The organism is Comamonas sp. Tr-654 (genome assembly GCF_011752915.1).
Lineage (GTDB): Bacteria > Pseudomonadota > Gammaproteobacteria > Burkholderiales > Burkholderiaceae_C > Comamonas.
On sequence record NZ_VWWQ01000005.1, the window covers coordinates 284,123 to 340,450 of the forward strand.

Here is a 56,328-nt window from a genome sequence, read left to right on the forward strand (position 1 = left end):
CGTGGTGCGTGAGAACACCGAGGGCGAATACACATCTCTCGGCGGCGTGATGTTCGAAGGCACGGACCGCGAGATCGTGATCCAGGAATCGGTCTACTCGCGCAAGGGCGCCGACCGCCTGCTCAAGTACGCCTTCGATCTGGCCCAGAGCCGCGCCAAGAAGCACGTGACGCTGGCCACCAAGAGCAACGGCATCGCCATCAGCATGCCCTGGTGGGACAAGCGCGCCGATGATGTGGCCAAGGACTACCCCGAAGTCACGCTCGACAAGCAGCACATCGACATCCTGACCGCCCGCTTCGTGCTGCAACCCGGCCGCTTCGACGTGGTGGCCGCCACCAATCTGTTTGGCGACATCCTGTCCGACCTGGGCCCTGCCACCACGGGCACCATCGGCCTGGCTCCATCGGCCAACCTCAACCCCGACCGCACCTTCCCCTCGCTGTTCGAGCCCGTGCACGGCTCGGCGCCCGACATCTATGGCAAGAACATCGCCAACCCCATCGCCATGGTCTGGTCGGGCGCGCTGATGCTGGACTTCCTGGGCCGCAGCGAAGGTGCCTGGCGTCAGGCCCACGACACCATCGTGGCCGCCATCGAGCACACGATCAAGGCCGGTCCGCTGACGCCCGATCTGGGTGGCAAGGCCAACACCACCGAGGTGGGCGAAGCCATCGCCGCGGCCATCGCCAACGCCTGAAGACTCCGGGCTGGCCCCAGCCGGCCTGATTCAAGATAAGAAGCACCCCGCGCAGACTGAACCTGCACCGGGGTGCTTTTGCACGCCCGCACACCCAGGGCCGCCAGTTGCGGCGACCTAGGCTTCAAACCGGAGGTTTGGCTTTGGCCTTGGCTTGCGAAGCCGATTTCCTAGCCGACCGGGCCTGGGCATTGCGCTGCGCAGCGGCCTGCACCAGCGCCTGGAACGCTGCGCCGTCGAGCGCTTCGCCCACATGCAGGTCTATGGCCCGGCGCGTGGCGCCTTCAAGACTGGCATTGAACAAGCCTGCCGGATCGGCCAGGGCCGCGCCATGCGCGAAGGTCAGCTTGACCACGGCCTTGTAGGTCTCGCCCGTGCACAGAATGCCGTCCTGCGACCATACGGGCGTTCCGCGCCATTTCAGCTCTTCCACCACGGCGGGCAAGGCCTCAAGGATCAGCGCGCGCACGCGGGCCAGCATGGCACCGCGCCAGTCGTCCAGGCTGGCAATCCTGGCATCGATCAGAGCCGAAGCCTCGGGGCCGCTGACGGGCCCGGCAGAGGACGCGGGTAGCGAAGTGCTCATGGATAGCTCTCCTTCATCAATGCGGCCCCATGCGCAGGGCCTGGCACGGCAGCTGAAACGGCACCCTGCGGACCTGCCGATGGTGCCCGGCTCAGCCCTGTCCCCTGGCCACCTCGCGCAGGCATTCGACCAGCAAGCCCGTGGTCGGCGTCAGCGGCTGGCCGCGCAAGGTGATCAGCCCCACGGGCGGCAGATCGATGGGCACGACCAGATCCAGCATGGCCAGTGTACCCAAGGCAGCATGGCAGCGGGCCACGCCACGCGCCATGAAGGCCACGGCGCCGCGCTGGTGCACAAAGGTCAGCTGCGAGAGAAAGGACGCGGTCTCCACGATGTCGGCCGGCGGATGCAGGCCGTGGGCATAGAACTGCTGCTCCAGCTTCACGCGCAGCGAGGCCCAGGGCGGCGGCAGCACGCAGGGCTGGTCCGCCAGAGCCAGCCAGCTGGCCGCGCCCGGCGCCAGCAGCGCATGACCGGGTCGCACCACGGCCACCATAGGATCGTCGTACAGCGCCTCGGTCTCCAGATCGGGCGCGGCATAGCCGGGCTCCAGCCGCCCCACGAACAGATCCAGCTCGCCCAGGCGCAGCTTGGGCAGCAGGCGTGTCAGATCCCCCTCCTCCACCATCACCGTGGTCTGGTCCGAACGCGCCTTGAGCCGCTCCACGGCACTCGCCAGCAGCACCGGCGTGGCCACCACCATGGCACCCACGCTGGTGCGCCCGCGCGCGCCGCTGGCCTCGGCAGCCATCTCGTCGCGCGTGCGTTCGAAACCGGCCAGCACCGAGCGCGCAAAACGCACCATGCTGACACCGGCTGCCGTGGGCTCGGTGCCGCGCGTGGAGCGCTCGAACAGCGCCATGCCCAGCATGCGCTCGACCTCAGCCAGGGTCTTGGAGACCGCGGGCTGGGTCACGGCCAGAAACTCGGCCGCGCGGCCCAGGTGACGAAACTGGTCCAGCGCCACCAGCAGCTGCAGATGGCGCAGCTTGAGGTTGGAGCGCAGCACACGATCAATCTTGCTCATGGGCTTCATTACTTATTAGTTATGAAGAGAGTCTATCTTTTCATTGGATTGTCATGGAGCAGTTTTGAACAATCGGGGCTAGCAGTTCAAATAACGACAGGAGACACGCGATGATCCCCCCACGCAGCAGCCGGCGCAGCTTTGTGCTCGGCGCCCTCGGCGCAGCCACGCTCGGAAGTTCCACCCGCCTGCTGGCCCAGGCCTGGCCCGAGCGCCCCATCACCTTCATCTGCCCCTGGCCTGCCGGTGGCACGGCCGACCAGTCCATGCGCGCGCTGTGCACCGTGGCCGGCCGCATCCTGGGCCAGGCGATTGCCGTGGAAAACCGCGCCGGAGCCTCCGGCATGATCGGCTCCAAGGCTCTGGCCTCGGCCAAGCCCGACGGCTACACCATCGGCCAGATCCCGATCTCAGTCACGCGCTTTTCCCAGCTGGGCACGCTGCAGGCCGATCCGCGCAAGGACTACACCTATATCGCGCGCACCTCGGGCCAGACCTTCGGTATCGCCGTACCGGCCAACTCGCGCTTCAAGAACTTGCAGGACTTCGTCGCCGCCGCCAAGGCCAAGCCCGGCAGCATTACCTACGCCCACGCCGGCGTGGGCGGCGCCACCCATGTGGGCATGGAAGAATTTGCGGCTGCAGCCGGCATCCAGCTCAGCCATGTTCCCTACAAGGGCGGCGCCGAAGCGCTGCAGGGCGTGCTGGGCGGCCATGTGGATGCACTGGCTGACTCCAGCTCCTGGGCCCCGCATGTCGAAGCCGGCAAGCTGCGCCTGCTGGCCACCTGGGGCGAGCAGCGCACACCACGCTTCAAGGACGTGCCCACGCTCAAGGACCTGGGCTACAACGTGGTCGTCGATGCGCCCAACGGCATCGGCGCGCCCAAGGGCCTGCCGCCCGCCGTCGAAGCCAAGCTGCGCGATGCCTTCCGCCAGGCCGTGGCCAGCCCCGAGTTCAAGTCCGTGGCCGACCGGCTGGATGCCCCACTGCTCTACCTGGACGGCCCTGACTACGCCAAGTATGTGAACACGATCTACCAGAAGGAAACCGTGCTCATCGACAAACTCAAACTGCGCGACCTGATGCGCTGACGCGCCGCGCCCCCACCGCCTCAAGCCCGCCATCCCCGGACTCCAAGATGCTCTCCTCCTCTTCTTCCCTGCTGCACCTGCACCCCAACGACAACGTGCTGGTGGCCAAGACCGCCCTGGCCCTGGGCCAGGACATTCCCGAGCTGGGAGTGCGAACGCGCGCCCAGGTGCCGGCCGGCCACAAGATCGCGGCACGCCGCATCGCCGAGGGCGAGCAGGTCAAGAAGTACGACACGGTGATCGGCGTCGCCACACGCGACCTGGAGCCTGGCGACTATGTGCACAGCCACAACCTCAAGCTGGTGGACTACTACCGCGACCCGTCGTTCGGTGCCGACGTACGGCCCGTGGACTACGTCCCCGAGGAAGAGCGCGCCACTTTCCAGGGGTTTGTGCGAGCGGGCGGCGGCGTGGGCACGCGCAACTTCATCGGCATCCTGTCCTCGGTCAACTGCTCGGCCACAGTGATCAAGCGCATCGCCGCGCACTTCACGCCCGAGCGGCTGGCAGCCTTTCCCAATGTGGATGGCGTGGCCGCCTTTGCCCAGAGCAGCGGCTGCGGCATGTCCTCGCCCAGTGAGCACTTCGACGTGCTGCGCCGTACTCTGGCCGGCTATGCGCGCCACCCCAATCTGGCAGGCGTGCTCATCGTGGGTCTGGGCTGCGAGCGCAACCAGGTCGATGCATTGGTGGATTCGCAAGGCCTCAAGGAAGGTCAGTTGCTGCGCACCCTGGTGATGCAGGAAGTGGGTGGCACGCGCGCCACCATCGAAGCAGGTATTGCCGCCATCGAAGAAATGCTGCCCATCGCCGACCAGGCCCGGCGTAGCACCGTCGCTGCCAGCCACCTCAAGATCGGCCTGGAATGCGGCGGCTCCGACGGCTTTTCGGGCATCACGGCCAACCCAGGCCTGGGCGCAGCCATGGACATCCTGGTGCGCCATGGCGGCACGGCCATTCTGTCCGAGACGCCCGAGATCCACGGCGTGGAGTTCATGCTCACGCGCCGTGCCATCAGCCCCGAAGTCGGCCAGAAGCTGCTGGACCGCCTGGCCTGGTGGGAGCGCTACGCGGCCGGCCAGAACGCCCAGTTCAACGGTGTGGTCGGTCATGGCAACCAGGCCGGCGGCTTGGCCAACATCTTTGAAAAGTCTTTGGGCAGCGCCATGAAGGGCGGCACCACACCGCTGCGCGCCGTCTATGAATACGCCGAGCCCATCACCGAAAACGGCTTCGTCTTCATGGACTCGCCGGGCTACGACCCGGTGGCCTCCACGGGCCAAATCGCCAGTGGCGCACAGCTGATCTGCTTCACCACGGGCCGCGGCTCCATGTTCGGCAGCAAGCCCGCACCCACCATCAAGCTGGCCAGCAACACGCCCATGTACCAGCGCCTGCAGGAAGACATGGACATCAACTGCGGCGTGGTCGTCGACGGGGAGCTGACCGTGCCCGAGCTGGGCCAGCAGATCTTCGAGCAGATCCTGCGCCATGCCAGCGGCGAACAGACCAAGAGCGAAGTCCTGGGACTGGGCGACCATGAATTCGTGCCCTGGCACCTGGGCATAGTGAGCTGAGGAAACGCATCTTCCAGAGCTTTGCGCCCTTATCCGATCTTCACTTTCTGCGATTTTCACCATGAACGCCACGCCACTCAGACTGCAACGCACCGAACTGCAGCGCAGCGCCAACTTCATCGCCGGCGCCTGGACACCCGCCGCCAGCGGCGCCAGCTTTGCCGTGACCGATCCGGCCACGGGCAGCACCATTACCGACGTACCTGATTCAGGTGCAGCCGACGCGCGCGCCGCAGTGGACGCCGCCCAGGCGGCGCTGCCAGCCTGGCGCAAGCTGCCGGCCAAGCAACGCGCCACCATCATCAAGCGCTGGAACGACCTGGTGCTGGCCCATCAGGACGATCTGGGCACGCTGATCTCGCTGGAGCAGGGCAAGCCGCTGGCCGAAGGCAAGGGCGAAGTGGCCTATGCCGCCAGCTACATCGAATGGTTCGGCGAGGCCGCCACGCGCATGAACGGCGAAGTCATTCCCGCGCCCGTGCCGGGCCGGCGCATGTTCGCCCTGCGCGAGCCCGTGGGCGTGGTCGCCGCCATCACGCCCTGGAACTTCCCGGCCGCCATGATCGCGCGCAAGATCGCGCCCGCCCTGGCCGCGGGCTGCACCGTGGTCTGCAAGCCGGCCGAGGACACGCCGCTGACTTCACTGGCCCTGGTGCTGCTGGCGCACGAAGCCGGGGTGCCGGCCGGGGTGCTCAACATCGTCACGGCCTCGCGCGAGCGCACGCCCGAGGTGGTCGATCAATGGCTGGATGACAGCCGCGTGCGCAAGATCACCTTCACCGGCTCCACGCCCGTGGGCAAGCACCTGGCGCGCCGCAGCGCCGACACGCTGAAAAAGCTCTCGCTGGAGCTGGGCGGAAATGCGCCCTTCATCGTCTTCGAGGATGCCGATGTGGCAGCCGCCGTGGACGGCTTCATGGCCGCCAAGTTCCGCAACGGCGGCCAGACCTGCGTCTGCCCCAATCGCGTCTTTGTGCACCGTTCGGTGTACGAGGCCTTTGCCCAGCAGCTCAGCGCCCGCGTGGCAGCCTTGCACGTGGGCCCGGCCAGCGACCCGTCCTCACAGATCGGCCCCATGATCAATGACCGCGCGGTCGAGAAGATCGCCCGACATGTGGAGGACGCAGTGGCCAAGGGCGCCAAGGTACTCACCGGCGGCAAGCGCCTGACGGATCTGGGCCCCACCTACTACGCCCCCACCGTGCTCTCGGGTGCCACTGCCTCCATGGCCTGCGCCTGCGAGGAAACCTTCGGGCCCGTGGCTCCGCTGACCATGTTCGACGACGAGGCCGAGGTCATCGCCGCCGCCAACGACACGCCGTTCGGTCTGGCCGCCTACTTCTACAGCCAGGACATACGCCGCATCTGGCGTGTCGCCGATGCCCTGGAATCGGGCATCGTGGGCGTCAACGAAGGCGCGCTGGCCGCAGAGGCCGCCCCCTTTGGCGGCGTCAAGGAGTCGGGCTACGGCCGCGAAGGCTCCACTCACGGACTCGACGATTACCTGCATATCAAATACGTCTGCCAGGGACAACTGGATTGACGCAACACGGTCGCTAGAACCATTCACAACAGGAGACAAACCATGAGCAAATCCCGATACCTCACCCGCAGGCCCGTGCTGGGCGCGCTGGCAGCACTGGCCCTGACCGGTGCCATGCCACTGGCACAGGCCCAGGGAAACTTCCCGAGCAAGCCCATCACCTTTGTGGTGCCCTATCCTGCGGGCGGCGCCAATGACATGCTGGGGCGGCTGGTCGGCCAGAAGATGGGCGAGGTACTGGGAACCGCCAGCGTGGTGGACAACCGGCCCGGTGCCGGTGCCTTGCTGGGCGCGGGCATCGTGGCGCGCGCGCCGGCCGACGGCTACACGCTGCTTGTCGGCGGCCTGGCCACGCACGCCGCCAGCCCGCATCTGATCAAGACCGAGTACGACCCCGTCAAGGACTTCGAGCCCATCGGCATGATCGGCAGCGCCCCCATCATCGCCATCACCGCCAACGACTCGCCCTACAAATCGCTCAAGGATGTGGTGGAAGCGGCCCGCAAGGACCCGCAGGCCGTGATGTACGGCTCCTCGGGCAACGGCTCGCCGCTGCACCTGGCCGGCGAACTGTTCGTGTCCATTGCCAAGGTCCCCATGACCCACGTGCCCTACAAGGGCGGCAATGCCCACATCGTGGATCTGATCGGCGGGCGCATTCCGGTCATCTTCGATACCGCGACCAACTCCATGCCCCTGCTGCGAGGCGGCAAGGTGCGCGCCCTGGCCGTGGGCTCCACCACCCGTCTGCCCGAGCTGCCCAATGTGCCGACCTTCGCCGAAGCCGGCTACCCGCAGTTCGAGTTCTCGGCCTGGTACGCACTGTTTGCTCCGTCCAAGACCAGCGCCGATGTCAGCGCCAAACTCTCCGGTGCACTGGCCAAGGCCCTCAAGCAGCCAGAAGTGGTCTCCAAGCTGCGCGATCTGGGCGTGACCCCGGGCAGCGGCGACGCCACAGAGCTGCGTGCCTTCGTGCCCCGTGAATACCAGCGCGTGGGCGGTCTCATCAAGACAGCGAAGATCAAGGCCGATTGACATGTCCCAAGCGGCTATGCCGCTTCCCCGCAGCAGATAAGACTCTCACTTTTACTCGCTGCGGGGCGGCACGGGCTGCATGGGCGGCACTGGCTCTTGCCAGGTCCCATCCATCGGCCCGCACCGCAAACAGGAACATTGAAGACAGCACACTGTCATGACAAACCAAGGAAAACCAATGCTTGATGGATTGCTGCGCCCACATGCCGAGGACCCGGACCGCCTGGTGGCGGACCTGCCTTCGCCTTGTGTGCAGGCCCATGCCGCCAATCTGATGGTGCTGGACGACGGCACCCTGGGCTGCGTGTGGTTCGGCGGCTCCATGGAGGGCCGCTCCGACATCTCGGTCTTCATGTCGCGCCTTGCCCCCGGTGCCGCGCAGTGGTCCGAGCCCACCCAGCTCTCCCACGATGCCGAACGCTCGGAACAGAACCCCGTGCTGTTTCCCGCACCGGGCGGCGAACTGTGGCTGCTGCACACGGCCCAGCACTCGGGGCACCAGAACACCTCGGTGGTGCGCCGGTGCCTGTCTCGCGACCAGGGCCTGAGCTGGGAGCCCACCGAGACGCTGGCCGATGCGCCAGCCGGCACCTTCGTGCGCCAACCCATCCATGTACATACGGACGGCAGCTGGCTGCTGCCGGTCTTCCACTGCCGCGCCCAGCCGGACCAGGCCTGGGACGGCAGCCTCGACGACAGCGGCGTGCTGCGCTCGGCAGATCAGGGACGCAGCTGGCAGCGCATTGCCGTGCCCGGCAGCCTGGGCTGCGTTCACATGAACATCGTGCAGGCTTCGGACGGCGGCCTGCTGGCGTTCTTTCGCAGTCGCTGGGCCGACCATGTCTACCGCAGCCGCAGCGACGACGGCGGCCTGAGCTGGCAGGAGCCCCAGGCCACGGAGCTGCCGAACAACAACTCATCCATCCAGGCCCTGCGCCTGGCCGACGGGCGTCTGGCCATGATCTTCAACGCCAGCAGCGCCGCCGATGCCACGGAGCGGCGCGAGTCGCTGTATGACGAGCTGGGCGACAGCTCGGCAACACCAGCCAAGGCTGCAGCCGGCGAGCGCCGAGCGTTCTGGGGCGCTCCGCGTGCGCCCATGACGCTGGCCCTGTCGGCCGACGACGGTCTGAGCTGGCCCTGGCAGCGCAACCTCGAGGTGGGCGACGGCTGGTGCATGAGCAATGATTCCGAGCGCGGCCGCAACCGCGAATACTCCTACCCATCCATCCGCCAGGGCGCCGACGGCGCGCTGCATCTGGCCTATACCGTGTTCCGCCAGCATATCCGCCATGTGCGCGTGCAGCCGGACTGGGTGAACGAACAAGCATGACCACAACCTCCACTCCATTCAATGTTCTCGTCACCGCCGAGCACTGGGCGCCCGAAGCCCAGGCCGTGGTGCAGCAAGCCGGCGGACAGATCCATTTCATGGCCGAGCCCATCACTGAGCAAAGCCTGGCCCAGCGGCTGGCGCAGACCGGCGCCCAGGCCCTGGTGCTGCGCGGCTCCAAGCCTGTGAGCGCCGCCGTGCTGCGAGCAGCCCCCGCCTTGCGCATCGTGGCCAAGAACGGAGCCGGCGTGGACAGCGTGGACATGGAAGCTGCGCGCGCCCAAGGCGTGGCCGTGGCCGTGGCACAGGCCGCCAATGCCCCTGCTGTTGCCGAGCATTCACTGGCACTGATGCTGGCGCTGGTGCGCCAGTTGCCTCAGCTGGACCAGCAGGTGCGCGCCGGCGGCTGGGCCGGCAGCAACTGGCAGGGCCGCGACTTCCGCGGCTCCACGGTGGGTATCGTCGGCTATGGCGCCATAGGCCGCGCCACCGCTCAGCTGGCTGCGGCCCTGGGCGCCAAGGTACTGGTGCTGCGCCCCGCGGGCCAGGCTGACGACTTTGACTGCGAGCCCGATCTGCGCCAGTTGCTGCCCCGCGTGGACATACTGAGCCTGCATTGCCCGCTGACCGAGCAGACACGCGGCCTGATAGGCGCGAAGGAACTGGCGCTGCTGCGCCCGGGCAGCCTGCTGATCAACACAGCACGAGGCCCCGTGGTTGACGAGGCCGCGCTGCTGGCAGCACTGGAAAGCGGCCACCTGGGCGGCGCCGGACTCGACACCTTCGACATCGAGCCGCTGCCCCAGGGCCATCCGCTGGCCCGGCTGCCGCAGGTGCTGCTGACGCCGCATGTGGCCGGCGTGACGCGCCAGGCAGCGCTGCGCGTGGCGACGCTAACCGCCGCCAATATCGTCGACCACCTGGCTGGCAGGCCGCTGCCCGCCGGCCACCTGCTGTGAACCAGTGCCTCCTGCATCGCCGTGGCCCCATGCCACGCCATGAGTAGTCAAACCGAGAAAAGCATGCCTGCATACAACCCGTTCAAGACCGCCCTCTCCGCCCGCCAGCCCCAGATCGGACTATGGCTGTCCATGGCCGACCCCTATCTGGCCGAAGCCGCCGCCACCACGGGCTATGACTGGCTGCTGATCGACGGCGAGCATGCTCCCAACGATCTGCGCAGCACCCTGGGTGCCCTGCAGGCAGCAGCCCCGCACCCGGCCCAGCCCGTGGTGCGCGTGCTGGAAGGCAGCACGGCCCTGATCAAGCAGATGCTGGACATAGGCGTCAAGACGCTGCTCGTGCCCATGGTCGATACAGCAGACCAGGCCCGGGCCATCGTGGCAGCCACGCAATACCCGCCCCTGGGCGTGCGCGGCGTCGGCAGTGCCGTGGGACGCGCCTCTCAATGGAGCAGCCGCGCCGACTATCTGAATGTGGCCGACGACGAGGTCTGCCTGCTGGTGCAGGCCGAGACCACCACAGCCCTGCAAAATCTCGAAGCCATCTGCGCCGTGGATGGCGTACACGGCGTCTTCATAGGCCCGGCCGATCTGGCGGCCTCCATGGGCCACCGCGGCAACCCCGGCCACCCTGAAGTGCAAGCCGCCATCGAGGCAGCAATGCGGACCATCATCGCCAGCGGCAAGGCGGCAGGTACGCTGACCTCGGACCCCGCGCTGGCACAGCGTTACCTGGATCTGGGCTGCAGCTTTGTGGCCGTGGGCGTGGACGTGCTGATGTTCGTGAACGCCGCGCGCAAGCTGCGCAGCCAGTTTGCCGGCGCAACCGTCGCCGCTCCGGCTCGGCCAGGTGCGGCCTACTAAAGCCAGGTGGCAGGCGCAACAGCCTCGGCCGGGCTCGTACTGGCCTGCAGGCTGCTTTGTCGTCACGCATCAAGTTCGCCAGATGTGAGGCTGCAAAGCTCCACATCCCGGCTGATGCACCTCATGCTCCTGCCCGCCGCGGCAAGTTCATGCGGCTATGTCACCGTAGGCCGTCTGCACCGGGCAGGCTGCGTTGGCAGCCAGCCAATGCTCGAACTCCTGCGGTGCCAGAGGCCTGGCGAACAGATAGCCCTGTGCCACCGGATAGCCCTGCTCGCACAGCATCACGCTCTGCGTCGGCGTCTCCACGCCTTCGGCCACCACGGTCAGGTGCAGGCTCTTGCCGATGCCCAGGATGGCACTGCTCAGTGCCCGGGCCGCTTCGTCGTGCTCAAGATCGGCCACAAAGCTGCGGTCGAGCTTGAGTTCGCTGACCGGCAGTCGGCGCAGATAGCTGAGGCTGGAATAGCCGGTGCCGAAATCGTCCATGGACAGACGCACGCCATGTGCATGCACCTCGTTGATGGTCTTCATGGTGCTGGGATTGGTGTCCAGCAGAATACTTTCCGTCAGCTCCAAGGTCAGGTCCTGCGGCACCAGATCGTTGCGGTCCAACGTGTCGGCGATCATCCGCGGCAGGTCCAGGTTGTGAAAACTCGATGGCGACAGATTGACCGACACCGCAGGGACTTCCAGCCCCTTGGCACGCCACTGCGACAGCTGGCGACAGGCCTCCTCCAGCGCCCAGCTTCCCAGCTCGGCAATCAGCCCGCATTCTTCGGCCAGCGGGATAAAGCGGGCAGGCGAAATTTCGCCCAGTTCGGCATGGCTCCAGCGCGCAAGGGCCTCCACGCCATACAAACGGCCGGTGGCCATCTCGATCTGGGGCTGATAGTGCAGGCGCAGGCCACCGCTTTTGAGTGCCTTGCGCAGTGCGGTCTCCAAGGCCAGTCGCTCCTGGGCCAGACGGTTCATCTCGCTGCTGAAGAAGCAGAAACGGCCCCGCCCCTTGCTCTTGGCCTGGTACATGGCCATGTCGGCCCTGTGCACCAGGGTCTCCATATCCCGGCCATCCGAGGGGAACATAGCAATGCCGACGCTGGCGGAAATGGCCAGCGAGGTGTCTGCAATGTTCAGGGGCTCGGCAAGCAGCTCCTGCAGGCGTTCGATGGTATTGGCCACATATTCCGCATCACAGTGCGGCAGTACCGCCACGAATTCGTCGCCCGACAGGCGCCCGGCAATATCGGAGCTGCGCAGCACGCGCTGCAGTCGCGCCGCGACACTGCGCAGCAGTTCATCTCCCACAGGATGGCCCAGAGAGTCATTGACCTGCTTGAAGCGGTCCAGGTCGATGAACAGCACGGCAAGCTGTGCATCGTGGACAGCGGCCGACGCAATCGCCTGATCGGCCTTGGCCTGCAGCAGGCTGCGGTTGGGCAATCCGGTCAGGCCGTCGTAGAAAGCCAGCTGGCGGATGCGTGCGCGCGACAGTTCGCGCTCCAGCGCCAGGGCACAAAGGTGGATGCAGGCGTCCACCAGCTGCTGGTGAAACGCCGAGGCGCCGCCCGTCAGCGGCTCCCGGTAATAGAACGCGAAAGTGCCTATCGGCTTGCCCTCGCTGTTGCAGATAGGCGTGGACCAGCAGGCCTGGAACCCCAGCGGCAGGATCAGGTGCCTGAAATCAGCCCACAGCGGATCCTGCGCGATATCGTCCACCTGCACCGGCGCATTGCGCCATGCCGCGGTTCCGCAGGAGCCCACGTTCGGGCCTATGGCCAGTCCGTCGAGCAGCGCCGAATAAGACTGGGGCAGGCTTGGCCCGGCCAGCGGATGAAGCAGACCCTGGGCATCGACTTCGAGAATCGATGCCGTTACCTCGGGCGCGATTCTCTCGACTTCCAGGCACACCATCTCCAGCACTTCCACCAGTGGCCGCTCACGCGCCATGGCTTCCAGCACGCGATGCTGCAAGGCCTCGTGCATCTTGGAGCGGGTGATGTCGGTCAGCATGGACACCGTGTATTGCCAGTGTCCGTCGGCGTCGAGGATGGGGTTGCTGATGACCTTGGCCCAGTAGCGCTGGCCGTGCTTGCCGACCACGATTTCCTCGCGCCCTACGGGCTGGCCGGCGCGCAAATCCGAACGGTAACGATCCACGAAAGTCTCGGACACCTGAGGCGCCAGCAGGGCAATCGGCGTGCGTCCCGCAACCTCCTCGGTGCGCCAGCCGAACATGCGCGTGAAGCCGCCGTTGACATGCACGATGCGCGAGGCTCCGTCGCTGATGACGACTGCCGTATCGGAAGCATCGGCCACCAGGGACAGGCGACGCAGATGCTCCTGCTGCGCCTGCTCCCGGGCACGCCGCTGGGTGACGTCGGTGGCGATCTTCAGGATATGCGTCACCTGCCTCCGGGCATCCATCACCGGTGAATAGGTCGCCTCCAGCCAGCAACTGCTGCCATCGCTGCGCAATCGCTCCACCACGCCGGAATAGGCATTGCCCGCGCACAGATGGGCCCAGATTTCCCGATATCTGGCACTGCCGGCCAGATGCGCAGAGCAAAAGCTGCGGTGCGCACGCCCCAGAGACTGCTCGCGCGTCAGGCCCATGAGCTGCAGATAGTTGTCGTTGGCGCGGCAAAGCACCCCATCCAGGTCGAACTCGGCCATGGCCATGACCCGATCCAAAGCCTGCAACCGGGCCAGCTGCAGCTCCGGAGGCATCGCGCCAATATCTCCCTCACGCATCATTATTCCTTTGCATGCTCACATCCCGGGCCGGCTCGAATCCGGGATGGAAAGTCATGCTTTTGTATGAATGCCAGCAATAATAATGACGAATACGAGATTCAATATTCGTGATTCAAGCCGAATGATCAAAAAAACCGGGATCGGCAATAGTCCCTGACCAGCAGCTCAACGCCGCCACCTACCGCCAAACTGGTTGACCACCATGCCCAGCAGAACGCCCAGCGTACCCAGCCATTGCAGGCCGTTGGGCGACTCTCCCAGCAGCAGCATGGCCGACAGCAAACCGATCACCGGCACCAGCAGCGACAAGGGGGCCACGGTGCTGGCGGCGTAGCGCTGCAGCAGCCGGGTCCACAGGCCATAGCCCAGCAAGGTGGACAGAAAGGCCAGATAGGCGATCACCCCCAGCTCGCTCCAGCCTATGGAGCCCAGCTGCGAAGCAACCGACTCCGTGCCATCTACCCAGACCGACAGCGCCAGCAGCGGCAGCATGGGGAAGACGCTGGTCCAGACGATGAAGGACACAGGCTCATAAGAGCCTTGCCGGGCCGCCACGCGCGTCAGCAGATTCGAGCCCGCCCACATGGCGGCGGCGCCCACGGTCAGCACAAAGCCGACCAGGGTCATATCCGATGCCCCCTCACCATGGGCGGCGCCGATCAGCAGCAGCCCTGCGAGAGCGATGAGCAAGCCCAGCCATTGCCAGCGCTGCGGCTTTTCCTGCAGGAACGCAGCCGCCAGCAGCATGGTGATGAAGGCCTGGGTCTGCAGCACCACGGATGCCATGCCCGCAGGCATGCCCAGCTTCATGCCGGTGAACAGCAGGCCGAACTGCCCTACCCCCTGCACCAGCCCATAGGCGGCCAGCAAGCCCCAGGAAAGATTCTTGGGCGGGCGCACGAACAGCAGAAACGGCAGCGATGCCGCGGCAAAGCGCAGCGCGCACAGCAGCAGGGGCGAGAGCTTGGCCAGCCCCCACTTCATGACCACGAAATTAAGACCCCAGACCACGATGACGATGATGGCGCTGAGCCAGTCCGGACGGCTCATGCCGGAGGTGGGCGAGGATGCAGAACTCATGACACTGACGACTATTGTTGGATTTTCCCGATCAAGCCCCCTAGTATGACTTGCCATCCGTCAAGAAGCCGACGAAGAGGGCAAATCGGACAAGGGGGCCGGCCGCCAGCCGCAGGCAATGGCGTTACTTGAGCAGATAGCGATCCATCTTGATCGGCAGCATGAGCAAGGCCTTGAAGGCATACAGCACGATCAGGGTTCCGCTGAAGTCGCCCACAATCATCACCAGAAGCTGGTCCAGTTGGAAGCCATCCCCTCTGACGGCGGACCAGGCCTGGTGCAGCAAGGCATTGCTCAGCCCGTAGATCACACTGAGCCACAGCAGGCGCTGCGGCGTGAGATGGCTGAGGGAGCGGCCGAGCCCCATCCATTTGCGGGCCGCGCAATAGGTGCCATAAGGGGCAAGCGTGGCCATGATGCCGCCCGCAAAAGCGCGCAAGCCGTCATCCGGGAAGAAGTAAAAGTTGCAGACCAGCCATGACACGAGAAAAAGCCCGACCACGCCCGCTTCCGCAAAAAGCAGGGTACAAAGTAAACGCGCACCTGCAGGCAGGTAAATCCAGTTGACGCCTCTGACAAACTCCAGTTCGGAGAAAATCCACTGATTCAAGGCCAGCATCGCCAAGAACAGCAAAGCCGTGATTACCGCCACCGAAAATTGCGTCCAAATGTTCTTCATGCGCTGCTGCCGACCCTGTTCACTGTCTGCGCAGTATTATGAGTGCCGTTTATTCGCTCTTCATTAGCGGCACGTCGTCTGTTTTTGCCTTCTCATGTCAAAGTCCCTGTCTGCCGATATCTATTTACGCTTTCTGCACCTGGCAGCGACCATCCGCAACCTGCCGATGCTGCCCGCACTGGACCCGCTGGAAGAGCGCCTGCTGGAGCAGATTGCCAATGCCGGCACGCGCCAGGAGCGTCTTTGCGTCCGGGACCTGATGGCCCAGCGTGAACTGGGATCTCCAGCCACGATTCACACCCGCCTGAAGTCCATGCGCCAAAAAGGCTGGATTCTGCTGGCCGATACCGAAGATGCCAGACGCAAGCAGATCGAGCTCAGTGCCGATGCGCACAAGCATTTCGAGAAGCTCTCGCACTGCATTGTTCAGGCCGCCGCCGAGAGCTGATACAGACACAAAAAAAGCAGCCACCGGCTGCTTTTTTCATGGAGCGATTTGCGGCGATCAGCTGCCCGCCACCTTCATGCGATTGACAAGAATGGAGCCCACGGTCTTGGCGCCGTAGTTGTAGGCATCGGCTCCGATGGCCTCGATGCCCTTGAACATGTCCTTCATATTGCCGGCAATCGTGATTTCGTCCACGGGGAAGGCGATCTCGCCGTTCTCCACCCAGAAACCGCTGGCGCCGCGCGAATAGTCGCCGGTCACATAGTTCACACCCTGGCCCATCAGCTCGACCACGAACAGACCCGTGCCCAGCTTCTTGAGCATGGCGTCCAGATCGTCGCCCGCCTTGGTGCGGCGCGAAGTCATGACCAGATTGTGCGAACCGCCGGCATTGCCCGTGGTCTTCATGCCCAGCTTGCGCGCCGAGTAGCTGGACAGGAAATAGCCTTCCACGCGGCCAGCATCCACCACCTTGCGGGCCTGCACGCGCACTCCTTCCTCGTCGAACGGCGAGCTGCCCTTGCCGCCTAGGACGAAGGGGTCTTCCTCGATATCGATGTGCTTGGGGAAGATGGGCTTGCCCATGGAGTCCAGCAGGAACGTGCTTTTGCGATACAGCGCGCTGCCGCTGACGGCCTGCACAAAGCTGCCCAGCAGGCCGGCGGCCAGGGGCGACTCGAACAGCACCGGGCATTCGATGGTCGGAATCTTGCGGCTGCCCAGACGGCTCAGTGTGCGCTCCGCGGCATAGCGGCCCACGGCCTCGGGCGAGGCCAGATCGGCCGCATTGCGCATGGAGCTGTACCAGTAGTCGCGCTGCATCTCGCCATTCTTGCCGGGCAGCTTGGCGATGGGCGCCACCGACATGCTGTGGCGCGAGCTGGCGTAGCCGCCGCGAAAACCGTTGGTATGGGCCGTGAAGAAATGGCTTTGCTGGGCCGAGACGCCCGCACCCTCGCTGTTGCTCACACGGCGGTGGGTCTTGAAGGCGGCCTCCTCGCAGCGCAGCGCCATCTCGGCGGCCTGCTCGCTGGTAATGTCCCAGGGGTGGAAAAGCTCCAGATCACGATGCGTGCCGGGCAGCGCGATATCGGCGCTGTCGGGCAGGCGGGCAAACGGGTCTTCGGCCGTGAAGCGCGCGATGTCGTAGGCGGCCTGCACGGTCTGCTTGATGGCGGCCTCGGAGAAGTCCGAGGTGCTGGCATTGCCACGGCGCTGGCCCAGATAGACGGTCACGCCCAGCGACTTGTCGCGGTTGCGCTCCACGGTCTCCAGCTGGCCCTTGCGCACGCTGACCGACAGGCCGCAGCCTTCGGAAGCCTCGGAGCCTGCGTCCGTCGCACCCAGCTTCTTGGCGTGGCTCAGAGCCTGGTCCACCAGGCCTTCAAAAAAGGCTTGGCTGAAGCTGAAACCGGCTTGCGGTGCGGATTGGGCCTGTGCACTGGAAGTGCTTGTATTGCTGGAGCGAGGTTTTTTCATAGCGGCGGATATGATAGCCGCCACTGCGGCGCCCTCTGCGCTGCCACCGATATTGCCCCCTTACCATGTCACGCAAACCCACCAAAGGCTATTTTGTTCGCGGAAAGTTCGTTGCCGAAGGCAGCGAGTTGGACCTTGAACTGAAGGCCGAACTCAAAGGCACTTACGACTCCACCAAGACCGACCTCAAGCGCGAAAGTGATGCGCTGCAGGATCTGGGCAAGGAGCTGATGACGCTGCGCAGCGACCTCTTCAAGCGCCTGCAGCTGTCCGACCAGCTGATCGACGCGCTGGCCGAGGCCAAGCGCATCACCAACTTCGAAGGCAAGCGCCGCCAGCTCCAGTATGTGGGCAAGCTCATGCGCAAGCTGACGCCTGAACAGGTCGCCGCCGTCAAGCAGGCACTGGACGAGCAGCGCAATGGCTCGGCCAGCGAAAAAATGTCGCTGCAGGTAGCCGAGCAATGGCGCGACCGCCTCATCGTCGAGGAAGCGGCCCTGTCCATCTGGCTGGAGCATTTCCCCGGCTCCGACGTGCAACAGCTGCGCTCGCTGATCCGCCAGTCGCGCAAGGACATCGAGAAAGCCAAGGAACAAGCCGCCGCAGCGGCCGCTGCCGCCGGCCCCGATGCCGAGCCCAAGGAAGTCAGCAAGGGCCGCGCCTACCGCGACCTGTTCCAGCTGGTGCGCGAGCAGTTGGCCAGCGCCGGCAAGGCCGATGCGGCTGCCCAGGACGACGGCGATGAGTGATGCGCCCGTATATCTTCACGATGCCGTGAAGATCGGCATTGTCTCCATCAGCGACCGCGCCAGCAGCGGCGTCTATGAAGACAAGGGCCTGCCCGCGCTGCAGGAATGGCTGAGCCGCGCGCTCAAGAACCCCATCCAGTTCGAGCCGCGCCTGATTCCCGACGAGCAGGCCGGCATCAGCGCGGCCCTGATCGAGCTGGTCGATGCGGGCTGCAGCCTGGTGCTGACCACCGGCGGCACCGGCCCCGCGCCGCGCGATGTGACGCCCGAGGCCACCCTGGCCGTGGCCCACAAGGAAATGCCGGGCTTTGGCGAGCAGATGCGCCAGATCAGCCTGGCCTTTGTGCCCACCGCCATCCTCTCGCGCCAGGTGGCGGTGATACGCGGCAGCAGCCTGATCATCAATCTGCCGGGCCAGCCCAAGGCAATTGCCGAGACGCTGGAAGGACTCAAGGACGCCGACGGAAAATCCAAGGTCAACGGCATTTTTGCTGCCGTGCCCTACTGCATCGACCTGATCGGCGGCCCCTATCTCGAGACCCATGACGAGATCTGCAAGGCCTTTCGCCCCAAGACCGCGATTCGCGCTCCCCGCACGGCCTAGCCTGAAGCGCCGGGTGCAAACCCTGCCAAAGCATCTACCAAAGCAGCCTGCGGGCTGCTTTTTTCATGGCCCTGGCGCAGCATCTGTGCCACCAGTATCTCGCTGCAACCGCTATCAAAATAAAAGCGCATTGCGCCTTTAATTCATTGATTTCAGCAATAAAACCATCTGAAATCGATTAAAGGCAAGCGATAGCAGCTATCAGAGTAGCTATATCCTTTGGGATTTCCCGCAAGTGCTTGCCCCGATGCCAGACGCATGGGCCGCCCCTAGCATGTTTGCTGCGATGCAGCGACAGCGGCCACCCGCCGACCGGACGCTGCACGCTCTCTCCACATTTCTCATAATTTTCAGGAGACTCCATGCATCGCTTGTCCCAGTCTGCGCCCGCTGCTTCCCTGCTGGCTCTCGCCCTGACGGCGGCCTTCGCGGCTCCCGCCATGGCACAGGAAAAAGTCAAGATCGGCTTCATCACCGACATGTCCAGCCTTTATGCCGATGTGGAAGGCAAGAACGGTGCCGTTGCCATACAGATGGCAATTGACGACTTTGGCGGCAAGGTGCTGGGCAAGCCCATCGAGCTGCTCACGGCCGACCACCAGAACAAGGCCGATATCGCGGCCAGCAAGGCCCGCGAATGGATAGACACCCAGGGCATCAGCCTGGTGTTCGGCGGCACCAACTCCGCCACGGCCCTGGCCATGGCCAAGGTCGCGCAGGAGAAAAAGCGCGTCTTTATCGACAATGGCGCGGGCAGCTCGGCCCTGACCAATGAACAGTGCAGCCCCTATACCGTGCACTACGCGTTCGATACCGTGGCCCTGGCCAAGGGCACGGGCGGCGCCGTGGTGGACACGGGCGGCAAGAGCTGGTTCTTTGTGACGGCCGACTATGCCTTCGGCCACGCCCTTGAAGCCGACACCAGCAAGATCATCGAAGCGCGCGGCGGCAAGGTGCTGGGCTCGGTCAAGACACCACTCAACGCCAGCGACTTCTCCAGCTTCATGCTGCAGGCCCAGAACAGCAAGGCGCAGATTCTCGGCCTGGCCAATGCCGGCGGAGACACCATCAACTCCATCAAGGCGGCCAAGGAGTTCGGCGTCACCAAGAACATGAAGCTGGCCGGCCTGCTGGTCTTCTTCAGCGACATCCACAGCCTGGGCCTGAAGAACACCGAAGGCATGCAGTTCACCGCCCCCTGGTACTGGGACATGAATGACGGCTCGCGCAAGTTTGCCGACGCCTTCATGACCAAGACCCAGCGCCGCCCCAGCGAGATCCAGGCCGCCGACTACTCGGCCACCATGAACTACCTCAAGGCCGTGGAAAAAGCCGGCACGCTGGATGCCGACAAGGTCATGGCCACCTTGAAGAGTACCAAGATCGACGACTTCTTCGGCCAGGGCTATATCCGCGAGGACGGCCGCTATGTGCACGATATGTACCTGATGCAGGTCAAGTCGCCAGCTGAGTCCAAGGGCACCTGGGACTATTACAAGATCATCAAGAAGCTGCCGGCCGAGCAGATCTGGACGACCAAGGCCGAAAGCAAATGCCAGTACTGGCGATAAAGCGGATTGGCACGGACAGAAAAAACATGGGAGCTCAGGCTCCCATTTTCTTTACTGCCTCGAGCAGTGCGAATGGCAAGCCAGGGCTGCGCCGCCTGAAAACTCCGCCGCTGAAATCAATGCTCTAGAAAATACCAAATCAATGAATAAGTCACATATTTAAAACATAAATTACAAATTAAAACACACCGATTTTAGATTGAATTGCTTTACTATCAACTTGAAAGCATCAAATCTTCTACAGACATAGATTTCAATTGTTTTCTTAAATAAAAATCCTGCATCACTCAGGACTTTTCGGTTATTAACAAAACACCTGAATGCAGCCTATTTCGCTATTGGCATTTGTGCTGAGTCAATAAATGGTTGCCACGCCATGTTTCGGTTTGGGCAGTCTCGTTGGGCCATGCTCAATACAACCCACGGACAAGGCTACACTGCGCCGCGCCTTATCGGCTTTACGCCTTCCTCACTACCTAAAAACAGGTAGTTTCTTTGACCCGTAGCAACGCAGCATGACTGCCAGTTGCGGCGCCCTGACTTCCAAACTCATGTTTCCACGCTGGACTCTGACTCTCCTGGCAAGCCTTGCCCTGACCGCCTGCGGCGGCGGTGGCTCTGGCGACTCCTCCCCTGCCACGCCTCCTGGCTCCGAAACCCCTTCGCAGCCCGGCACTCCCGGCGTCACGCCTCCCGAGGTCGCACCTCCTGAAGTCGATCCGCCTGCGGTGCTGCCGCCCGTCACCGAGCCGCCGACCAGCAGCCGCATAGAACAGGCCTTGCTTGCCGGTAACAGCCGCCTGCTGCAGGCCGAAGACCAGACGGAGCTGCTGCAATCGGCAACGCAGCTGATCCAGCAAACCCGGCTGCAGCAGCAAAGACTGCTCGCCCAGTTGCTGGATGACAGCACGGCCGCGGCCCTGGACTTCGGCAACAACAGCCAGCGCGTCAGCCCCTTGCTGTCGACCAGCGCCAGCCCGCTGCTGGTGGCCAACAACGGCAATGTGCTGGCCAGCATGGCAACAGCCCAGAATGGCCGCGCCCTGGCCTATGGCAAAGATCTGATGGGACAGCTCGCCACGGCCTCGGGCGCCAATCAGGCGCAGTTGCCCCTGTTCAAGCGCAGCTTCACCTGGCTTGCCACCGGCAAGGCGCAAGGTCCGCTGCCGGCCACGCTGCGTATGGCGGCGCAGAACTACAGCCAGGCTTCGGTCACGAATCTGGTCGCCCGCCTGGGCAGCAAGGCCGAGATGGTGAGCTGCGCCATCACCGATCCCGCCAACAGCTGCTGGGAAAGCATCGATGTCTTTGTCTTCGGCCAGGACACGCCGTTCTCGGCGTCGCTGAGCAACCAGGTCAGCCGCTACCTGCAGGCCGGCAAGGGTGTGATCTATCTGCACAGCAACTGGGGCGACTCGGCCGGCGGCCGCCAGGTGCTTCAGGCCATGGGCATGGAGCTGGGCGGCTATGCCGGCAACTACTGGGCGCCCGCCGACGGCTACCAGATCGGCGGCAGGACCGCTGCCCAGCAGCGCCAGGCGGCCGACAGGCTGGGGGCGCATGAGTCCGCGCTCGCAGCCCTGAAAAACGGCAGCAGTGCCGACTTCTCTGCAGACACCAGCCTGATCGGCGCTCTCGACGGCATCCGCAACGATCTGCTCGGCCAGGAAGGCCAGGGCATCAACCTGTTTGCCGACAACTACTATCTCAAGCCCTATATGGCGGCGCATCGCCGCCTGGTGCTCTGGGCCGATCTGGCACGCCAGCAGGTGGACTATGCGCAGGTGCGGCGCTCCGATGCCAGCACCTTTTTCCGCACCATGGCGGCCGACACGCTGAGCTATGCCGTGCGCGAGCATGAAAGCACACCGCTGAATTTTGCCGACTGGATGCCCAAGGCCTCGCCCGGTCTGGCCACCAGCGACAGCTGGGAAACCATCGAGGTCACCATTGCCCAGACCGATGGCCGCACGGCCATAGGCCGCGGCGCCGTGCCGGGCAAAACCGTGCAGGTGCAGATCGTGGATGCCGCGGATGCGGCACTGGCACTGCGGGTGGGCAATATCCGCACCCGCGGCAATCCTCTGGCGCAGGAAAACTACACCAGGCCACGCTTTCCCGATGGGCACCAGGCCAGCCTGAGCCCGGGCCAGACGCTGAGCTACACCACGGCCTGGGGCGGTCCGCTGTTTCTCAACTACTCGGGAGCCAAGGCCGGCAGCGTGGTCAAGCTGCGCGTACGCGGCAGCGTTAAATACGCGCATTTCGACTTCACACGCAATCCCGGCGCACAGGAGATTGACGAGGCCGTGCAGGCGTTGCAACGCGGCGACTTTGGCTGGCAGACCTCCAAAATGGTGGGGGGCGAGGTACAGCAGACCATTGGCTATGCCCAAAGCGCCATCGGCAGCCACCATCCGCGCACCTATGTCGTGGAGCGCCTCAAGGGCATGATCTTCGACAGCAACCACCTGGCCAACGGCTACAACAATATGAGTGCCAGCGCCAATGTGAACAACGTCTGCGCCACGCTGGGCTGGGATTGCAGCGGCAGCATCCAGCGCGCGCCCGGCGTGCAGCATTTTGTCGGCTGGCTCGCGGCATGCGGCTTTCTGTGCTCAGGCAATCCCTCGGACGGCGCTGCAGGCCTTGCCCCCGGGTGGGGCTGGTGGCATGAGCTGGGCCACAACACCGTGATGCGCCATATGACGCTGCTGACCGCCGACGGCGGCGGCTGCCCTGTGGAATGCGACAACAACATCCTGGCCAATGCCAGTGCCCTGCGCCAGTACGCCATCACCAATGGTGCCGAGAACGACAGCGGCGAGCGCATCGACCATAAGAAGCTCTATCTGGACATCCAGGCGGCACGCGCCACGGGCAAGACCGGCGATGCTTTGCAAGCCGATATGTTCCAGCGCTTCTGGACCAAGGCCAACAAGTCCGACAACGCCATGCGCGCCGTGCACTTTCAGCTGGCCTTCATCTACACCCGGGAACGCCTGGGCCAGGCCCAGCCACAGCCTGCGGATGTGATCGACTTCCTGGGCCTGCTGGGTCGCGGCGAGCGCCTGATCTATGACAATGCCTACTGGAGCGCCAACAAGAACGCACTGGGCATGAAAGACTATGCCAGCCGGGACATCAGCAACCATGAGCTGCTGTATGTGCTGTCCAGCCGCATCATCGGCCGCGACATGCGCCAGGTCTTTGCCCATTACGGCATTCCTCTGAGCTCGGTCGCTCTGAGTTCGATCGCCGCTCATGGCATGCCTCAGCTCGCTCCCGAGTTCTACGCCATGGTGCCCGGCAAGGGCAACCAGCTGGAGCTGGGCCGCTGGGTGGATCTGACGGGAGGCGTTCCCAGCTACCCTTTCTAAGCCAAACGCCGCAGCCCTGCGGCATCGCTCAGCAAAAAAGGCAGGCCTTGCGGCTTGCCTTTTGCATTTCGACAGCCAGCTGGCGCAGACTGGTGCCCGTCGCCGGGCAATCTGCGCTTCCGAGACCGGAAGAGGATTGCGCGCCGGACTCGATAAATTCGCCTGACCCAAGATGCAACTGATCGATCAATACCTTCCCACCTTCCAGTTCCAGGAGCGCCATACCCTCATCTCGGACCTGCCGCCCAAAACATTGCTGGATGCGGTCATGCTCCCCGGCACCACGCAAGACCCATGGGCCAAGGGCTTTATCCGGCTGCGCGAGCTGCCCGATCGTCTGCTTGGCACGCTGGGGGCAAGAAGCGGACTGAGCCAGCGCCCGGCTTTCAGCCTCGAAGACTTCATGCCCCTGGGTCGCGACGCGGACCAAGAACTGGCCTTCGGTCTCCTGGGACGGTTCTGGCAGCGCGACTACGGCCTGGTCCGGCTGCAGGAACCTGAAGCACAGTTTGCCCGCTACACCGAGGCCAACCTGGCCAAGCTGGTGCTCAACTTCAGCACGGAACCGACGCCCGAAGGCCGGACGAAGCTGGTGACGCAAACCCGGGTACATTGCACCGATGGCAGCGCCCTGCGCAGCTTCACCCCCTACTGGTGGTTGATCCGACCGGTCAGCGGTTTGATCCGGCGGCGCCTGCTCACCCGAATCCACAGGGTCGCTGGATCTCTCCATGAATAAGCAAAGGCCGCAACAATGAGCTGGAAAAAAACTGGCCGATCTGCCCGGGCAGAAAGTGATTGGCACTTACGGCAGCGAACTCTGGGCCTTGCGGGATGCCAAGGTCTGGCATCAGGGACGCAGGCTGGCGACCGCCGACGCGGCGAGCTTCGAGATTTTTGAAGATCAGCAATTCATTGCCAGAGATGCCTACAGCATCTTTCACGCCTGGAGTCGGCTGCCGAATATCGACCGGAACAGCTTTCGCCAGCTGGGCATGTATTGGCTGGACCGCAGCAGTATCTATTTCGAATATGAAACCTCGCTCAAGCCGCTTGCGGGTAGCGACCCTCTGACTTTTCGCGACCTGGGCGGCGGCTATGGATCCGATGCCCAGACAGCGTGGTACTGGGGCAGAAGAATGAAAAACTGTATCCTCAGCCGCCATCTGCAGGTGATGCCGGGCAATGATCTGTATGCCAGCGACGGCGAGCAAATCTATTGCGACGGCAAACCTCTGCGTGGCGCCAATCCTTTGCGCTGGCGGATTCTGAACTCCGGATTCTCCGGCGACGACCTAGCCATCTACTACCTGGAGCGCAAGCTGCCGCGTGCGGACCCGCCCTCATGGCAGCATATTCATGGCGCATGGTCCAGAGACAGAAAAAATGTCTTCCATATGCATCTGATCGAGAAGAATGCCGTGCCGGAGTGCCCGGACCCGGCCTGTGCACCAGGCTGCAGCCGATAAGATCCCGCCCAGCGCGAAAGACAATGTCCCGGATGCGGGACGCTGCCTTGCAGCCCATATACAAGGAGAGATGATGAAGTACGACGACGCGTCCTGGCACTACGGCGGGGATTTTCCGGCCGATCTTCCGCAGGCCGCGGGCGCCACGCATATAGGCATGTTTCTGGCTTGGCTGATCCGCAACGACTGCGCCAGCCAAGAGCTGATCGAAGAAGCCGAAGACGAGATCGAGCTGCTGAAGAACGAGAAGCTGAGCGGCGCCCAATTTCTGTTGCGTGTGCTCGACGAGAAGTTCACGAACCATGAACTGAACGAAGAAGGCAATGCCTTTGCCGTGGCCTATTACCGAGGCGAGGACCACGACAGCAGGTTTGTGGATGACTATTTCGAGGAGTTCGGTGTCGACGAACAGACCATGTATGGCGTGAGCGACGACTGGGAGCAGTTCCACCGGATTGCGCCGAAGATCAATGCCCGATATCGAGCTTGGGTTGCAGCCGGTCGCCCCGAATACCTGATCTGACCTTCAGGCTCGGCCAGGCCTCACTCGCCCCAAAAAAAAGCGCAGCCAGGGCCTGCGCTTTTTTCATTGGATAGCTGCCAGCTCAGATCAACGTGCCGTGGTGTCCGATGCGATGGGAATATAGAAATCCCCACCCGCCTTGTTGAACTCCTGGGCCTTGGCCTTCATGCCCGCGGCAATGCTGTGCTCGGCGCTCATACCCTGCTGCTTGGCGAAGTCGCGCACTTCCTGGGTGATCTTCATGGAGCAGAACTTGGGTCCGCACATGGAGCAGAAATGGGCCACCTTGGCGCTGTCCTTGGGCAGGGTCTCATCGTGGTAGGCCTGGGCCGTGTCAGGGTCCAGGCCCAGGTTGAACTGGTCCTGCCAGCGGAAGTCGAAACGCGCCTGTGAAAGCGCATCGTCACGCGAGCGCGCGCCCGGATGGCCCTTGGCAACGTCGGCGGCGTGGGCCGCGATCTTGTACGCGATGATGCCCTGCTTGACGTCGTCGCGGTCGGGCAGCCCCAGATGCTCCTTGGGCGTGACGTAGCACAGCATGGCCGTGCCGAACCAGCCGATCATGGCCGCGCCGATGGCCGAAGCAATATGGTCATAGCCGGGAGCGATGTCGATGGTCAGCGGGCCCAAGGTGTAGAACGGTGCCTCGTGGCAGTGCTTGAGCTGCTCGGTCATGTTCTGCTGGATCATGTGCATGGGCACATGGCCGGGGCCTTCGATCATGGTCTGCACATCGTGCTTCCAGGCGATCTGCGTCAGCTCGCCCAGCGTGGCCAGTTCGGCAAACTGGGCATCGTCATTGGCATCGCTGGCGCAGCCGGGGCGCAGGCCGTCGCCCAGCGAGAAGCTTACGTCGTACTGCTTCATGATGTCGCAGATGTCTTCGAAGTGCTCGTAGAGGAAGCTCTCGCGATGATGGGCCATGCACCACTTGGCCATGATGGAGCCGCCGCGCGAGACAATGCCGGTACGGCGCTGGGCCGTGAGGTGGATATAGGCCAGGCGCACGCCGGCATGGATGGTGAAGTAGTCCACGCCCTGCTCGGCCTGCTCGACCAGGGTGTCGCGGAAGATCTCCCAGGTCAGGTCTTCGGCAATGCCGCCGACCTTCTCCAACGCCTGGTAGATGGGCACGGTGCCGATGGGAACGGGCGAGTTGCGCACGATCCAGTCGCGCGTGGTGTGGATGTTCCTGCCGGTGGACAGATCCATGACATTGTCCGCGCCCCAGCGAATGGCCCAGACCAGCTTTTCCACCTCTTCCTCGATGCTGGAAGTCACGGCCGAATTACCGATGTTGGCGTTGATCTTGACCTTGAAATTGCGGCCGATCGCCATGGGCTCGATTTCAGGGTGGTTGATATTGGCCGGAATGATGGCGCGGCCGCGCGCCACCTCGTCGCGCACGAATTCGGGCGTGATGATCTTGGGAATGCTGGCGCCCAGGCTGTTGCCGGCCAGACGCAGTTCGCGCGCCGCGTCCTGCTGGTACTGCGCCATCCATTCGCGGCGGCCGTTCTCGCGCAGGGCCACATACTCCATTTCGGGCGTGATGATGCCGCGCTTGGCATAGTGCATCTGGGTCACGTTCTGGCCGGATTTGGCTCGGCGCGGCTGGCGCTGCAGCGCGGCTGCCTCGGCGCGCAGCTGGGCAACGCGGGCATCTTCCTCGCCACGCTTGCCGCCGTCGTCCAGCGCCACGCGCTGACGACCCACGTAGTACTCGCTATCGCCGCGCGCTTCGATCCAGGCAGCACGCACGCTGGGAAGACCCTGGCGCACGTCGATCTGCACGGCGGGATCGGTATAGGGGCCCGAGGTATCGTAGACGCTGACCTGCTCTCCATTGGAGAGCGCAATATCGCGCACCGGCACACGCAGCTGGGGGTGCAGCGCGCCGCTCAGATAGCTCTTGGTCGATGCCGGAAATGGCTGGCGCGACTGGGCCAGCAACTCGGCAAAACGGGCAGCATCGGGGGCATGGCCTGCAGCAGGCGTAAAGATGGAATCAGGGGCGTTCATCGCAGTCTCCTCAAAGCGGTTGAAATGCATCAAACGCTCCGTGGAGTGCGGCCCCGCTCTGATCTTGCCCTGCACTGGCTCGACCCCCTATGAGGTATCCGGCCTGTGCCGCCGAAATTCTGCAATTTCGGCCTGGTTCTTCACGCACCGGCTGCCCAGAAAAGACAAAACCCCAGTGCGCGAGGCGCCTGGGGTTTGCTGTGCCCATGGTTTTCAGGGCTGGCACTGGTGCCGGCTGTCCTGTCCATCCATAAGCCCTGCGTCAGGGTCCCGCTCTTCTTCCGCCGGTATGAACCGGATCAAGTTCGTCGGGTTCGCCTGCACTGTTTTCACAGTGACTGGCATCTCAGCGCTTTCGCACACCCCGGAGCTGCATGCAGTATAGGCTGGTTTTGCAGCATGTAGTACGTGCATTGCAGCGGTTTAACTCTCCTGACTCTCAGGTGCCTAATCCGCAGCCTCGTCCAGCCCTTTCAGCGCCAGCCATTCATGGCTGGCCGCACGGCTTGCGCGCCACTGGTTGATGGGAGCGCTGACGTCCTCGTAACCCAGGGCGATGCCGAAGGCAATCTGGTAGCCCTCGGGCAAGGCCAGTTGCTCGATCAGCATATCGTTGTACATGCGCCAAAAGCCCTGGGCGCAGGTGGCCAGGCCATGCTCCACGGCCAGCAGCATGAAGGACTGCAGGTAAATGCCCAGATCCACCCATTGCGCATAGCCCATGCGCTCTTCCACAGCCACAAAAATGCCCACGGGCGCACCGAACATCTGGCCGTTCTTGGCCAGTTGGGCCAGGCGTGCGGCCTTGTCCTCGCGGCCGATATTGAGTGAGCGGTACAGATCCTCGCCATTTTCAAAACGGCGGCTGCGATAGGGCTCCCACAGTCCGGGTGGATAGGACAGGCCGGGACGCGGCACCGCCTCTGTCTCTTTGGCCCTGGCACATAGATCCTCGAGCGCCTGCCCGCCCACGGCGGTCACACGCCAGGGCTGCATATTGCCGCCGGACGCGGCCTGCGCTGCAGTCTCCAGCAAGCCCCGCACCGTGGCTGCAGCCACGTTCTGGGGCAGAAAAGCGCGTACCGAGCGGCGCTGCTGCAATGCTTGACGAATATCCATCTCTTGTTCTTTCCAAAATTGCTGCACTGCAGTGTAGAAGCTTGCGGCATTTTCCCAAGTCGCGCCGGATACCTTGAGCGAGCCGCCCCGGTGCTTGCCCTGATGGCGCGGCCTGCGTCAACTGCGACCATGCTGGCTGCCCGTCGCAGTGACCGGGTACTCACCATCTCAGGAGATGACTCTGATGAAGCCTCGCTCTGTTTGCTCCGCTACCGCTTTCTCCCCCAGAACATTGACGCTGGCATTGGGCTGCCTGCTGGCCGCTGCAGGCGCTCAGGCGCAGGACAAGATTCGCATCGGCTTCATCACCGACATGTCGGGCCTCTACTCCGATGTGGACGGCAAGGGCGGTGCTCTGGCCGTGCAGATGGCCGTGGACGACTTCGGCGGCAAACTGCTGGGCAAGCCCATCGAGGTGCTGACGGCCGACCACCAAAACAAGGCCGATATCGCAGCCAGCAAGGCGCGCGAGTGGTTCGACACCCAAGGGATGAGCATGCTGATCGGGGGCACCACTTCCAGTGCCGGTCTGGCCATGGGCAAGGTGGCCGACGAGAAGAAAAAGGTCTACATCATCAACGGTGCCGGCACCTCGGCGCTGACCAACGAGCAGTGCAGCCCCTATTTTGTGCACTATGCCTATGACACCGTGGCACTGGCCAAGGGCACGGGCAAGGCCGTGGTGGAGCTGGGCGGCAAGAACTGGTTCTTTCTGACGGCGGACTATGCCTTTGGCCAGGCGCTGGAAGCCGATACCACGCGCGTCATCAATGCCACAGGCGGCAAGGTGCTGGGCAATGTAAAGCACCCGCTGAATACGGCTGACTTCTCCTCCTTTCTGCTGCAGGCCCAGAACTCCAAGGCCCAGATCCTGGGCCTGGCCAACGCCGGCGGCGACACCATCAATGCCATCAAGTCGGCTCGCGAATTCGGCCTGACCAAGACCATGAAGCTGGCCGGCCTGCTGCTGTTCAGCTCCGACATCCACAGTCTGGGCCTCAAGGCCACGGAAGGTCTGATGTTCACCGACAGCTGGTATTGGGACCTGAATCCCGAAAGCCGCAAGTTCTCGGATCGTTTCTTTGCCAAGTTCAAGAAGATGCCCACTTCACTGCAGGCCGCCAACTACTCGGCCGCCATGCAGTATCTGAAGCTGGCCGAGAAGCTGGGTACGACCGATGCCGACAAGATCATGGCCGGCTTCAAGGCCACGCCGCTGTCGGACTTCTATGCCAAGGGTGTGGTTCGTCCCGATGGCCGCTATGCCCACGATATGTATCTGCTGCAGGTCAAGGCACCGGCCGAATCGAAGAAGGCCTGGGATTACTTCAAGGTACTCAAGACCCTGCCCGGCGACCAGGTCTTCACCACCAAGGAAGAGAGCAAGTGCGCGCTGTGGAAGTAAACCACCGTTATTGAAGAAGCTACCGGGCTGCCTGCATGGAGCCCGGTCTCATGCCGTGCGCTTCATCGGCGGCCCAGCCTTTTCGCCACATAGGCAGAAGCATCAAGCGCTCGCCTGCACCGGCATCGAGACAAGCCTTACTCGAACCCGCGCAGCTCGCACCAGTCCTCGGGCGCAGCCCTGGTGGAGCGCCACTGGTTGATGGGCGCAGCGCTGTCTTCATAACCCAGTGCCAAGCCAAAGGCAATCTGGTAGCCCGGCGGCAGCTCCAGGTGCCGGCTCACAAAAGTGCTGTAACTGCGCCAGAAGCCCTGGGCACAGGTGGCCAGGCCTTTGTCGGCGGCCAGCAGCATCAGAGATTGCAGATAAATCCCCAGATCCACCCACTGCGCATGCAGCATGCGTTTCTCGACGGCCACGAATACGCCGACCGGCGCGCCAAACATCTGGGCGTTGCTGGCCAGCTGCCGCAGCCGCCCGGCCCTGTCCTCGCGCCCCATGCCCAATGAACGATAGAGATCCTCGCCATTGTCGAAGCGGCGGCTGCGATAGGGCTCCCAGAGCTGAGCCGGATAGACCTGGGCCGCATCGGAGTCAGGGGTCGCCTCGGACATGGCCTGGCGCAATGCCTGCAGACTTGTGCCCGTCAGTGCCATCACGCGCCAGGGCTGGAGATTGCCGCCGGAAGCCGCCTGTCCGCCCTGCGCCAGCAAATCCCTGACTAGCACCGCATCCACCGTCCTTGGCAAAAAAGCACGTACCGAATGACGCTGTCGCAGGGCCTGTTCCACATTCATCATTGCTCGCCTTGGGTTTGAGTTGACAAGCAGTCTTGAGCGGATGGACAGGGCTTGCGCCCCTCAAATCGACTACGGGCAAGCACCATGAAAAAAACCAGCGACAGGCGCTGGCTTTCACTATCCAAAAAAGAAGCATCAACCGCTTGATAGATAAGCGTTTGAGGCCTACTTTCCTAGAATCTGATCGATCTTGTCTTTCTGGAAGGCCTCTGGGCGTTCGGACTCGCAAGGCACGCAGTCCTTGACATGGCCCTGGATGGAGAGCTTCTCAATGGCGGCCCACAGCAGCGCGATCTGCTTTTCGTGACCGGCTGCGCCTTCAGACAGCGAACGCATGGCCTGGGCCACGGGGTCGACTTCGGCCGTCACGCCATAGGCGGTGAAGCCGCTCTTGCCGCAATCCTCGTCAATCACGGCGGCCGCTTGCGCTTTGGCCTCGACCTTGGTAGCCAGCTCATGCTCGGTCACATCGGCGCTTTGCCCGGTCTTGCTGGGAATGATGCGCGCCGGAATGCCGACGGCCGTAGCACCTGCGGGCACGGGCTTGATGACCACGGCATTGCTGCCGATCTTGGCACCATCGCCCACCTCGAAGCCGCCCAGCACCTTGGCGCCGGCACTGACCACCACGTTCTTGCCCAGGGTCGGGTGACGCTTGGCACCCTTGTACAGCGAGGTGCCGCCCAGGGTCACACCGTGATAGATCGTGCAGCCATCGCCCACCACGGCGGTTTCGCCGATCACCACACCCATTCCGTGATCGATAAAGACCTCGCGGCCGATGACCGCACCGGGGTGGATTTCAATGCCGGTGAACCAGCGCCCCATGTGCGAGATGAAGCGGCCCAGCCATTTGAAGCCATGCGTCCAGCACCAGTGTGCAGGGCGCTGCAGCCAGATGGCGTGCAGCCCCGGATAACAGGTGATGACCTCCCAGGTGCTGCGGGCCGCAGGGTCGCGGTCAAGAATGCACTGGATGTCGGAGCGCAGGCGAGCAAGCATCAAATAACAACGTGAGGAAATGTTTAGCTTGTGAAGTCTAGCGGGTTGGTGGCTGGCTCTGCAGCATGGCTTTGGCAACACCGCGAAGAATATGGATTTCTTCCTGGGTCAGCTGCGCGCGGTTGAAAAGCTGGTTAAGCCGGGGCATGAGCTTCTTGGGCGCCGCCGGGTCCAGAAAGCCGATATGGGCCAGGGCCTGTTCCCAATGACCCAGCATGCCCTGCACCTGGGCCATGTCGGCGCGATGCACCTCGGGCGTGTGCTCCACCACGGGAAAGCCGCCAAGCGCTGCGCGCCAGTCATAGGCAACAACCTGAATCGCCGAGCCCAGATTGAGCGAGCCGAACTGCGGATTGGACGGAATCGACAGCGCCACGTCGCAGCGGTAGACATCGTCGTTACTCATGCCAAAGCGCTCGCAGCCGAACAGAAAGGCCACGCCCTTCTGGTTGCAGACCGCACCGGGCGTGGGCTGGTTATCGGTCAGACCGGCATCCTCGGCAGGTATGGAGCGCCTATCCAGCTCTCCTTTCAGGAGCAACTCGAAATGCTCGCGCGGCGTGCGTGTGGGCGGGCCGAAGTCACGCGGCGTCATCGCCGTGGCGCACATATGGCTGATGCCCTCCAGGGCTTCATCCAGGGTATCGACCACGCGGGCCCTGTCCAGCACGTCCAGTGCGCCGCTGGCACGCTGGATGGTCTCTTCCTTGCGCAGCACGTTCTTGTAGCGCGGGCGCACCAGCACCAGGTCGTCGAAGCCCATGGTCTTGAGCGCTCGGGCAGCCGCGCCCACATTGCCGGCATGGCTGGTTTCAATCAGTACGAATCGGGTTTTCATCAACGCAGAACAATGCAAAAGGCCCCACTTGTGGCCTTGATAAGACAGCAGCCTACGCGGCCCGTTCTCTCTTGCATCCGCAAGCGCCGCCGAGAAGACCCTCGGGTCGCCGGGACGAACAAGCAAAAAAAGCGCAGGCTGGGTAGAATTGCGCCCATTGTCGCCGCCCCGCATCGCCGGTCGCGGCTTTTACGTTCTTACCCGCGTAGTTCAGCCCAGTTTTGCTCCGGGCTGCATCGCCAACGCACTCACAATTTATGTCGAACTCCCTGCACCCCATGCTCAACGTGGCCATCAAGGCTGCTCGCGCCGCTGGCGCCCTCATCAACCGTGCCGCACTGGATGTGGAATCGGTGCGCGTTGCGCAAAAGCAGGTGAACGACTTTGTGACCGAGGTAGACCAGGCTGCCGAGCGCATCATCATTGAGACGCTGCTCAACGCCTACCCCCAGCATTCCATCCTGGCCGAAGAATCGGGCAGCGAGCACGGTGCCAAGAACTCCGACCATGTCTGGATCATCGACCCCCTGGACGGCACCACCAACTTCATCCACGGCTTCCCCGTGTACTGCGTGAGCATCGCCCTGGCCTACAAGGGCAAGATCGAGCACGCCGTGATCTATGACCCCAGCCGCAACGACCTGTTCACGGCCACCAAGGGCCGCGGCGCCTATCTGAACGAGCGCCGCATCCGCGTCTCCAAGCGCACCCAGCTGCGCGACTGCCTGATCTCCACTGGCTTCCCCTTCCGCCGCGGCGACAACTTCAAGCAATACATGCTGATGCTGGGCGACGTCATGCAGCGCACCGCCGGCGTGCGTCGCCCCGGTTCGGCCGCCCTGGATCTGGCCTATGTGGCAGCCGGCTTTGCCGACGGCTTCTTTGAGTCCGGCCTGTCCATCTGGGACGTGGCTGCCGGCTCCTTGCTGGTCAGCGAAGCCGGTGGCCTGGTGGGCAACTTCACGGGCGAAGCCGACTTCCTGGAGCAACGCGAAATCCTGGCGGCCAACCCCCGCATCTACGGCTCGCTGATCCCCGTGCTCGGCAAATACAGCAAGTTCGCCAGCGCCGGCGAAAAGGCAGCCGTGCGCCAGGCCGTCAAGAGCGGTGAATTCGAAGCCCCCGCCGAAGAAGGCGCCGAGGCAGTTGCCGAAGAAGGCCAGAAGAACGCTGAATAAAAAAGGCGGTCGCCCCACGACTGCGGAAAGGGCCTGGTCCGGTGGATCAGGCCCTTTTTTATTGCCGCCGCCCCGCCCCAATCAATGCCTCTTGACCACACGCAAGGGACAGGCGGCGGAGTCTGGGTCTCTCCACAGAATCCACAAACTCCCGGTCCAGAATCTGCCCGACGACAAATGGGCAGAACAATATGATGGATTTCTTCAGCCAGCACTGGACGCTGGCCATTGACTGGGTATCCGTGCATGCGGTGACTCCCGTGGTCAACGCACTCCATATTGCCGAGGCAGCGGGCGATCCGCGCGAGATTGCCGCCGGCATTCTGATCGCGCTGCTACAGCTGTTTCTGATCGGCTGTGTGATGCGGCCGCTGGAGAGCCTGCTTCCCGCCGAGCGCTGGGCCGACCGCCGCCACACCACGGTGGATCGCAACTACACCCTGCTCATGCTGCTGGGCCTGTTTCCGCTGTTCAGCTTTTTGATCCTCATGCCGGTCGCCCATATGCTGGGCGGCGGTCCGTCCACCTCGGAAGCCAGCGGCCTCAAGGCCTGGGTGCCCTGGTTTGAAGATCACCCCTATGTATTGTTTGGCGTGTACTACGTGGTCTACGACCTCACGTATTACTGGATGCATCGCGCCCAACACGTCATTCCCTGGTGGTGGGCCATGCACAGCATGCACCACAGCCAGCGCCAGATGAGCTGCTGGAGCAACGACCGCAGCAACTATCTGGACGGCATGCTGCAAAGCTTTGTGCTGGCCAGCGTGGGCCTGGCCATGGGCGTGGAACCATCGGAATTCGCCATGCTGAGCCTGCTCAGCGAGCTGGTGCAGAACTTTTCCCACGCCAATGTAGCGCTGCGCCTGGGCTGGCTGGGCCGGGCGGGCGAGCGCCTGTTGGTCGGCCCGCGCTTTCACCGCAACCACCACATGCTGCGCGATGCAGAGCGCCCCGAGCGTCACAACTGCAACTTCGGCCAGGTTCTGCCCTGGTGGGACCAACTGTTCGGCACCGCTCTCTATCACGATGAAGAGCTGCGCCCCACGGGCGTGAGCGACCCTGAAGTGGATGCCGACAACGAGCGTGGCCTGATCGCCATGCAGTGGTACACCCTGAAGCGCTTCTGGGGCGCGGTGAGCTGCCGCGCAGGCTGGCGGCTGGGCGATGTGTCATTCGGGCCGGGCTACCGCCCCATTCATGACGATGATCAGGGCTCTGGCCCTCAATCCGAGCAAAGCGTTCAGACGGCCTCTGCCAAATAGCCAAAAAACAGCCATGCCCCCTGCTATTGGGCATCACGGATAATGGAGCATTCGGCGCCCGCCCAGCACTGGCGCGGCGCCCCCTGTATTGCATACCGCTGAAGCGATGACCCAGAAAAGCACAGAAACCCCGTCGCTGGCCAATTTCCCCGATATGACTGACCTCTCGGCACATACGCCGATGTTCCATTGGCTCTTACGCCACTGAAAATTTTTTGAGTACTCCCAAAGCTACGCCAAAAGTTACGCCATCTTGATAGAAAAAAGCCTCCTAAATCGGAGGCTTTTTTTGAGACGAACGACCTTTCGCCTCTATAGCATCAGACAGCAGTCATTTGTTGTTGCGAGCGAACTCCACAGTGGCCTTTAGCCAACCGGAATTCGGATCCAAGATAAGCCTGTCATTAGTGCCCGGCTCTTGAGCTGAACTTGACAGCCACACAATACAACCACCGGCCCCAAGCTTCTTTAGAGTCGTCAAGCGGAAGTGCATCTGCTCTTCGGTGAGGTAACGTTGGGTCTTATCCGCGTCTGCCCACCCTGGCGTGATGTAGGCAAGGATGGGTTTGTTCGTACGATTGATTGCATCCAATTGCTTGCAGGAGTGGACTGCGTATTCAGCTGCCTGAGCCCATCGCTGGTCGCCGGCAGACGTACCATCATATGCATCGTAGTTGTAAAGCGATGGGCTGTAGTAATCGACTTCGGCGGCCACTGAGGCGTATTTCGGATTCAGCCTGTCGAACACTGATGTGGTGGAATTGTTGATGCCATAAGTGTTCTGCGGCACCTCGCCATAAAGGCCAACCTGGATCGATGGATTGGCCTGCTTAAAGGTTCGCACGATCTGCACCAGGTTTTGTACGATTGACACGCCGTTTGGCGTCGGAGCGTCTGGTCGAAAGCGGTTCTTGTCCCACGCTTCCGCATCCAGAGATACGGGATAGGCAGGGTTGGCCTCATTGGCAATAGACCGGAGCTTGTTTTCGTTCAACGTAGCAGTTGGCCCATCACCGTCAAGAAATCGATTTGAATAGATGAGGTTGATCGGCAACATCCCCAGGCTCTCAAACCACGCCTCATCCAGATAACCTTTAGCAGTCTGAACAACACCCGAGCCATCCCTATAACGCCGGAACTTCAGATATTCACCCACAACAAAGCGATGAGATCCATCTTGCGCGTGCTGGCCACCTAACCCTCCAAGCCCCATCTGGCCGAAAGCGCTCATCGCAAAGCCGCTGCCAAGGGCAAGCCCCCCCACTTTTAGGAAGCTGCGGCGCGAAAGCGCAAGATCTTGATCAGAGTGAGGCGCGAGCGTTGATGCCTGGTTGCGGTGAGTCATCTTTCATTCCTTTATGGTGCTTACACACCCTGAATTTATGGCTGTGTGAGTATTTGCCATCAACTAGATGGCATGCTGAACTAGGTGGGATACATATGGTCGGTCAACCGCTACGCATTCAGCAGACGACGCAGAATGCTACGCTGAAAACCTTGACTCACTGGCCACTCGACACCCTAAGAAATGAGGCAGTGGATCGCAGAAGACAACGAACCATAGACCTGTGCACCACAAATGAAAAAAGCCTCCCCCGGTGCCAAAGCACCAGGGGAGGCTTTCATTTTTCTATCGCTCGCAGCGGCCGCTTGCAGTTGGCCAGGGCCGCTCGCAACTCCGTTTCGTAGCCTGCGCGCCGCTCAAGCTCGGCACCGGCTGCTTGGACGTACATGTCCACGTCTGCACCAGCTGGTAGATGCTCGGTCGGCATGCTCGGCCGCTCCGGCTCAGATTCATCGCAGGGCACAGGCACTGCGACCTTGACCTGCTGAATCTCGACCCTCGCCGGCGGCGCCGCACTGCAACCCATCAGGAGGACAGCGGCCGCCAGCGCAGCCGAGAGTAGGGGTAGACGGCGCATTACTGACCTCCTCCAGTCTTCCGGGACGCCAGCAGCTCGGCCACTCGGGCCTGTGCGCTTGCGCAGGCATCGCCAGGCACAGCGCCCGGCGTGCTCAGGATCTTGTCCGCGCGGGCCTTGTGGCCAGCGGCTACTGCAGCAGCTTGTGCTCGGGCCAGATCGCGCTCGCGCTTGAGACCTTCACCGGCCAGCTGCAAAGCCTCGACAGCCCGCGTGCACACGTCTGCACTAGCACGCGCCAGAGACTCCTTCTCGGCCGCATGGTCAGCATCGGACCTGGCCAGGGTCAGCGCATCGCGCAACCGCAGCACCTCCCGCACGGCACCCACGTTGACAAGACCACTCAATATGAATGCGACAACCAGGACTACGAATCGTTGGCTTGTAGTCATACCTGCTGCACCCCCACCATGGTGGTTTTGCCGTGCACGGTAATCACACGATTGACCGCCTGCAACGGAATACGTGTGGACAGGTGCACCCACTGAGCCCCACCCACGCTCTCGTAGATGATTTGCCCGATGCCCAGCGCGCTGATCTGCGGCGCCAGAGCCTTGGCCACCTCATAGGGTGTGCCGTATGCGGGGATCTTCACATCGGCCGCCATGCCCTGCGCGTGGTCGCTCGATGTCACACCGCCCACTGCGGCATTGACCTGGCGATTGCGATAGCCACTGGTGACTATGACTGCCTTGCCGCCGAGAAATGCGCGCACGCGCTCCAGCATCTGGGCGGTGCGATACAGCTGCTGCAGTGCGTCGGCGGTTGGCGTGTTGTCCACACCGAGCTTGCGTGCGGTGCTGCTGGCCACCAGCTCGGCCAAGGTGAAATGTTCTGTCAACTTCATGGATCAACCCTCCTTAAAACGGGTGCGAATGATGAGAAAAGTGAAGCCCGCGATAACGCAGACATCGGCAAGGGTTGGGGGTGTGGGCCGCAGCCATGGCGCCACCAGGGCGCCGGCACCACCCAGAGCGAGCAGCGCCCAGGCGATGGCCTTGAGCCAGGCCACCAGGCGAGTGCGAGGAGCAAGCCCAGGCATGCAGGGCGCGGTGCGCTCCAGCTTGTTAAGCGCCTCGGCCACAACGACCAGGCCGCAGAGCCAGTGCAGCACGCTGAGCAAAGTAATCACGGGATAGAACATGGTCAGCCCCCTTCCGCCTGGCCCTGCTTCGGCAGGTACTTGCCAATGAACGACCGCAGAAAGCTCTGCGCGCCAGCCCCGACAATGCAAGCCAACGACAGCAGGACGGACTCAGGCACGTTGGCCACCAACAGCACCAGCGGCGTGAGATAGCCCGCCGTGAGGGAGCTGGCTCCGGCCACGGCCATGCGGCGAAAAGCCAAGCGCACCATGTCCCGCAAGGTGTCATTGCTACCCGGCACGATGTTCAGCAAAATGATTGCGATCAGGCTGCCCAGAAAACCGGCGAGCAGCACGTCAGCACGTAGCCCGAGCGGTACCCCAAATGCTGTGAGCGCTTGTGTGGAGACGGCGGCGCCGATGATGGTCACGGCCGCCGCGGTCGATGAAGGTTCTGCCATCTGTTGCCCTCCCTCGGGCATAAAAAAACCCGCCGAAGCGGGTATCAAAAAAGGCGGGTTCTTTCGTGGCTGCATAAATGCCGCACCCACAACCTCTACGGCGTCGTTACTGTTTGCGTCAGCACATAAAGGACTTTCACACCAGGCACGATGTCGGCCGGCAGAGCACCACTTACGGTAATCGTCCCGTTATCCGCTGCCGTCACCGACAAGCTCTGAACACCGCCTGCGCTGTCTTCGTAGTAGAGCAAAGCACCCACCCAGAACACCATTACACCGAGAGGCACTACAGACAGCACACTACCGCTCACTGCAGTCACAAAGCGCTCACGCCGGAATGTGTTTATTCGACGCTGTTTGTTGTCATAGCGAATGCACTCCAAGCCCTCCGCAATACGCCACATATCGATATCGGCATCGTTGTTGTACTGAAGCGTCGTTTTACGTTTCGGCTGGGACATAGATGCATAGTCACGCGGTCCATAGGATGCATATTTGCCTCGGCGCATGATGAAGCGAAACTCCTCAAAGTCGAGGCCATTTGTCCCCGTCCCTGTCGTGATGTCGAACTGGACATACTTCACTACAGATGCGTCCACAGCAAGCATCGTTCGACGCTCCGAGTTGGCAGTGACGCTGTACGCGGCCTGGGCGGAGACCCAGGTGATGCCCGCCCAAGCCACAGGATCAACAGCAGGCCGAGAGGTAATCAGGCGTCGATTTGCGTCGTAACACCGCATCAAAAAGCGGAAGTTGGGCTTGTCGCTCATGTAGGCAAACATGTCACCCTTACGAATAGCGATGAGACCGCTCTCTTGCGTGTACATACGCGCGCCAGCTTGCATGATACGGTACGAGCCTCGGAAATTCTGCTGAATTGCTCCGACCCCTACTAGATCTGTCGTGTAGGCGTTGTAGCCGACAGTTTGCTTGTTGACGCACGAGAGCAGGCCGGTCGCTTGGCCAAGTGCAAAAAGCACGATGTCGTCGCTGAAATCCTCCTGTGCAGTGCTCAGTGTGTTGCCTGATCCCTGATCGTGAATGTCCAGTAGGTCAAAACCGTAGATGCTGTTGGAGAAGCCGGGACTGGATACCCATGTGACCTCGATATGGTTGTTATTCGTCAGGGGACCGAAGTTAACCGTCAACTTCTCGCCGGCCACAATTGTTCGCTCAAAGCGGAAGCCATAAAAGAAGTTGCTACCGCCCACCGGCATATCAATGAGGCCAACGCCTTCCATCGTTCCACCGACAAACTTGTTGTGGTTATGACCGTACAAGCCATCTGCGGTTTTGATGGTGTGGCAGCGGTTAACGTAGAAGTAGTTCTCGTTAACCCATCCCAGCGTTCCAGGCTGACTCTTCAGTTCAATCACGTTCGCGTACGAAAGATCAAACGTGGAGTAGGCCGAAGAGTAACCACTGCGATCCGCTAGGTCGGTCGCATAGACCTGGAAATACGGGGTTCGGCCCACCTTGATGTACTGACCTTTAACGCCGATGGCACGAATAGCCGGAGTATCTGAGGAGTCCACACCGCTAATGCGCACAACCTTACGGAGCACTTGATCAGGGTTGTCCGCACTGTTAGCGTTTCCGCCAAGGATGATGCCGGGGCCGAATTCATGATCCACGCTGATAGTCATCGCCCCCAGCTCAAGGATCACCTCACGAAAATCCACTGTGCCGGTAACTCGGCAGTTGCCCTTCCCGGTCAAGGCAGAACCTCTGGCCTTTGCGAGCTCCACAGCCTTCAGCAATGGGATCGTGTCATCGGCAACGCCATCGCAAACAGCGCCACAGTCACGCGCATCCACAGGCATGTCAGCCAGCTTGTCTTGCACGGTCCTCGGAACCGAACCAACGCCCGGCAACTGAAACCCAACTCTCCCCGAACCCAAAGGAGTTGCAAGGTCCTGCCTCAAACGATCCAGATTGACAACAAACACCGGCGCGCCATCGATAACGACATACCGAGTCCGTGCATGATCGTGATCGGCATCTGCTGCAACCTCGAAGACCTTTTCGTCGGGTTGAGGCAGCTTGGACTGCATCTCCTCTAGGTCCTTGACGAAAATGAAGTCTCCGCTGGCACTGGCGGCGGCAATGGCATCATCACGGGCGTCCTTCGACTCATCGCGATAACCTTCCGCCTCTGCAGTGGCTTCAGATACAGCCAGCCCAATATCCAACTGGGCTTGCTTCAGAACACCATGCCAAGTCTTGCGCGCCTTCCCTAAGCGATCAACCCAAGTCTCGGCGCTCTGAGAGTTAACCAGATGATCCAAGTTTTCCGCGTTGTCAAAGAGATCCTTGGGCGCCATGGAGCCGATCGGATTACCAGTGCTGTAAGTGGTCATGCCAACTCCACAAAACAAAAAGCCCGCTGAGTTGCGGGCGGAATAAGGAAAAGGAACACCGACACAAGGCCGGCTTGAGGAGTCATTCAGCCGGAGGGCTGCCGTCATCGTCGTCAAAAATGCGTGCGTCGTAGTTCACGCACTGCACGCTGGCACCATCGGTGCCGCCGGGGCTGACCTTCTTGACGATGGCCGGGAAGCTCCAGCGGGTGACCGGCCCGAAATACACATGCGGCGGCTCCGGCAGCTTGATCTGCGGCCACTCCCCAGCCGGGATCGGAGCCAGAACTTCATAGGCGCTTGCACCTTGAGTAGCGGGCCACGGGCCGGCCAGCGTGCCGTCAGGCCTGCGAAACGCCACCACATGCGGATCTGCGGACTCCCAGCGCAGCGGCTCCGTCACCTCCAACCGGGCCTGGCCGCCGGCATTGCTGATGCCAGTGAGCAGGGCCGATTGCCCGAAGCCGGGGATGTCATCAACCAGGCTGACAAAGTCGCCGTAGCTGTTGTTCAGCGCATCCAGCTCCGTGGTGAAGGTGTACGTCCAGCGCTCAAAACGCTGCTGCCTGGCACGGCGCATGCCGATGCGCCAGGCGCGCGTGCGGTCTGTCACACCCAGTACCTTGAGCTTTTCCAACTTGATGCCCAGCGAGCCAGGCAGCACACAGTTCACCGTCTTGGTGTTCCAGTTGTCACCGGCGTCGCTGAACTCCACCTCCACGCCATCGTTGTCGTCAGGCCGGATGCCGCTGAACGACCGCGCAATGCCCTCCGTGGTGTTCTGCGCGCTGTAGGCATGACCGTCCTCGACCGTGCGCACACCAGCACGCACAGAGCGCAGCAGGCCATCATCAATCGTCAGCTCAGCCATGCCGGCGCCCAACACCGCCTGCAGGGCGGCAAGCACCGTGGTTTCGTCAAACACATGGTCTGCCGTTTCACCGCGAGCCGTCCAGATCCCATGCAGGCGCTGCAGCTCGGCCATGTCGATGCTGTCCAGCCCATAGCCCACCGTGCTGCTGATGTGTCGCAGAGCGGCCGAGATATCCCGCGTAGGCTGCTCTGCGCTCCAGGATCCATCGCCCTGCAGCACTGGCAGCATGCGCGTGGCCACCAGGTTGACCTGGTTCTCCGACCTGGCTGCGATCTGGCCTAGGCCCCGCACACGCACACTCAGCGTGGTCCAGTCCGGGTAGCTGGTGCGCGTAGGCAGCCGGGTGCGCATGGCGTACCACTGCACCTCATCGTGCACCTGCGTGCTGGTGCTCTTGGCCCCCCTTCGCCTCACTCGCACCTGCGGCCGCATGGGATAGGGCAAGGCGATGCGCTCGGTGTAGCCGATCTGGTCCATGGTGGCATCGGTGTACCACTTGACCACGCTCTGCCAGGCGCCGCCGGCGGCATAGTCACGGTACTGGACCTCCACCCCCACGGATCTGCCCTGCACTTCCCCCTTGTCGGAGACATAGCAAAGGCCTTGGCTGAAGAAGATATCCACCTCCAGCGTGCTGCTGACCTCGGCAGCAGGGCAGCTTACAAAGGGGCCGGCCTGCTCACCGTAGACGGTATCTGCCTGCACGGTAAACGTGGCCTTTTCCGCCGGCACCGTGCGCGGCGCAAAGCCCGCCCAGCTGCCGCCCTCGCTAGGCGCCACCGTCAGCACCTGGCCGGCCACTGCCGTCGCCGTGTAGGTGCGGCCAGCGCGGCACACGGCCAGAGAGATGACGCCATCGAGCAGGTGACTGATACGCCTATAGATAAAGCCGCCATCACCATCGCTGACCGGCTCAGCCAGCGTGATCGTATTGCCGTCGACGGACTCCATCCGCAGCGAGCCGGTAAGCGCGCCCGAAGCTGTGAGCAGCATCCACAGAGATGGCGCAATCTCGCGCCAGTCGGCGGTGAAGGTGTTGTAGGAGCCGCCTTCTTCGCCCGTCAGCAGCACCGTGGCGACCGTCACGTCCTGCTCAAACATCAGCGACATGGCGGTGCCAGAGCCCCAGGCATTGGGCCAGTCCACATCGGCAGTGATCTGGGCACCATTGAGCGCATAGCTACTGCCCGTGGGATTGACGTTGCCCGAGTCAATGGCGCTCAGCTCAAGCCCTGCCGTGCCCGCGCTGGTGCCGCCAACCTCGGGGCAGCTGTACCAGTTTTCATGCTGGGTGATGCCGCCGATGTCGGCGCCAGGGCCATGCACCGTGAACTCAGCGCCCTCCAGCGTGCTCAGCGGCGTGTTGCCGATCTTGACCGTGGCCGGGTCGATCTGGTACTGGCCGGGGCCGACACAGAGCAGCATCTCAAGCCATTGCTCACGCGGCGTGCTGAAGTAGCGGCGCGGCGGGGTCAGATAGTCGGGGTAGCGGATGAACTGGCCCAGCAGCTCAGGCACCACGCCGTTGAACTTGGCCGTGTTTGCCTTACCCTCGGCCGAACTCAGCTGCTTTCCCTGCGGCGTGTCGTAGCGCTGATTGCTGGTGGACGGGAGCAGCCAGCCAAAGAAGAAGTTGAAGATGCTTCCCACCAGCTTGAAGACGCCGCCGTGAGGGATGGGGCGAATATCAACCTGGTCTTCATTGCTGATCACCGTCTCGGCCCAAGCCTCCACCGGCAGCAGCACGCCATTCAGGTGGAGCGTGATGGGCTGGATCTCGCGCGCCGCATAGTCAATGCCAACCGCCTCAAACCAGTCCGCAATCGTGCCCGCCCATGGGTGCGACTCCACAGGCTGGCTCGGCATCTGTCCGGGGTAAATCTTGATCGTCATAAAACAAAACCCGCGTGTAGCGGGCCTGAAATCGGTTGAGAGCAGTCAGACAAGGCCCACCGGGCTCATCGGTTTCGAGTATTCGCAGCTGGCCGTCCACCTCGACCACCAGCCCCACGTGCACGCACAGGCTCGCCCTCCAGGCCGTGGCAACCGCTCCGGCCCGAGGGGCACATGGCGCGAAGCCATGCAAGGCTATGACCTGGTCGACCGCGCGCGTGATGCCGCGCAGCTCACCCGGCCGGGCATCCTGCAGGGTCGGCAGCAAGGCCCGGCCAAACAGCGCCGAGCGCGCATCGCGCACCAGGCCCCAGCAGTCGTAGTCCACAGGGCCGCGCCCACCGCGCACATAGCGCGTCTGCAGGAATTGCCTCATTGGTACTTGACGCCAGGCGCCTTGTCCGCCGTGTAGCGATCACGCGGCCAGGCCAGATTGAGCAGATCGAAGTAGCTGCCCTCCACCTGAAGGACGTTGCTATTCAGATCGCCGCCCTGGATCAGCATCCGCTTGGGAGCGGCCGCCGGCGCCGATGTGTCGGTCGACACATACTCGCGGTAGACCACATAAGAGGGCTGGCCAGAGTCGAGCGCGTCACTGATCAGGCGATGCGCCCGACCATCGACCACCCCCAGGCCAAAGCGCAGGGACTGGTTTCCGATGGTGCTGCGCTCAGGCAAAGAGATCTCCAGGCCGCAGGCCTCGAAGAGTTGCGGCACACCGTCCACGCCCAGCGTGAGATCTTCATAGCTGTGCGCAAGACGTATGTGCTCGCCACCCGGCAGCTCGATGTCCAGCGTACAGATGCGCACGGTCGTGACATCGTCGCCGGTATAGAGCAGCTTCAAAGCGGTGCTGGTTGCCATGACTATCCCTCCGGCCATTCTTGATTCACTGCCCGGTCAATGATGCTGGAGCCGATCACCAACCCCGGCAGCAAACCCCAGCCAGGCGGAAGCAGTGGGCGCGCCCACACCTCGATCTGAGCGGAGATCTGCCAGCGGTCGATCCCCACCAGGTCGGGGCCTTCATACATGTCCATGAATCGGCAAAGCAGCTTTCCCGACCCCATGGGCGTCCTGAGCGGCATGTTGAACCACTGCACACCATCGACCAGGGTTTCAGCAAACCATGACTCAAAGGCCTGCGCCTGCGCCTGGGTCATCAGCCATGCACACGTGTGCACACTCGGCACGCTGGTGAATTTGCGGCGCTGACGCGCCCGACCCGATGCCATGCTGGTGCGCAACAGCGGGCTGGCGTGCCGGGTGGTGTGCCCTTCACGCAGCACGCAGGGGAACCCCTGCGGCCAATCAATGTTAGAAGTGATTGCCATCTATCGTCCTCGGCGTACCAGCCCGTAAGTTGTCTCCAGCGCAAGCGCCTCTTCCCCGCCGTTGCGGATATTGCGAACAAACACGTTCGTGGTGTAGCTGCCGTCAGCGTTTTGCGTCTGCTCGACCTGGCCGGCCTTGCTGGCGTCTTCGATGACGTTGACGATTGGCGCCTGACCACGCAGCTCGGATGCATAGTCGCGCCGCACTGCCGGGGGCACTGCAGCACCAACCACACCACCGACCGAGTAGCCAGAGTGCAAGGACCGTCGGAACGCCTCGAAGGCTCCAGGCCCGCCCAGCGCGCGCATATCGTCTTGAGACAGCACACCCTCGCCCGCGTGCACGATGCCGGCCATCTGATACTTGCCACCCGGGCCGGTGTAGCCTCCGTCCCAGAAGCCCAGCACAGCCATACCCTGACTGAGCGCCACAGTGCTGGTGATGCCTGCTGCAGCTGGAGCAGCGTTCGCACCAAAGGATGCGAGCGACGCAAGAGCGGCCGCCGGCGCCCAGGCCGCTGCAGTTGCTGAGCCAGCAGCGATTGAGGTCGCCACCCCCGCAGCTTGCAACGTATCCCCCAGAAGCTTGTTGGCCACCATCTGCAGGCCAAAGCGAATCAACATGCGAATGGCCTGGTCGCCAATGCTGGACAGCATGCTGCTCAGATCAAGCTTGCCGGTTTTGACAAAACCGAGCAGTGCGTCTTCCATTCCGCCGAACGCGTTGGTGGCGATAGCTTGCGTCTGCGAGTAGACGTCGCGAGCGTTCTCCAAGTACGTGTTGAGCGCAGATACAGCTCCTGCAGCCCAGTCACCTTCCTTCTGGCGCTTCTGAGCCAGGAAGTCTTCATACAGTTGCAGCTCTTGCGCTTGCGCAGTCTCAACAATCTGCAAGCGCATCGCATACTGAGCACGGATACGCTCTTGCTCTTTCTCACTGTCAGTACCCGCCAGCGCGAGTGCCTGATCCTGCTGCAGCTTACGTAATTCAGCCTGGTGCTGTTGCATCAGACTGATGCGCTCCCGCAACTCGGCAGCAGCTTTGTCTCCCATGCCGTAGGTCAGCATCTCCAATTGATATTGCTGCTCTTTGGCAATAAGGCGATTCTGAGCCTCGTACAAGTCGTTGCTGCGGGCCACCTCCGCCGTCCGGGAAGCCTCTGCCTCCTTGGCCATGTCGATCACGGTTGCCAAGCCGGTGGCCTTATCCAGCTGGGACTCGGAAAGCTTCAAGCCCTTGCTTTGAATATCGAAGAACAGCTTCTCGTAGGCGGTACGCTCCTGCGTTTTGTAGACCTGCTCCGTAAGCGATTTTAGGAAGTCATCCGCAGCCTTTTCGCCCTTATCGACCTTGGCGCCGCCAGACTTTTTGCTCGGTGTTCCGTCCTTGAGATTGACCGCACCAGGCTTCCTAGGCGTCATATCAGGGGCAATCAAGGGATCAACCTTGGCCGCCGTTGCAGCAGCATTGGCCCAATCCTTGAGCGTGTCAGACGCTCCGGAGGCCCGCTTCATTGCCGCATCGACCAGCTTGCGTGTATTGGCAACCGAGCGCTGCAGAATGACATTGGATGGATCTCGCTTCAGTGCCTCCTGATGCCTTTCAAGCTGGTCTCCAAGACGCTTTACTTCAGCCCCAGCGGCCTGCGCCTCAGACTTCATCTTGCCAAACACGTCAGTCCCCGTCAGAGCACCTATCTTGTCAGCAGTGTTAATGAAGGCCACGATGTTTGCCGTGGCTTGGATCACCATATTGGTCAGAGACACAACCCAGCCGACGATGGCTTCAAAAGCCGCCTTGGTTGTATTGGAGCCGAGCGTATCTGTTAGATCGTTAAGGGACTTTTTCGCTCCATCCAAGCTGCCCCCCTCGCCGGTCATGAGTCCATTGAGGGCATTTCTCAAACCATCGACAGCGCCCCCAAAGGTATCGCGTGCAGCCTCTGCCGCACCTCCATAGGTTTCCTCAAGCGCATTCAGAACAATCTGCTGCGCTTCAGCGATGCGGCCGGTTTGCTCCAGCTTCTCTGCGGCCTCGATCTGCGACTGGGAGAACTTGAAGCCCTGTCGCGCCAGGCTTGCCATGCCCACGCTGGGGATGTCCAGGGCACGGCCAACCGTCTCAGCTGCGGACTTCATGTCAGCACCAGTGCGCACTGAAAAGTTCGCTGCCTGCTTCAGCGCCTGGGGCAGTTGCTCGCCCACGATGTTGGTGAAGCCAAGCAACACCGTTTGCGCCTGGTTGAACTCGCCGGCCGACTTGGTGGTGATGCCCTCCATCGCGGAGGCCATCTCATTCAGGCGACCCTGGGAGTAGCCGGCCTGGTTACCTGTTGCCTTGAGCGCTGCGGCCAGCAAAGCCTGCTCTTGCTCGGCATTCCTTGATTCCGTCAGGACCTTGCTGAAGACACTGCCGACAGTGATGCCCGCAATACCCGCAGAGATGGCTGCACCAATACCGGTCCAGGCCTTCTCCACAGCTTCAGAGCGCTCTTTCATCTTGCGCTCCATCTCGCGCGACTTCTGATCTGCCACGCGCTCGGCTTTGGTCATGCCTTCGGTAAAGCCGCCAATCTTGGCAATCAGATCGATGGTAAGGGTGCCAAGTTGACGAGCCATGGTTCAAAAATCCTGAGATGGTCGGGGAAGCACACAAGCGGCTACCGCCACTCGCGCATTGCCTCCTCAAGGGTGATGACTGCCGCCTGCGCTCCCTTTCGTTGAGGCAAGAAGTCCTCAAACTTGGGGGCCTGGCTGCTTTTCTTGCGCGCCACCGTCTGGCTGACGGTGTGAGCGACAGTGGCGGCCGCCCGCTCTATATGAGTCTGGAGATGCAGCGAGCCGTATTTCTCACGAAACGCCAGCCACGACTGCACCTCATCAAAGCTCAGGCGGCCTTTTGCCTCCGCGATGGTTTTGCCGCCGATGCCGGCGAGGACGAGCTCGTGCCAGAACTCATCGGCGGCTGTGAGTTTTTTGGGGCATTGACCTCGTTGATGGCCATCACCATGGCCCAGGCCAGGGCCGGGGTGAGGCTGTACGCCTGTTCATAGGTCAGTTGCTCTTTGCCGCCATCGAGCCGCACGCTGAGGCTGATCATCTTCGCGCCCTTGCTGCGATCAGGAGCGGCATTGCCGATCTCCTGCTCGATCACACCGAAGGGCTGACGGACTATCCAGATGTCGCCCGCCTGTTCAGAGCCGTCGGGCGCCTTCCACTTGATGGGCTTTTTCACCGGGGCGGCATCCACAAAGCCGCCGTTCTTATGCAGGTCAGCGAGCTTCATGGTGTGGGCACCTTCACGACCCACACGGGCTTGGTCGCGCGCTTGATGGTGATGGCACCCTGAATAGGTTCGCCACCGACTTCAAAGCCTGCGAAGTTGAAGCGCTTGATATGCCCCTGGAACACGTTCCAGGTGCGAGTCGTGGGCAGCTCAAACTCCATCGTGCTGCCGGACTTGGGCGCAGCAGGCGCCGTACCATCAGACCAGCCCAGCGCCCACAGCAGACGCTCACCAGTGTCAGAGAGCTGATACAGGCGCACGTGGCCAGGATTCTGAGGATTGATGCGGACGGTGACCGCAGACTCACCGGGGGTGTTCAGCCCGGGGATGGTGGTGTGGTTGTCACGCTCTTCGAGGCATGTGTCCTCCAGATCGTCACGCTCGTCTTCCCCAAAATCAACGGAGATCGCGCAATCCACTTTGATGACCTCAAATTCGGTCGGCGCGTCTTCTTTGGGCACGAGCGCAAAAAGCTCGGAACCCTGCGGGAGGATGCGGTCCATGGCAAGTCCTTTCAAGAAACAGAAAGGGCCGCTCTAAGCGGCCCATGTGGGAGATCAGTGCATCAGCGGCTTAACTGCCAGTCGGCGTCAAAGCTGATGCGGTAAACCTTGGTTTCGGCGTCGCGCGGATGTCGGCGCCAGGCCGTGATGTAGCAGTCCAACTCAATCGCACCCCGCAACGCCGTGGCCGCCTCTTCGACCATCCTTTGCGCCTGGGCGCTGTCTGAGGCTTTCGCCCAGACATCAATCTGAGTTGTGGTGCGATCAACCGTGGGCCTTCCAGTCAGGTGGTTGTAGGGTCCACCGCTGACCTCTATCCAGGTCACATAGGGGTAGATAACGGGCTTGTCATTGTTTTCACCCCAAGGGTAGATGCGAGGCTCTGGGGAGCCCAGCACGGCCAGCACAGAGGGCGACAGCTTGGCCAATCGGTACAGCGGCGGCGCATTCATTTCATGCGCCTCACAAGCCGCGTGATGGCCTTGTCCAGCTCCGAGCCAAACAAGGCAATGGCTGCTTCAGCCTGTTGCTCTGCCGCCGGCCGCAGAAACGGCTGCGGCTTCGCTTGCTCTGTGCCCAGCTCCAACAAATGCCAGTGCGGCGTGTTGCCCTTGGGACCTTCATCAGGGTTGCCCTTGGGAATGCGCCCCTTCTCAGTCCCCACACCGACCGAGATCATCACGTCCCCGGTGCGCTTGGAGTAGCGAGAGCGAAAGCGCTGGATGATGTTGTCCGCGATCTTGCGCCCCGTGGCCTTGTCATCCAGCCAGATTGCGTTGGTCTGAGCCTGGCCGCGCACGAGAGTGGCGGCCTTGCCCAAGGCCGAGCGCGCAGGTTTCTTGCGCAGCTCCACAGGCAGTGCCTGCAGGCGCTTGGTGACTTCATCAAAGCCGGTCAGCTTAAATTGGATATCAGCCATCGTTGACGCCCTCGCTTACAGGATGTGTCTGGTACTCAAGACCGCTGACCGGATCTGGCAGCACGCCCTCGATGTTGTAGATGCGACCGGCGTGCACGAAGCGCATGGCTGCGGTGACACGGTCATCACGCCGAGTGACGATGCGAGCCGAGACTTTGGACTGGCTGGTGGCAGCTGCGATGAACTCTCGTGCAGAGAGCGGCTCCACGCTGGCCCAGAGCTTGGTCACCTCTACCCAGCCCAGATCAACCACCGCGCCCGATTCAGGATCGCGACCCGTCTGACGAGACTGCAAGCTGACCAGGTGACGCAGTTTTCCGGCGGCGATCACAGCAAGCACCCGTCCAGCATGCGCGGCTGGGCATCCTCCTGCGCATCATCAGCCATCCGATCCAGCAGGCAGGCTATACCCTCCGTCAGCTCCTGCATCGCCTGAGTCTGTCGATTCAGGGCCTCGGCCACTGCCAGGTTGCTCTGGATCAGTCGGTGCATGTCCGAGGATTTTCTTCGCTCGCTCATAAGCCAGCTCCTTCATTTTTTGCAGCCATTGGCGGCGGTCTTCGCAGGATGTGCAGGCCATGGTCAGGCCCCCATGCGCCGCAGCGGGAGTAAGCACGCCTTGGCGCCAGTCGGCAGTTGCGTCGCAATGGTTCCCGTGATGACCTCCTCACGGTTGGCGTACAGATCACCCAGGAGCAGAAGGATTCCGGCCCGTACCATATCGGTCACCACCATCGGGCAAGGTCCTGGATCGCCAGCTGCGACCGCTGCATCCATATCAGCCTTGGTTGCATAAACAGCTCGGTCCAGAAAGAACACGGCCATCTCAGTTGCAGCATTTAGCTTGAGTTGGATGCCCGCGTCCTCGTCGTCGCCGATCACGCGCAGATGGAGCTTTGCCTGCTCCATGGTGACGAGTTCTGCGGCCATGCTACTTATTGCCCCTCTTGCCGCCTGAAGACTTCTCGGCCTGGACCGCCGGGGCGACAGGTTCAGCTGCATCGGGCGCATCGGGCGCATCGGGCGCATCGGGCGCATCGGGCGCATCGGGCGCATCGGGCGCATCGGTCTTCAGCGTATTCGCAGGTTCGCCCGTGCCGCCCTCCTCTGCAATCTCGACCAAGCCCTTCGCAATGAGCTGAGCGGCATGCATTTCGCTGACAGAAAAAACATCACCGGGCTTTTTGCTGCCGTTGTGCTCAAAGCCCGCCACGGCCTTCACAGTTACTTGTTTCATGAAACTCTCCTGTACTTGCGAGCAGTGCACACGTGTGCACTGCTCTACCCCTTTAATCAGGGGGTGGGAGTGGGACCGACGCCCGTGAAGTCGCCCTTGACGAATGCCTCAGGACGGAAGACCGTCAGGCCAACGCGCTCTTCGGCCAGGATGGTGACCATGTTTTTGACGAAGTTGTCGCCGTCCTGGTTGCTCACAGAGACGTTCGCGTCTTCACGGTCCCAGCCCTGCGCGCCCAGTGCAAACGCACCGGCCAGGAATTCGTTCTTGGTCATGCTTTGCGAGGAGACCACCGGACGGCCCCACAGACCAGGAACGGCCAGACCATGCGGCGTAGCGAACAGGTAGGCGTTGTCCTTGGTCTTGGTCAGCTCGATCTGGGTCCAGTCGATGGGGTTGAGCACGAGACCGTCGGCGGTGTACTCGGCCAGCTCAGCCTGCAGCATCGCTATGCGCAGACGGTCCAGCATGGTTTCATCCTGCACGACGACGCCCGGGTTCGAGTAAACCGAAGCCTGGGTCCAGATGCCATTGATGTTCATGCCGACACCGGAGCCCTTGAGCAGCTGGGCCTCTTCTTTCAGCTTCAAGCCGTAGATCAGGCGCCCATCGACATAGGCCTGGAGCATGGGCACGTCAGACAGGACCTGCTTGGAAGCCTTGATCCAGTGAGCGATGGTTGCCACCTTGGACGAATCCATCTCGAAAGCGATATCAGACTGAGGCTTCGGATTGGTAGGGTTCTCGGCAACGACATCGGCGTTGTTCGTGAAGCCCGTTTCACGAACATATTCAACATCGGGGGAAGCTGTAGTCCCCCAGTTCAGCAGGTCGCGAACAAACAGTCGCCGCTGCGGCGGGGCAACGATGCCAGGCACGCGAGTGGGCTGAATCAGGCTACCCGCAGAGTCAGGAGCACCGGACACAGCGTTATGAATAGAGCCGATCTGGACCGAGACAGCGCCACGCAGGCTGGGGTTGAAGCCCATCAGCGCTTCATTGCTGATGACCTTCTCGCCCAGGGTCTGAGGACGGCCAGAACCGCCGCCGCCGTTCTGCAGCGTTGCAAGCGCTTGCTCAGCGGCCTGCAGTCGTGCTTGCAGAGAGCCCTGCTCCACCAGCATCTTGTCCACGCTGTTCTTGGTCTCGGCCGTCATGGCGCCGTGATTTTTCAACTCCTTCTGGGTTGTTTCCGCGTAGGCCTTGAGCTGGTCGCCCACGCTTTTCAGGTCCGCCTGGACCTGCTTGTATTCCTGCTCTACGCTGACCGAGCCGGCAAAGCCGAGCATCGACAGGCCTGCGAAGACATCGGGGTGGGCAGCGATGAAGCCGGGAACATCCACGCCAGCAGCCTGAGCGGCCACAGATGCGACGGCGAGAGCGGCGAGGACCGCGACGGAGATAAAACGAGACTTTTTCACGGTAGTACCTTTCAGAGTGAAGCGAAGCAATTGGCAAGAGAACCCGACAGTGCGGACGCTCCACCGGTGGCAAAAGCAGCTGTTGGGGAGCCGCGCTCGGTGGGATCTCCCTCACCGCTGCCGGCGGGATCACCCACGCCGGACTTGAACTCGCTGATGAGGCGCATGGCCTCGGACTTGGGCAGGCCGCTGGCCCGCAACGCCGCCTCCAGTCGGCGGGCAGCATTGGCTTGAGCCTTGGCCCCGCCCTGGCTGACCTGGTCGGACGGCAGAAGCTCATCGGCAAAGCCCTGGTCTATGGCGCTGCTGCCGCCCATCCAGGACTCCGCATCCATGAGCTTGCCCATGGCTTTCACGTCAGCGCCTGTGCGCGCCGCATAGATATCCGCCAGGGCCGAATCGAATGGCTCCAGCCAGTCGGCCAACTCGCGGTAATCGTTGCGATTGCCTGCCGCGACGGTCCAGACGTTGTGCACCATGAAGAAGCCGGCCCGCGCAATCTGTACCGTGTCGCCGGCCATAGCGATGATGCTGGCGGCCGAAGCGGCCAGGCCAAGTACCTTGACCGTCACTTCGCCCTGGTGCTCGCGCAGCAGGTTGTAGATGGCCAAGCCCTCGAAAACATCGCCGCCGGGGCTGTTGACGTTCACGGTGACAGGGCCGGCACCAAGGGAGCGAAGCGCCCCGGCGATTCGCCGTGCCGTCACGCCATCCCCCGTCCAGTAGTCGTAGCCGATAACGTCATAGATGCTGATGCTGCGATCCTCACCTTCATCAACCGCAGCCTGCACGCCAGGATTCCAGCGGTCGAATGCACGGGGAAGGATTTCGCTGCGCACGCCGGCGCTCGGGCGGCCTGTTGGGGCGCCCGGAAGGGATTTCATGCTCATGGTGTTTAGCCTTTCAGGGGCTCAGGTTCAGCAGCCAGCAGCTGCCGTAGCAGCGCCACCGCCTGCGCATCAGGGTTGACTTGGCCGAGGCCGTCCAGGGTTGTCATGGCTGACTGCACGGTCAGCACGGCGGCATTACCGCCCATCGGCTCACGGTCCTCCAGCGCCCGGACCTCATCGCGGGTCAGGATGCCGTTGTTGACCATGGCCGTGTAGAAGGCCGCGCGCGCCGCACTGTCACCGCGCAGCAGGCCCTCTACAGCAAACTTGGCGTAGTACCGCAAGCGCTCAGCGGGGTTGAGTAGGTCTTTGCTGATCGACTGCTCAATGCGGCGCAACCAGGGCGTCAGCGTGAAGACCAGGAAGGCAATCATTTGCTGCTCGATGCCGCTGCCCCAGCTGGTGGCCTTTTCGGTATGACCAACCATCCAAGGGGGCACGCGGAACCAGCGGCAGATTTCCTCAACACTCCAGCCACGAGACTCCAGCAACTGGACATCCTTGGGATTGATGCTCAGCGTCTTGGCTTCGATGCCCCCCTCCAGAAGCGGCGTCTTGCCCTGATCGATTAGACCCAGGACGTTCTCGCGGAACTCATCTCGCCTTTTCTCAGTGAGCCATTCCTTGAAGGAGTAGTAGAGGTTCTGCAACGCCCCATTGCGGAATGCCCGGCTGGCAGCGCGCTCTGCAGCGCCTGCCTGGCCGAACACCGCCGAGCCGTACTGCACGACGCTGACGCCGTTTTCGCCATCCAGCGAGAAGCCGGGCACCGTCCACACCTTGCTGGCCGGAATCAGGCGCTGCCGGTTCCTCTTGTCCCTGTAGCGCCATTCGGTGACAACGCTGCCGTCCTTTCGGTTTGGTGCCAGGCGGTCAGGGTCGAGGTAAACCAGACCAACCAGGCGGCCATTGAACTCCAGACGCTCGGCCCGGCCAGCACCGCGCAGCAGCATGGCGGCCACCATGGATTCCCAGAACACAGCAGCCGTCGCATCCGGGTTCGGCATGTCGTGCACGATCAGGTGCAGCGGGTGTTGGGGAGCCACACGCTTGCCCTTGCTGTCCTTCTCATAGATGCTGAGTGGAAGCGTGGCAATCGTCTCGGCAATCAGCCGCACGCACGACCAGACAGCCGAGAGCTGCAGCATCGTGCGCGGGCTGACTGTCATGCCCGTATCGAGATCCACGCCGAAGATGGCCGCCGTGCCTGGTGCGTCGCTGATGCTCACGGACTTGCCCAGCAGCGCATCGACAGCAGCGCGAACGCGGCCATGCCGTCGCTGATGCAGTTGTGATTTCATTGATCGCTCATTTCGTTGTTGGGCTGGAGAAGAAGCCGTCCTCGTCCCCGCTGTCGTCGGGTGCAGCCATGCGCCCAAGGGCCATCACTGCGGCCACGATGCCGTCAATGCGGCCGTTTTCCTTGCTGGCCTTTTTGTTGGGCCGGTAGTTGCCATTGGTATCGAACAGCAGCGAGACATTGCCCGCGCAGTAGCGCAGCACCGGATTGCCGCCATGGGCTAGAAGGCCGCCATAGACCAGACGCTCAAGCTCCTTGCTGCCAGGCCCCATCCCGCCCGTGTTCTGCGGAATGTTGACCATGGGCAGATCCGCAGCCAGCAGATCGTTGACCAGCTGCTGGGCGTTCCAGTCATCAAAGCCGAGCTGCTCTATCTCGTAGTCCTTGCCGGCCTGCACGACCACGTCATGCACCGCACCGTAGTCAGTAACGTTGCCGGGCGTGAGCGTGAGCCAGCCTTCCTCTGCCCACTGCCGATAGTTGGCCTCGTCATCTGCCTCCTCATCCTGCTTGGACTCGGGTGCCCAAAACCACGCCAGGATGTGGACCGTTGTCTCTCCCTCAAGCGGAGGGAACACCAGCACGAACGCCGTCAGGTCGCGCACGCTGGCCAGATCCAGGCCGCCGAAGCAGCGCCGACCCTTGAGCATTTCGCGATTGAAAGGCTTGCCGCCCTTGTCCCATACCTGGATGTCAAACCAGCCTTCGGCGCTGTTGCACCAGATGTTCAGATCCTTGGTCAGGAAATTGGCACGCGCGCCCGGCAGAGCCTTGGCCTTGCGGGCCTGGGCGCGCATGTAGTCCCATGTCTTGCTGCGGCCGAGGCCAGGATTGGCTTTAGTCCAATTGCGCTCGTCGTAGGGGTCATCGCCCACGTCTAGCGTGTAGATGTAGCCGAATAGATCATCGTCCTGGCGCTTTCCATCCAGAACGCTGACCAGGTAGCTGCGCAACTCCACGCAGATTCCGTTGAGGATGAAGCCTGCTGTGGTAATGGCCGATAACAAAGGATGACGCCGTGCGCCAAGGGCCGACTCCATCACGTCCCACACGTCCCGATCCGCCTGGGCGTGCAGTTCATCAAACAGAACAGCCGAAGGGTTTAGACCATCCAGACTATCGGCATTGGCCGGCAGCGGTGCGAACACGCTGGCGTCCAGTTGGACACTTTCCTGGTTCAAGCCCTCATGGATCTTGAAACTGCGCTTTACGCCCGGAGAGCGACGAGCCCAGCGCTTGATGTTGTCGAATGCCGGCTTGAACACAGACATGGCCTGCTTGCGGGTGGTCGCCACCGCGTACACCTCGGCGCCTGCTTCTCCATCCATGGAGAACAGATAGGCACCCTGCGGCCCAGTCCAAGTGCTCTTGCCGTTCTTGCGCGCGACCTCCTCATAGGCCCGTGTGAAGCGCCTTCGCTGGTCGTCCGCATGACGCCAGCCGTATTTCACAGCTGTCCAGAACTTTTGCCATGGATCCAGCAGAATCGGCCTGCCGGCCAGCGGACCTTTGATGTGCACAAAGAACCGCTCGATGTACTGGATCACGTGCCAGCCGTAGCTGGGCATGAACACCAGGCCACGCGCGCCGGCCTCCTGCAGGTCACGGTAATGACGCACCACAGCAAGGTATGTATAACGTCCTTCGCGGATTTCATTTCGCAACACGGGGAGACCGTACTCCACATCCCACTGCTGCAACTCGGCCGGTATCAGTGCGTCGGTTTGTTTCCGGGTGAGGCGGTAGCGTGACCGA

General features: G+C 62.5%; 55 protein-coding genes and 1 riboswitch (2 of these 56 only partly in view). Of the genes, 19 read left to right on the plus strand and 36 right to left on the minus strand.

Features of this window, described 5'->3' with window-relative positions; translation table 11 throughout:
* Positions 1-700: the 3' portion of a tartrate dehydrogenase gene (locus F3J24_RS16995; protein WP_167008834.1), read on the plus strand. The gene continues 389 nt to the left of window position 1, outside the view; 700 of the gene's 1,089 nt are visible here — the last part of the coding sequence; the start codon falls outside the window, past its left edge; its stop codon occupies positions 698-700.
* 124 nt (positions 701-824) lie between these two features.
* Here F3J24_RS16995 and F3J24_RS17000 read toward each other — a convergent pair whose 3' ends face one another.
* A complete protein-coding gene (locus F3J24_RS17000; RefSeq protein WP_167008837.1) occupies positions 825-1,286 on the minus strand; it encodes a DUF1801 domain-containing protein in 462 nt (153 codons plus the stop codon).
* 91 nt (positions 1,287-1,377) lie between these two features.
* The gene (locus F3J24_RS17005; protein WP_167008839.1) at positions 1,378-2,313 is read right to left on the minus strand and encodes a LysR substrate-binding domain-containing protein; all 936 of its coding nucleotides are present in this window, start codon (positions 2,311-2,313) and stop codon (positions 1,378-1,380) included.
* Positions 2,314-2,423: 110 nt separating this feature from the next.
* On the opposite strand from F3J24_RS17005, the gene F3J24_RS17010 reads away from it, so the two are divergent.
* The 7 genes from F3J24_RS17010 to hpaI all read left to right on the plus strand — a co-directional run bounded on the left by F3J24_RS17010 (position 2,424) and on the right by hpaI (position 10,721).
* Entirely contained in the window at positions 2,424-3,407 is a 984-nt protein-coding gene (locus F3J24_RS17010) for a tripartite tricarboxylate transporter substrate binding protein (protein WP_167008842.1), read from the plus strand.
* A 47-nt stretch (positions 3,408-3,454) separates the two neighbouring features.
* Entirely contained in the window at positions 3,455-4,984 is a 1,530-nt protein-coding gene (locus tag F3J24_RS17015) for a UxaA family hydrolase (protein WP_167008845.1), read from the plus strand.
* Positions 4,985-5,045: 61 nt separating this feature from the next.
* The gene (locus tag F3J24_RS17020) at positions 5,046-6,527 is read left to right on the plus strand and encodes an NAD-dependent succinate-semialdehyde dehydrogenase (RefSeq protein WP_167008848.1); all 1,482 of its coding nucleotides are present in this window, start codon (positions 5,046-5,048) and stop codon (positions 6,525-6,527) included.
* Positions 6,528-6,569: 42 nt separating this feature from the next.
* Positions 6,570-7,562 (plus strand): tripartite tricarboxylate transporter substrate binding protein, encoded by a 993-nt coding sequence (locus F3J24_RS17025; RefSeq protein WP_167008851.1) that lies wholly within the window; start codon positions 6,570-6,572, stop codon positions 7,560-7,562.
* Between the two features lie 178 nt (positions 7,563-7,740).
* Positions 7,741-8,895, plus strand: coding sequence for an exo-alpha-sialidase (locus F3J24_RS17030; RefSeq protein ID WP_167008854.1), 1,155 nt, complete (start codon positions 7,741-7,743; stop codon positions 8,893-8,895).
* Positions 8,892-9,854, plus strand: coding sequence for a D-isomer specific 2-hydroxyacid dehydrogenase family protein (locus tag F3J24_RS17035; RefSeq protein ID WP_167008857.1), 963 nt, complete (start codon positions 8,892-8,894; stop codon positions 9,852-9,854). Before F3J24_RS17030 ends, F3J24_RS17035 begins: the two co-directional genes overlap by 4 nt.
* Positions 9,855-9,917: 63 nt before the next feature.
* The gene (hpaI, locus tag F3J24_RS17040; RefSeq protein ID WP_167009388.1) at positions 9,918-10,721 is read left to right on the plus strand and encodes a 4-hydroxy-2-oxoheptanedioate aldolase; all 804 of its coding nucleotides are present in this window, start codon (positions 9,918-9,920) and stop codon (positions 10,719-10,721) included.
* A gap of 147 nt (positions 10,722-10,868) precedes the next feature.
* On the opposite strand, the gene F3J24_RS17045 is transcribed toward hpaI, so the two are convergent.
* From F3J24_RS17045 to F3J24_RS17055, 3 genes are all read right to left on the minus strand, one after another.
* Positions 10,869-13,475, minus strand: coding sequence for a GGDEF and EAL domain-containing protein (locus tag F3J24_RS17045; protein WP_167008860.1), 2,607 nt, complete (start codon positions 13,473-13,475; stop codon positions 10,869-10,871).
* Between the two features lie 168 nt (positions 13,476-13,643).
* Positions 13,644-14,558, minus strand: coding sequence for an EamA family transporter (locus F3J24_RS17050; protein ID WP_167008863.1), 915 nt, complete (start codon positions 14,556-14,558; stop codon positions 13,644-13,646).
* Positions 14,559-14,682: 124 nt separating this feature from the next.
* A complete protein-coding gene (locus F3J24_RS17055; RefSeq protein ID WP_167008866.1) occupies positions 14,683-15,237 on the minus strand; it encodes a hypothetical protein in 555 nt (184 codons plus the stop codon).
* A 94-nt stretch (positions 15,238-15,331) separates the two neighbouring features.
* Between F3J24_RS17055 and F3J24_RS17060 the strand changes: the two genes are divergently transcribed.
* Positions 15,332-15,685: a hypothetical protein gene (locus F3J24_RS17060; protein ID WP_043004784.1), complete on the plus strand. Its 354-nt coding sequence runs from the start codon at positions 15,332-15,334 to the stop codon at positions 15,683-15,685.
* Between the two features lie 57 nt (positions 15,686-15,742).
* Here the strand turns inward: F3J24_RS17060 and pmbA are convergent, their stop codons facing one another.
* Complete coding sequence (gene pmbA / locus F3J24_RS17065) at positions 15,743-17,164, minus strand: metalloprotease PmbA (RefSeq protein WP_043004783.1); 1,422 nt, start codon at positions 17,162-17,164, stop codon at positions 15,743-15,745.
* Positions 17,165-17,229: 65 nt separating this feature from the next.
* Between pmbA and yjgA the strand changes: the two genes are divergently transcribed.
* From yjgA to F3J24_RS17100, 7 genes are all read left to right on the plus strand, one after another.
* Complete coding sequence (gene yjgA / locus F3J24_RS17070; RefSeq protein WP_167008869.1) at positions 17,230-17,913, plus strand: ribosome biogenesis factor YjgA; 684 nt, start codon at positions 17,230-17,232, stop codon at positions 17,911-17,913.
* On the plus strand, positions 17,906-18,517 hold the full coding sequence (mog, locus tag F3J24_RS17075) for a molybdopterin adenylyltransferase (protein ID WP_167008872.1): 612 nt from the start codon (positions 17,906-17,908) through the stop codon (positions 18,515-18,517). The genes yjgA and mog overlap by 8 nt, the downstream gene beginning before the upstream one ends.
* A gap of 362 nt (positions 18,518-18,879) precedes the next feature.
* The gene (locus tag F3J24_RS17080) at positions 18,880-20,088 is read left to right on the plus strand and encodes an ABC transporter substrate-binding protein (RefSeq protein ID WP_167008875.1); all 1,209 of its coding nucleotides are present in this window, start codon (positions 18,880-18,882) and stop codon (positions 20,086-20,088) included.
* Between the two features lie 515 nt (positions 20,089-20,603).
* Positions 20,604-23,468: an ImpA family metalloprotease gene (locus F3J24_RS17085; protein ID WP_240154356.1), complete on the plus strand. Its 2,865-nt coding sequence runs from the start codon at positions 20,604-20,606 to the stop codon at positions 23,466-23,468.
* A gap of 172 nt (positions 23,469-23,640) precedes the next feature.
* Positions 23,641-24,207 (plus strand): DUF2867 domain-containing protein, encoded by a 567-nt coding sequence (locus F3J24_RS17090; protein ID WP_167008878.1) that lies wholly within the window; start codon positions 23,641-23,643, stop codon positions 24,205-24,207.
* 88 nt (positions 24,208-24,295) lie between these two features.
* Entirely contained in the window at positions 24,296-24,937 is a 642-nt protein-coding gene (locus F3J24_RS17095; RefSeq protein WP_240154357.1) for a DKNYY domain-containing protein, read from the plus strand.
* A gap of 73 nt (positions 24,938-25,010) precedes the next feature.
* Positions 25,011-25,460 (plus strand): hypothetical protein, encoded by a 450-nt coding sequence (locus F3J24_RS17100; protein WP_205244821.1) that lies wholly within the window; start codon positions 25,011-25,013, stop codon positions 25,458-25,460.
* 87 nt (positions 25,461-25,547) lie between these two features.
* On the opposite strand, the gene thiC is transcribed toward F3J24_RS17100, so the two are convergent.
* Both thiC and F3J24_RS17110 read right to left on the minus strand, forming a co-directional pair.
* Positions 25,548-27,482 carry a phosphomethylpyrimidine synthase ThiC gene (gene thiC / locus F3J24_RS17105; protein ID WP_167008884.1) on the minus strand — a complete coding sequence of 645 codons (1,935 nt, stop codon included), beginning with the start codon at positions 27,480-27,482 and terminating at the stop codon, positions 25,548-25,550.
* Positions 27,483-27,741: 259 nt separating this feature from the next.
* A riboswitch (TPP riboswitch) is annotated at positions 27,742-27,859 on the minus strand.
* A 70-nt stretch (positions 27,860-27,929) separates the two neighbouring features.
* Positions 27,930-28,601, minus strand: coding sequence for a nitroreductase (locus tag F3J24_RS17110; RefSeq protein WP_167008886.1), 672 nt, complete (start codon positions 28,599-28,601; stop codon positions 27,930-27,932).
* Positions 28,602-28,785: 184 nt separating this feature from the next.
* On the opposite strand from F3J24_RS17110, the gene F3J24_RS17115 reads away from it, so the two are divergent.
* Positions 28,786-30,006, plus strand: coding sequence for an ABC transporter substrate-binding protein (locus tag F3J24_RS17115; protein WP_205244822.1), 1,221 nt, complete (start codon positions 28,786-28,788; stop codon positions 30,004-30,006).
* A gap of 137 nt (positions 30,007-30,143) precedes the next feature.
* On the opposite strand, the gene F3J24_RS17120 is transcribed toward F3J24_RS17115, so the two are convergent.
* The 3 genes from F3J24_RS17120 to F3J24_RS17130 form a co-directional block, all read right to left on the minus strand.
* Complete coding sequence (locus F3J24_RS17120; RefSeq protein WP_205244823.1) at positions 30,144-30,803, minus strand: nitroreductase; 660 nt, start codon at positions 30,801-30,803, stop codon at positions 30,144-30,146.
* A gap of 168 nt (positions 30,804-30,971) precedes the next feature.
* Positions 30,972-31,808, minus strand: coding sequence for a serine O-acetyltransferase (gene cysE / locus F3J24_RS17125; RefSeq protein WP_167008890.1), 837 nt, complete (start codon positions 31,806-31,808; stop codon positions 30,972-30,974).
* A 37-nt stretch (positions 31,809-31,845) separates the two neighbouring features.
* Complete coding sequence (locus tag F3J24_RS17130; protein WP_167008893.1) at positions 31,846-32,646, minus strand: RNA methyltransferase; 801 nt, start codon at positions 32,644-32,646, stop codon at positions 31,846-31,848.
* Between the two features lie 257 nt (positions 32,647-32,903).
* Here F3J24_RS17130 and F3J24_RS17135 point away from each other — a divergent pair, with 257 nt between their 5' ends.
* Both F3J24_RS17135 and F3J24_RS17140 read left to right on the plus strand, forming a co-directional pair.
* Positions 32,904-33,824 carry an inositol monophosphatase family protein gene (locus F3J24_RS17135; RefSeq protein WP_167008896.1) on the plus strand — a complete coding sequence of 307 codons (921 nt, stop codon included), beginning with the start codon at positions 32,904-32,906 and terminating at the stop codon, positions 33,822-33,824.
* A 191-nt stretch (positions 33,825-34,015) separates the two neighbouring features.
* A complete protein-coding gene (locus F3J24_RS17140; RefSeq protein WP_205244824.1) occupies positions 34,016-35,089 on the plus strand; it encodes a sterol desaturase family protein in 1,074 nt (357 codons plus the stop codon).
* A gap of 331 nt (positions 35,090-35,420) precedes the next feature.
* On the opposite strand, the gene F3J24_RS17145 is transcribed toward F3J24_RS17140, so the two are convergent.
* From F3J24_RS17145 to F3J24_RS24955, 25 genes are all read right to left on the minus strand, one after another.
* Positions 35,421-36,434, minus strand: a complete 1,014-nt coding sequence (locus F3J24_RS17145) for a hypothetical protein (protein ID WP_167008899.1) — start codon at positions 36,432-36,434, stop codon at positions 35,421-35,423.
* Between the two features lie 277 nt (positions 36,435-36,711).
* Positions 36,712-37,011, minus strand: a complete 300-nt coding sequence (locus tag F3J24_RS17150) for a hypothetical protein (protein WP_167008904.1) — start codon at positions 37,009-37,011, stop codon at positions 36,712-36,714.
* On the minus strand, positions 37,011-37,403 hold the full coding sequence (locus F3J24_RS17155) for a hypothetical protein (RefSeq protein ID WP_167008907.1): 393 nt from the start codon (positions 37,401-37,403) through the stop codon (positions 37,011-37,013). The genes F3J24_RS17150 and F3J24_RS17155 overlap by 1 nt, the downstream gene beginning before the upstream one ends.
* Positions 37,400-37,858, minus strand: coding sequence for a D-Ala-D-Ala carboxypeptidase family metallohydrolase (locus F3J24_RS17160; protein WP_167008910.1), 459 nt, complete (start codon positions 37,856-37,858; stop codon positions 37,400-37,402). The genes F3J24_RS17155 and F3J24_RS17160 overlap by 4 nt, the downstream gene beginning before the upstream one ends.
* A gap of 3 nt (positions 37,859-37,861) precedes the next feature.
* Complete coding sequence (locus F3J24_RS17165) at positions 37,862-38,155, minus strand: hypothetical protein (RefSeq protein WP_045839860.1); 294 nt, start codon at positions 38,153-38,155, stop codon at positions 37,862-37,864.
* Positions 38,156-38,157: 2 nt separating this feature from the next.
* A complete protein-coding gene (locus F3J24_RS17170; protein WP_167008913.1) occupies positions 38,158-38,556 on the minus strand; it encodes a hypothetical protein in 399 nt (132 codons plus the stop codon).
* A gap of 95 nt (positions 38,557-38,651) precedes the next feature.
* Positions 38,652-40,916 carry a hypothetical protein gene (locus tag F3J24_RS17175; RefSeq protein ID WP_167008916.1) on the minus strand — a complete coding sequence of 755 codons (2,265 nt, stop codon included), beginning with the start codon at positions 40,914-40,916 and terminating at the stop codon, positions 38,652-38,654.
* Between the two features lie 82 nt (positions 40,917-40,998).
* Positions 40,999-43,683 carry a host specificity factor TipJ family phage tail protein gene (locus F3J24_RS17180; protein WP_167008919.1) on the minus strand — a complete coding sequence of 895 codons (2,685 nt, stop codon included), beginning with the start codon at positions 43,681-43,683 and terminating at the stop codon, positions 40,999-41,001.
* Complete coding sequence (locus F3J24_RS17185) at positions 43,598-44,059, minus strand: C40 family peptidase (protein ID WP_167008922.1); 462 nt, start codon at positions 44,057-44,059, stop codon at positions 43,598-43,600. Before F3J24_RS17185 ends, F3J24_RS17180 begins: the two co-directional genes overlap by 86 nt.
* The gene (locus tag F3J24_RS17190; protein WP_167008925.1) at positions 44,056-44,547 is read right to left on the minus strand and encodes a DUF1833 family protein; all 492 of its coding nucleotides are present in this window, start codon (positions 44,545-44,547) and stop codon (positions 44,056-44,058) included. The genes F3J24_RS17185 and F3J24_RS17190 overlap by 4 nt, the downstream gene beginning before the upstream one ends.
* A 2-nt stretch (positions 44,548-44,549) precedes the next feature.
* A complete protein-coding gene (locus F3J24_RS17195; RefSeq protein ID WP_167008927.1) occupies positions 44,550-45,017 on the minus strand; it encodes a hypothetical protein in 468 nt (155 codons plus the stop codon).
* Positions 45,018-47,636, minus strand: a complete 2,619-nt coding sequence (locus F3J24_RS17200) for a phage tail tape measure C-terminal domain-containing protein (protein ID WP_167008930.1) — start codon at positions 47,634-47,636, stop codon at positions 45,018-45,020.
* A 268-nt stretch (positions 47,637-47,904) separates the two neighbouring features.
* Positions 47,905-48,303, minus strand: a complete 399-nt coding sequence (locus tag F3J24_RS17205; RefSeq protein ID WP_167008933.1) for a phage tail assembly chaperone family protein, TAC — start codon at positions 48,301-48,303, stop codon at positions 47,905-47,907.
* Positions 48,300-48,806 (minus strand): phage tail tube protein, encoded by a 507-nt coding sequence (locus tag F3J24_RS17210; protein WP_167008936.1) that lies wholly within the window; start codon positions 48,804-48,806, stop codon positions 48,300-48,302. Before F3J24_RS17210 ends, F3J24_RS17205 begins: the two co-directional genes overlap by 4 nt.
* Before the next feature lie 62 nt (positions 48,807-48,868).
* On the minus strand, positions 48,869-49,258 hold the full coding sequence (locus tag F3J24_RS17215; RefSeq protein WP_167008939.1) for a DUF3168 domain-containing protein: 390 nt from the start codon (positions 49,256-49,258) through the stop codon (positions 48,869-48,871).
* The gene (locus F3J24_RS17220) at positions 49,255-49,725 is read right to left on the minus strand and encodes an HK97-gp10 family putative phage morphogenesis protein (protein ID WP_167008942.1); all 471 of its coding nucleotides are present in this window, start codon (positions 49,723-49,725) and stop codon (positions 49,255-49,257) included. The genes F3J24_RS17215 and F3J24_RS17220 overlap by 4 nt, the downstream gene beginning before the upstream one ends.
* Entirely contained in the window at positions 49,718-50,056 is a 339-nt protein-coding gene (locus F3J24_RS17225; protein ID WP_370527738.1) for a phage head closure protein, read from the minus strand. Before F3J24_RS17225 ends, F3J24_RS17220 begins: the two co-directional genes overlap by 8 nt.
* Complete coding sequence (locus tag F3J24_RS17230) at positions 50,053-50,244, minus strand: hypothetical protein (RefSeq protein ID WP_167008945.1); 192 nt, start codon at positions 50,242-50,244, stop codon at positions 50,053-50,055. The genes F3J24_RS17225 and F3J24_RS17230 overlap by 4 nt, the downstream gene beginning before the upstream one ends.
* 63 nt (positions 50,245-50,307) lie before the next feature.
* Complete coding sequence (locus F3J24_RS17235) at positions 50,308-50,655, minus strand: head-tail connector protein (RefSeq protein ID WP_167008948.1); 348 nt, start codon at positions 50,653-50,655, stop codon at positions 50,308-50,310.
* A gap of 1 nt (position 50,656) precedes the next feature.
* Positions 50,657-50,962 carry a hypothetical protein gene (locus F3J24_RS17240; protein WP_167008951.1) on the minus strand — a complete coding sequence of 102 codons (306 nt, stop codon included), beginning with the start codon at positions 50,960-50,962 and terminating at the stop codon, positions 50,657-50,659.
* A 56-nt stretch (positions 50,963-51,018) separates the two neighbouring features.
* Positions 51,019-52,383, minus strand: a complete 1,365-nt coding sequence (locus tag F3J24_RS17245) for a phage major capsid protein (protein WP_167008954.1) — start codon at positions 52,381-52,383, stop codon at positions 51,019-51,021.
* An 11-nt stretch (positions 52,384-52,394) separates the two neighbouring features.
* Complete coding sequence (locus tag F3J24_RS17250) at positions 52,395-53,273, minus strand: head maturation protease, ClpP-related (protein WP_167008959.1); 879 nt, start codon at positions 53,271-53,273, stop codon at positions 52,395-52,397.
* Between the two features lie 5 nt (positions 53,274-53,278).
* Positions 53,279-54,574, minus strand: a complete 1,296-nt coding sequence (locus F3J24_RS17255) for a phage portal protein (protein ID WP_167008962.1) — start codon at positions 54,572-54,574, stop codon at positions 53,279-53,281.
* A 7-nt stretch (positions 54,575-54,581) separates the two neighbouring features.
* Positions 54,582-56,258 carry a terminase large subunit gene (locus F3J24_RS17260; protein WP_370527739.1) on the minus strand — a complete coding sequence of 559 codons (1,677 nt, stop codon included), beginning with the start codon at positions 56,256-56,258 and terminating at the stop codon, positions 54,582-54,584.
* A gap of 26 nt (positions 56,259-56,284) precedes the next feature.
* On the minus strand, positions 56,285-56,328 hold the end of the coding sequence (locus F3J24_RS24955) for a hypothetical protein (RefSeq protein WP_167008965.1). It continues 445 nt past the right edge of the window; only the last 44 of its 489 coding nucleotides appear in the window; its start codon lies off the right edge, out of view; the stop codon is at positions 56,285-56,287.

Bases quoted from the DNA above. Each gene is read 5' to 3' on its own strand.
- F3J24_RS17205 (WP_167008933.1), bottom strand. From the start codon at position 48,303: ATGAAGCTCGCTGACCTGCATAAGAACGGCGGCTTTGTGGATGCCGCC.
- F3J24_RS17135 (WP_167008896.1), top strand. From the start codon at position 32,904: ATGTCGAACTCCCTGCACCCCATGCTCAACGTGGCCATCAAGGCTGCT.
- F3J24_RS17160 (WP_167008910.1), bottom strand. From the start codon at position 37,858: ATGAAGTTGACAGAACATTTCACCTTGGCCGAGCTGGTGGCCAGCAGC.
- thiC (WP_167008884.1), bottom strand. From the start codon at position 27,482: ATGAACGCCCCTGATTCCATCTTTACGCCTGCTGCAGGCCATGCCCCC.
- F3J24_RS17100 (WP_205244821.1), top strand. From the start codon at position 25,011: ATGAAGTACGACGACGCGTCCTGGCACTACGGCGGGGATTTTCCGGCC.
- F3J24_RS17235 (WP_167008948.1), bottom strand. From the start codon at position 50,655: ATGGCCGCAGAACTCGTCACCATGGAGCAGGCAAAGCTCCATCTGCGC.
- F3J24_RS17220 (WP_167008942.1), bottom strand. From the start codon at position 49,725: ATGGCTGATATCCAATTTAAGCTGACCGGCTTTGATGAAGTCACCAAG.
- F3J24_RS17005 (WP_167008839.1), bottom strand. From the start codon at position 2,313: ATGAGCAAGATTGATCGTGTGCTGCGCTCCAACCTCAAGCTGCGCCAT.
- F3J24_RS17165 (WP_045839860.1), bottom strand. From the start codon at position 38,155: ATGTTCTATCCCGTGATTACTTTGCTCAGCGTGCTGCACTGGCTCTGC.
- yjgA (WP_167008869.1), top strand. From the start codon at position 17,230: ATGTCACGCAAACCCACCAAAGGCTATTTTGTTCGCGGAAAGTTCGTT.
- hpaI (WP_167009388.1), top strand. From the start codon at position 9,918: ATGCCTGCATACAACCCGTTCAAGACCGCCCTCTCCGCCCGCCAGCCC.
- F3J24_RS17215 (WP_167008939.1), bottom strand. From the start codon at position 49,258: ATGAATGCGCCGCCGCTGTACCGATTGGCCAAGCTGTCGCCCTCTGTG.
- F3J24_RS17140 (WP_205244824.1), top strand. From the start codon at position 34,016: ATGATGGATTTCTTCAGCCAGCACTGGACGCTGGCCATTGACTGGGTA.
- F3J24_RS17090 (WP_167008878.1), top strand. From the start codon at position 23,641: ATGCAACTGATCGATCAATACCTTCCCACCTTCCAGTTCCAGGAGCGC.
- F3J24_RS17255 (WP_167008962.1), bottom strand. From the start codon at position 54,574: ATGAAATCACAACTGCATCAGCGACGGCATGGCCGCGTTCGCGCTGCT.
- F3J24_RS17170 (WP_167008913.1), bottom strand. From the start codon at position 38,556: ATGGCAGAACCTTCATCGACCGCGGCGGCCGTGACCATCATCGGCGCC.
- F3J24_RS17195 (WP_167008927.1), bottom strand. From the start codon at position 45,017: ATGGCAATCACTTCTAACATTGATTGGCCGCAGGGGTTCCCCTGCGTG.
- F3J24_RS17045 (WP_167008860.1), bottom strand. From the start codon at position 13,475: ATGCGTGAGGGAGATATTGGCGCGATGCCTCCGGAGCTGCAGCTGGCC.
- F3J24_RS17185 (WP_167008922.1), bottom strand. From the start codon at position 44,059: ATGAGGCAATTCCTGCAGACGCGCTATGTGCGCGGTGGGCGCGGCCCT.
- F3J24_RS17060 (WP_043004784.1), top strand. From the start codon at position 15,332: ATGTCAAAGTCCCTGTCTGCCGATATCTATTTACGCTTTCTGCACCTG.
- F3J24_RS17200 (WP_167008930.1), bottom strand. From the start codon at position 47,636: ATGGCTCGTCAACTTGGCACCCTTACCATCGATCTGATTGCCAAGATT.
- F3J24_RS17035 (WP_167008857.1), top strand. From the start codon at position 8,892: ATGACCACAACCTCCACTCCATTCAATGTTCTCGTCACCGCCGAGCAC.
- F3J24_RS17110 (WP_167008886.1), bottom strand. From the start codon at position 28,601: ATGGATATTCGTCAAGCATTGCAGCAGCGCCGCTCGGTACGCGCTTTT.
- F3J24_RS17240 (WP_167008951.1), bottom strand. From the start codon at position 50,962: ATGAAACAAGTAACTGTGAAGGCCGTGGCGGGCTTTGAGCACAACGGC.
- F3J24_RS17150 (WP_167008904.1), bottom strand. From the start codon at position 37,011: ATGCGCCGTCTACCCCTACTCTCGGCTGCGCTGGCGGCCGCTGTCCTC.
- pmbA (WP_043004783.1), bottom strand. From the start codon at position 17,164: ATGAAAAAACCTCGCTCCAGCAATACAAGCACTTCCAGTGCACAGGCC.
- F3J24_RS17000 (WP_167008837.1), bottom strand. From the start codon at position 1,286: ATGAGCACTTCGCTACCCGCGTCCTCTGCCGGGCCCGTCAGCGGCCCC.
- F3J24_RS17020 (WP_167008848.1), top strand. From the start codon at position 5,046: ATGAACGCCACGCCACTCAGACTGCAACGCACCGAACTGCAGCGCAGC.
- F3J24_RS17025 (WP_167008851.1), top strand. From the start codon at position 6,570: ATGAGCAAATCCCGATACCTCACCCGCAGGCCCGTGCTGGGCGCGCTG.
- F3J24_RS17180 (WP_167008919.1), bottom strand. From the start codon at position 43,683: ATGACGATCAAGATTTACCCCGGACAGATGCCGAGCCAGCCTGTGGAG.
- F3J24_RS17145 (WP_167008899.1), bottom strand. From the start codon at position 36,434: ATGACTCACCGCAACCAGGCATCAACGCTCGCGCCTCACTCTGATCAA.
- F3J24_RS17080 (WP_167008875.1), top strand. From the start codon at position 18,880: ATGCATCGCTTGTCCCAGTCTGCGCCCGCTGCTTCCCTGCTGGCTCTC.
- F3J24_RS17120 (WP_205244823.1), bottom strand. From the start codon at position 30,803: ATGAATGTGGAACAGGCCCTGCGACAGCGTCATTCGGTACGTGCTTTT.
- mog (WP_167008872.1), top strand. From the start codon at position 17,906: ATGAGTGATGCGCCCGTATATCTTCACGATGCCGTGAAGATCGGCATT.
- F3J24_RS17250 (WP_167008959.1), bottom strand. From the start codon at position 53,273: ATGAGCATGAAATCCCTTCCGGGCGCCCCAACAGGCCGCCCGAGCGCC.
- F3J24_RS17010 (WP_167008842.1), top strand. From the start codon at position 2,424: ATGATCCCCCCACGCAGCAGCCGGCGCAGCTTTGTGCTCGGCGCCCTC.
- cysE (WP_167008890.1), bottom strand. From the start codon at position 31,808: ATGCTTGCTCGCCTGCGCTCCGACATCCAGTGCATTCTTGACCGCGAC.
- F3J24_RS17175 (WP_167008916.1), bottom strand. From the start codon at position 40,916: ATGACCACTTACAGCACTGGTAATCCGATCGGCTCCATGGCGCCCAAG.
- F3J24_RS17085 (WP_240154356.1), top strand. From the start codon at position 20,604: ATGACTGCCAGTTGCGGCGCCCTGACTTCCAAACTCATGTTTCCACGC.
- F3J24_RS17155 (WP_167008907.1), bottom strand. From the start codon at position 37,403: ATGACTACAAGCCAACGATTCGTAGTCCTGGTTGTCGCATTCATATTG.
- F3J24_RS17230 (WP_167008945.1), bottom strand. From the start codon at position 50,244: ATGAGCGAGCGAAGAAAATCCTCGGACATGCACCGACTGATCCAGAGC.
- F3J24_RS17130 (WP_167008893.1), bottom strand. From the start codon at position 32,646: ATGAAAACCCGATTCGTACTGATTGAAACCAGCCATGCCGGCAATGTG.
- F3J24_RS17210 (WP_167008936.1), bottom strand. From the start codon at position 48,806: ATGGACCGCATCCTCCCGCAGGGTTCCGAGCTTTTTGCGCTCGTGCCC.
- F3J24_RS17050 (WP_167008863.1), bottom strand. From the start codon at position 14,558: ATGAGTTCTGCATCCTCGCCCACCTCCGGCATGAGCCGTCCGGACTGG.
- F3J24_RS17030 (WP_167008854.1), top strand. From the start codon at position 7,741: ATGCTTGATGGATTGCTGCGCCCACATGCCGAGGACCCGGACCGCCTG.
- F3J24_RS17115 (WP_205244822.1), top strand. From the start codon at position 28,786: ATGAAGCCTCGCTCTGTTTGCTCCGCTACCGCTTTCTCCCCCAGAACA.
- F3J24_RS17055 (WP_167008866.1), bottom strand. From the start codon at position 15,237: ATGAAGAACATTTGGACGCAATTTTCGGTGGCGGTAATCACGGCTTTG.
- F3J24_RS17190 (WP_167008925.1), bottom strand. From the start codon at position 44,547: ATGGCAACCAGCACCGCTTTGAAGCTGCTCTATACCGGCGACGATGTC.
- F3J24_RS17015 (WP_167008845.1), top strand. From the start codon at position 3,455: ATGCTCTCCTCCTCTTCTTCCCTGCTGCACCTGCACCCCAACGACAAC.